Raw genomic sequence first — 57,177 nt, 5'->3', positions numbered from 1 at the left:
CCGGCTGGGGCGGCAGTACCACGCCTACCTGCGTGCCCGCTTCGATTTTCTCCGGGCCTGGGAGCTCAGTCCGTTGGTGGGAGCCATGAGCGACGGCGTTCAGCACCAGGTAACTACGGGCCTGATCGCGCAGTACGATGAAAACATTTTTGGCGGTTTAGCGTACCGCGGTTACAATAATAACTCCACGGATGCCATTCTAGTGATGGCCGGTCTGAACCTGAGCGACAAACTATCGGTGGCTTATGCCTACGATCTTACGCTCTCGGATCTGCGCACAGTTCAGGACGGGAGTCATGAATTGACCCTAAAGTACAATCTCCGGCAGCGAATTGGTGCCGGTGTGCCCCCGCCTATTATCTTTAACCCACGGACCAAACAATGATCAATGTCGGCTTGCCGCAGATTCAGCAACCCAAACTGTTAAATCTACTTGCGGTTCCGCACTTGTGATACTAACTATGTTTTACCCTACGTTCCCCTTCTATACACCCCGCCCTTTGAAAACGAGGAAAATTCCGGTTTTGCGCATGAAAAATCAATTACATACTCTTCTGGCCGTCCTGCTCCTGGGACTGACTTTATCCAGCTGCGGCGGCAGTCGAGAAACCGGCGAACTCGTCGGATCGCTCGATCGTCCTACCTGGAAGGGCGTTCAGCCCTACGGCATGGTCTACATCCCTTCCGGGTTCGTCCACGTCGGTAACAGTGACGAGGATATCACGGGAACTTTCATTCAACGTCCTAAAGCCGTGACCATCAACGGTTTCTATATGGACGACACGGAGATTTCCAACAACGAGTACCGGCAGTTCATGGACTGGGTCCGCGACTCCATCGCCCACGTCATCCTCGGTGACGTCGACGAGAACGGCAACATCGACTGGGAACTGCCCCTCGACTACAGCGACGAAGCCCTCTCCGAGCTCTACCTCGAAGACTACTTCGCCGGTAAAAAACAGATCAACACCAACCTGTACGAGTATACCTACAGCGAGGTAGACTGGACCGAGGCCGCCATGGCCCGCCCCCGCGGCATCGACGGTCAGGGCATCACCGACTACATAACGGAGAAGACCGTAAACGTATATCCCGATACCCTGGTCTGGGTACGTGACTTCGCTTACGCCTACAACGAGCCGATGGCCCGGGTGTACTTCAGCCACCCCGCTTACGATAATTACCCAGTTGTGGGTATCGACTGGCACATGGCCCGCGCCTTTAGCCACTGGCGGACCACCCTCTGGAACAGCTACAACGAAGAAGCGCTCATCGAGAGCTTCCGTCTGCCCACCGAATACGAATTCGAATACGCCGCCCGTGGTGGTAAAGAGCACGCTCCCTACCCCTGGGGTGGCCCTTACGTTCGCAACAGCAAGGGGTGTCTGCTGGCTAACTTCAAGCCCGGCCGCGGCAACTACGCTGACGACGGCGGTTCCTACACCGTACCGGTCGACGCCTACTACCCCAACGACTACGGCCTCTACAACATGGCCGGTAACGTATCCGAGTGGACCATCACTGCTTTCCAGGAGAACGGAACCAGCTTCATCCACGATTTCAACCCGGACATCCGCTACAATGCCAAGGACGACGACCCCGTCTCCTACAAGCGGAAAGTTATCCGCGGAGGCAGCTGGAAAGACATCAGCTTCTACCTCCAGAACGGTACCCGGACGTTTGAGTACCAGGATACGACCAAGTCTTACGTTGGCTTCCGGAACGTGATGTCCTTCACCGGCCGCTCGATCAACGACTTCTAGAAATATTTCAGCGCTTAACTTAACGGCCGCTCCGGATTACCGGGGCGGCCGTTCCGTTTTCTATGGATCCTACCGCACTGGCAAACCACATCAAGCAATCCGCCTACGACCTGGGGTTCCCTTACGTCGGAATCGCGCGGGCCGAGCGGATGGAGCCCGAGGAGCGACGACTGGAAGCCTGGCTTAACGCCGGTAACCACGGGACGATGCGCTGGATGGAAAATCACTTCGATAAGCGGGTAGATCCTACCAAACTGGTTCCCGGTGCACGCTCCGTCATCTCCCTGCTGTACAACTACTTCCCGGCAGATGATTTACCCAGCCAGGAAGCTCCGAAGCTGGCGCGCTACGCGTACGGAGAAGATTATCACCGCGTGGTCAGGGGCAAACTACGGGAGCTTACCACTCGGTTAGAGGATTACATCGGAGCTTCCATCGACGGGCGCGTTTTCGTCGACAGTGCGCCCGTACTGGAAAGAGACTGGGCGGCACGCGCTGGGGTAGGCTGGGTCGGTAAGAACACCCTGCTACTGAATCCCAAAGCGGGTTCGTACTTCTTTCTCGCGGAGATTATCAGTGACCTGGATCCGGCGGTGGATTCCGCTATCAAAGATTATTGCGGTACCTGCACCCGGTGCATCGATGCCTGCCCGACCGATGCGATTAGCCCCCAGGGATACATCGTAGACGGGAGTAAATGCATCAGCTACCTTACCATCGAACTGAAGGAGGCCATACCCGAAGCGTTCAGGGGGCGGATGGCCGGCTGGGCTTTTGGCTGTGATATCTGCCAGGAGGTGTGTCCGTGGAACCGCTTCAGTACGCCCCACTCGGAACCGGCCTTCCTACCACATCCGGATTTGGCGGGCATGGGTAAACGGGAATGGACGGAAATGACCGAGCAGGTATTTCGCAAGGTGTTTCAAAAATCGGCGGTGAAGCGGACCAAATTCAGTGGCCTACGCCGGAACGTCGATTTTCTGGAAGGGGGTGGACGGAGCGATTAACGGATGGTCGTCTCCTCGTCCTGGTGCTCCGGCTGATAAGTCGTCGTCATTTCGGGCTCCACCGGCTCCGTTTTTTCGGGGCGTAGGGCAAACGGAAGCATGATGAACATACCGGCCATGATGGCCATATCCGCGACGTTGAAAATTCCGGTCTGTAAACCGAAAGCTTTGAGGTGGAGCATATCCACAACGTGGCCGTAGAGCAAGCGATCGACGATGTTGCTCAGCCCGCCACCTACAATCAGTGAAAGGGCGACTACCTGCCATGCATTCAGGAGTTTCTCCCGGAAGATGTAATACAGCAGCGCGAGTAGTAGCAGGGCGGGGAAGAGGTTCAGCAAGAGCGGCCGCCAAAAGTCGTTCAGTCCGGAACCGATACTCAAGAAAGCGCCTGTATTGTGTACGTGGGTAAGTCGCAGGATTCCCCCCAGGAAAAACTGATCGGGTTCCCCCTGCAGATGAACAGTGGCTAAATATTTAGTCCACTGGTCGAGTCCGACCGTGACCAATACTACGACGAGTACGGTGAGAAGCCGGGATTTGAATGTTTTCATTGGGATAAAGTTAGGGTACAGGCCGCTGACCATTAATTAACGCCCAATACTTCCGCAAGCTTACGTTCTAAGTCGGCCCCACGTAAATTCCGGGCAATAATGTGGCCGTCGCGGTCCAGTAGCACGGTCTGGGGAATGCTGGTCACTCCGTACAGCCGACCGTATTCGCTTCGCCAACCCTGCAGGTCCGACACGTGCAGCCAATCTAGTTTGTCGGCGGCGATGGCCTGTTCCCACCGATCCTGCTTGTCGTCGAGGCTTACCCCGAGGATTTCGAATCCGCGGTCCTTAAATTTATTGTACATCCGCACCACGTTCGGGTTTTCGCGGCGGCAGGGGCCGCACCAGCTGGCCCAGAAGTCGAGCAAGACAACCTGTCCGCGCAGGCTTTCCAGATCGATGGAGTCCCCTTCCGGCGTTTCCGCGGTGAAGGAGGGGGCTTCGGCACCGATGATGAACGTCTTCATGGACTCGGTTTGCCGTTTCATTGTCTCCACCGCGGCCGGGTAGCGATCGGCAAATTCCGCGGCGATGCTGTCAGCCAGGGGGATGACCGCCTGGTGGCGTTGGGGGAGGATAGCGGCCAGGGCACCACTGCGGGCCAGTAAGCGGGCGCGGCTTCCGGCGGGCCATTTGCGGGTTTCATCGAGGAGCAGGTCGGCCAGTTTATCTACCGGGACGATGGGGAAGATCTGATTTACATAGGTGCGGTAGCCCTCATAGGTCCATGCCAGATCGTTGTAACCTGGGTCCGAGTAATCGACAAATTGGAAGTAGGTGTCTAGATAGTGCTCGAGTTGGGAAGGGTAGCTTCCCTGAGGAGCGCTGTAGTAACTTTCGTAGGTATTGAGGCTGGCGATCCTGCCCAGGATCGGATGACTGGCCTTGAGCTCTTTCACCAGGGCTGCCTTTTCGCGGTCCATTTCGACCATTGCTTTCCGCCCCTCTTCGTTGACGCGGGCGTCGCGGATGACTTCGATATCCTGTTGCAGTGTCTGGTATCGCTCCTGAAACGAGTCGAAGCGCTTCTTCAGGCGGTCGTAAGCATCGTTCACCGGACTGTTCTGTACGACGGCGTTCCGTAACGATCCGCATTTTCCGGTTACCTGAATGGGTTGCGTACCGCCGAGGATGATCGGACGGACATCCTGCGGGGTCACGCCGAGGTAGCGGAAGACGGGCTCCTCGAGTTCCAAAGACGTCGTGTAGGTTTCATCGTCCGATTGGCTGAGATCGCGAATGGGGACGAAACCGAAGCCCGTGAAGGCAAATAGCTTGGGGGGAGTGGCGCACCCCTTTAGATCGGCGGTGAGGGATACCGTGGTCTGCGCGGACAGTCCGGCCGTAGCGAGGATGAGGAAGAAAAGAAACCGATTCATAAAGCAAATTTACGGGATAATTGCCGTGCCGTAGGGGGAAGGTCCATTCGCGTTGGGACGGGACGCTGCCATAGTAGCCGCTTTTTAGGGCAATTCGTCGAAAGCAGGAGTCGCTCCGGCGAAAAAGACCCCCCCGGTGACGCAGTGACCCAACCGGGCGTGCTAATGCACCGTTTACCAGGCATGGCAACTTTCCGCTCTCCATTTGATCGCTCCCCGGTCGGAACCATTATCGGTATCGTCATCTTCGTGGCGGTCCTCTACGTCTTGTTTTCGATCGTCGGCTGGTTCATCTCGCTGCTCTATCGTTACAGTTGGTTGATCCTTATTGCCGCGCTCATCATTGACTACCGGGTGGTGCTCGGATACTTCAAGGGATTGAAGCGCCTGTTCGAACGGAACGCCGTGTACGGCTTGATCGGTACGGTGGCTACCGTAGCCTTTTATCCATTCGTGTTCCTGTATTTCCTTGGTATGGCACTTTTCAAGAAGAAGGTCAAGGAGGCTAGACAGGAAGCGGACGTACGCCGCAACGGACAGTGGGTAGATTATGAAGAACTTCCCGAGGAGCCGGTAGACATTGACACCGAATACCAGGAATTGCCCCCCCCGCCCCCGCCGCCGGTACGGAGGAAAGATAACGACGACTACGACCAGTACTTTAAGTAAGTTTGGAGTGGTTTCTCGGTGCTCCGCTATTCCTTGCCCTCGTCTACGCCGGCTGGCAACGCTATAACCTGTACCAGTGGTGTCGACCGGCGGATCATTCTCCTGCCGTCCAGGATGCTTACCCATCTATCGCTATTGTCGTTCCATTCCGGAACGAAGCGCATAATCTACCGGCCTTGCTCAGCAGCCTTTACGCTCAGGATTATCCAGGGGCATACGAAATTATCCTGATAGACGACCACTCGACCGACGGTGGCGGAGCAGCCATTGTTCCGAATGGGATCGAATTGCGTACGCTCCGGCTTTGCAATTACCCTGAATACCTGCGCACCGCCGCCCATAAAAAAAACGCGCTTACGTTAGCGATCGACCACACGGACTGCGAGGTTATCGTGACCACGGATGCCGATTGCATTCTACGGCCGGGCATGCTCCGGCAAATCGGTCATGTTTACCGCCGCGGAGCAGACGTCGTATTGGGCCCCGTTCTGATTTCTCCCGTTACGGACTTCTGTTCGGCATTCCAGGCACTGGATATGGCTGCCTACCAGCTGTTCACGGCGGCCAGCCTACGCAGTGGCCATCCTGCCCTGGCCAACGGTGCGAATTTCTCGTTTCGGAAAGGGGCGTTCGAACGGGTGGGTGGCTACCGGGGTGTCGATCACCTGCCCTCCGGTGACGACGTGTTATTGCTCCACAAATTTGCGGCCGTTTCCGGTTTGCGGATCCGCTACGCCGGCGATCGGGAGGCAGTAGTGCGTACCCTGCCAGTCGTAGGGTGGCGAGCTCTCTGGCGACAGCGGCTGCGCTGGGCCGGTAAGGCAGGAGCGTACGCCAGTCCGGCCCTGACCTTCGCGCAGGCCCTCGCCTTTTGCACCTCCGCCGGGATTCTGGCGAGCCTTCTACTGGGCATGTTTGACTATAGGTTTGCACTCGTAGGGGTGTGCAGTTGGCTCGTGAAAGCGGCCATTGATAGGCGGCTGTTGCGGTCCGTGTGTCATCGCTATGGCCGTGGCGAACTGATGCGCTGGTACCCGCTGGCACAGTTGATCTACCCGCTGTATCTGGTCAGCGTCGGGACGGCGGCGCTATTCGGCGTCAAAGTGGGTTGGAAGGGGCGCGGCTAACTTTCAGAGGCGAGCCGCGGGTGCCACATCCTGATCCACAAACAGCCCCGCCTCATACTTGAAGGTGGCCGTTACGCCGATCATCGCCGCGTTGTCGGTGCAATATTCGACTTTGGGAATAAAGGTTTCCCAGTTGCGCTGCTTCCCTTCCTCGATCAGCCGGGCTCGGAGTTCGCTGTTTGCCGAGACGCCTCCCGCCAACGCGACGCGGTTGAGTCCGGTGCGTTCGCTGGCCAATACCAGCTTGCGGATAAGGGTGGAAACGATGGCATGCTGAATGGATGCGCAGATATCGTTCAGGTTTTCCCGGACAAAGGTGGGGTCCGCTTTTGCTTTAGCCTGTAGCTTGTAAAGAATGCTGGTTTTCAGTCCGCTGAAACTGAAATCGAGTTCACCCGGGTCGGGCTGCGCGAAATCGATGGTCGGACTGCCGAGGCGGGCCAGTTTATCCATTTCGGGGCCGGCGGGGTAGGGAAGTCCGATAAGCTTCCCGGATTTGTCAAAGGCTTCTCCGGCCGCATCGTCGATCGTGCGCCCGATGATTTCCTGGTCGAGGGCCGAACGGACGACCACCAGCTGGGTGTGTCCACCGGAAACCGTCAGGCACAGGAAGGGAAAGGCCGGTTTGGGGTCCTCGGCGAAGTGGGCCAGAACGTGTGCCTGCATGTGGTCCACCTCGATCAGCGGTAAGTCGAGGGCGAGGGCGAAGGCCTTGGCGAAGCTGACGCCGACCATAAGGGAGCCGATCAGTCCCGGTCCGCGGGTGAACGCGACGGCATCGAGGTCCGTGGCAGACCGACCGGCCCGCCGCAGGGCGACCGAAACGGTGGGTAAGATATTGCGCTGGTGTGCGCGGCTGGCGTATTCCGGCACGACGCCCCCAAATTCCACGTGGATCGCCTGGCTGGCGGTCACGTTGCTGAGAATCACGCCGTCGGAAACAACGGCAGCGGAGGTATCGTCACAACTCGATTCTATGGCCAGGATCAGGGGCATGCCCACAAAGGTAAACGGAGAAAATTTAGGTCATGGCGCGAGCGGTTAGACGTCAAAAGGCGGGCCGACTGCATCCCTTCTTATGTAGATTTTCCGCCGACGGGTAAACCGCTTAGGGGAAATGTTTTATACTTGCATAAATTAACTGCTCACGATGCGTAAATTATTTAGTCTGGCCTTCTTGGTACTGGCCTTCTTTCTGGGATGGTTACTGTACCGCAGTATTGAGGAACCCATCACCTTCGCCGACGAGCGAGCGGTGCGGCAGGATGCCGTTGCCGAACAGTTGATGGTGATTCGTTCGACCCAGGAGATGTACCGTGACATCACCGGCATGTTCGCTCCCTCCTTCGACACCCTGAAGCAGGTCCTGCGGGAGGAAGACTTTATGGAAGTACGCATTGTAGGTGACCCCGACGATCCCGATTTCGATCCTACCACGGCTTACGATACCATCTACAAGCCGGCCATCGACAGCATCAACCGGCTCGGCATCGATCTCGACCGGCTGGAGTACGTTCCCTACACCGAGGACGTCACCTTCGATATTGCCGCGGACACCATCGATTACCAGTCGACCAAGGTTCCCGTCGTGCAGGTTGGTATCCCGTACAAGGAATTCATGGGACGTTTTGCCGACGCCCGTTTCCAGCGGTACGACCAGCGCTACAACCCGAACGCCCCCATCAAATTCGGCGATCTTAGCAAGCCCAGCTTGGCCGGTAATTGGGAGTAAGCAATTATAATATTACCTCCGCCGCCTTCCAACCGGAGCGCGCGTCGGATTACGAACTGTCCATCCTTACTGGGATGGACAGTTTTGCGTATATCCTGCGCGATCGGACGCAGAATACGCTGGTGGCCTTCCGGTCCTATTCCTTCGGGCGGGAAGAACGCGCGGATTGGGCCGAGTCTCTGGTTTCACTGATCGAGGCCGACCACCGCCTCCAGGGGCTGCGGCACGGCAAGACATTGCTGGCCTGGGATACGCCGGTTCTGACGCTGGTGCCCGAGCAGCTCTATACCCCCGGCAATCCTTCCGCCTATCTCGAGCAACTAGCGGTTGTGGGCCTGGACGACGAAGTCCGGCACGAACACTTCCACGAACTGGCGGCCGAGCTGATCTATTCAGCGCGTCGGGAACACATCCTTACCGCGGAACGGGCCCTGCATTCCCTGCGGACCCAACACTTCGCCGGCGGCCTGCTGACCGCCTGGTCTTTGCGTTCGCGGCGTCTCCAGCATCAGTCGGTCTCGTGTTCGGTACGCGAAAACCGGCTCTTCATCGCCGGCCACGACCAGGGGAACCTAAGCTTCTTCAATACCTTTCACTACCATACTACCCAGGACGCCGTCTACTATCTGCTACTCGCTTATGAGCAATGCGGCCTAGCTCCCGATCGAACGCCCTTGTATCTGAGTGGTGACGTCACGCTGAACAACGAGCTCTACTCGCAATTCTATCGCTACGTGGAAGATATTCGCTTTAGTGCCTATCCCGCGCCACCGTCCACCCCTCCCGAGCTGGCCGGAATACCGCCACACCTGTATTTCGATTTGCTTTGCCTGGGTTAACTACGCTATTACTTCTTCCGCCATGCGCATTATCTCCGGTAAGTTCAAGGGACGCCGTTTTCATCCACCCGCCGATAAGTGGCCGACCCGGCCCACCACGGATTACGCGAAGGAGGGACTGTTTAACCTGCTTAATAACCGGATCTATTTCGAAGACCAGCGGGTATTGGACCTCTTTGGGGGTACGGGCAGCCATGATTACGAATGGATCAGCCGCGGCTGCTGTGATATCACCTACGTAGACAAGCACGGGCCGGCGGTAAGCTTCGTCAAGCGAACCGTAGCTACCCTGGAAGTGGAAGATTGCATTCAGATCCTGCGGATGGACGTATTCAAATTTATGGAACGCCCGGTCAGCGAACCCTACACCTACATCTTCGCGGGGCCTCCCTATCCGCTGCCCAATATTCCCGAGTTGCCGGACCTGGTACTGGGGAAAGGGCTGCTGGCCGAGGGCGGGCTCTTCGTGCTGGAGCATAATCCACACCACGACTTCTCACAGGACGAGCGGTGTACCGAAGTCCGGAAATACGGGAAGACCATCTTCAGCTTTTTTCAAACCTAGCCCACCCACTCCGTCGGGCAACGGACGGTGCCGCCACGAATAGTGTAAGCAGCCCATAATTTGCGCGGACCGACGGCGGTTTAAGGGTAAATTGACACTATGCACCGATTCTTCCTTCTCCTCTGTCTTATCTCCTTTGGACTGTCAGCGCAAACGCTGGAGCGTAGTTTCGGGCTGGAGTTGACGCCCCACTACGCCAGCAGCCGAATCACCGGGGGCAGCAACGTCACCTTCAGTGAGCTGGAAAGGCTGGATAGCCTGGAGAGTGGTGCCTATGGCTACGGCGCCGGCCTGGTCTATGAGAGCCGCGTGGAGCGTATCGGATTCACGACCGGCCTGCGGTACACCCGCACCGGGCTGGACCGGCTCCGCCAACCGCTGGACGCGGGGTCGCAGTCCTTTACCGAGACCGTGAGCGCTCACTACCTTGCCGTTCCCTTCGACGTCAATTTCTACCAGGATATTTCGGAAGCCAACCGCGTGCTGTTCAGCCTGGGTGCCGGACTTCAGTATCACCTCAGTACCCAAACCCGGCGGACGATATACGATGGCGACAGGGAAGTGGAGACACGGGAGGTAGACAATAGCACCACCGAATTCCGGCCGCTGCTTGTTTCCTTCTCCACGGCGATCGGGTACGACCGCAAACTGTCACCGGATTACGCGATCCGCTTTCAACCCTATTTCCAGTTCTTCCTGCAGGGTAATCTCCGCGAAAATGCCGACATCCGGGCCAACCGGAACTACTACCAGGTCGGCCTCCGCCTGGTCGTGCGCAGATTGTTCATTTAGGGGCCGAACGCGGGGTGTGTAAGTGGTGTTTCGGAGGCACGACCATTACCTCACTCTAGCAAGCACTATCCTGCATGGCCTTTTTTGGACACGTTATCAAAGCCCTCATCGAAACGAAGCACAACCTGCTTCCCCACGAGCCTACCGATCCGGAGGCGGCGCAGGAAAAACAACTGCGTAACTTGCTGGAAACGGCCCAGAATACCGCCTTCGGCAAGTACTACAACTTCGCGCGCATTTTAGAGGCGGAGGATATTCGCAAAGCGTACCGGGAGGAGTTGCCCATTTTCGATTACCACGAGATGAACGAAGAGTGGTGGAAGAAGCAGCGCCACGACCCCGACATCACCTGGCCCGGCCGGCCACGCTTCTTCGCTCTGAGTAGTGGGACCACCGGTAAGAAGAGCAAGCGGATACCCGTTACGGATGAAATGCTGGAGTGTACACAGGCCGTCGGCCGTGCGCAGGCGGAATGCCTGGCCAACTTCGACTTTGACGCCGACCTGTATGAGAAAGATATCCTGATGCTGACCAGCTCCGCTCACCTTCAGGAGCGTGACGGCTGGCAGGAAGGGGAAATCAGCGGCATCAACGTCAGTAACATGCCGGAATTTATGGAAGGCTTTTATAAGCCCGGACTGGAGATCGCGCAGATCGATGACTGGGACGAAAGGGTACAGCGCATTGCCGAGGAAGCCCCCAAGTGGGACGTGGGAGCACTGGCCGGAATCCCTTCCTGGATGGTGATGATGCTGCGTAAGATTATCGAGCATAACGGTCTCAAGAATATCCATGAGATTTGGCCCGACCTGTCCATCTATACCACGGGCGGGGTGGCCTTCGAGCCCTACCGACAGACCTTTGAGGCACTGCTCGATCACCCAATCACCATCATGGATACCTACCTGGCCAGTGAGGGCTTTTTTGCCTTCAATGCCCGGCCGGATACGATGTCCATGGAGCTGGCCCTGGATCACGGGATGTACTTCGAATTCATTCCCCACGATGAGCGTGGATTTGACGAGACCGGAACGATTCTCAAGAAGCCGCTCGTACTGGATTATCGCGACGTAGAGGAAGGCGTGGACTACGCGCTGGTGGTCTCTACTCCCGCCGGTTCCTGGCGGTACATGATCGGCGATACCATCAAGTTTACCGACCTGGAGCGGATGGAAATGGTCATCAGTGGCCGGACGAAGTACTTCCTCAATGTCGTCGGCAGCCAGCTTTCCGAAGAGAAGCTGAATAAAGCCATCGCCGACCTCAACGAGAAGACCGGCGCCACGGTAAAGGAATTCACGGTCGGTGCCCTCAAGCGGGAAGAAGACGGGGAATACGTCCACCAGTGGGTGCTGGGGCTGGAGGAGGGTGAGCTGGATCCAGAACGGGCGAAGTCCGTCCTCGACGAGCACCTGCAGCAGGCGAATAAAAACTACAAGGTGGCCCGTCAAAAGGCACTGAAGGACCTGCGGGTGAAGGTTGAATCCGCCGATCGGCTGTACGCCTTCCTCGAGCAAACCAAGAAGAAGGGGGGGCAGATCAAGTTCCCCAAGGTCATGCCGGAGGAGAAGCTGCGGGACTTGCTTGAGTTTTTGGGGTAGTTGGACGTCGGGTGCGGGGTACGGGGTGCCTTCCGACCGGTTATTTACCCAGCGACCTTGTTAAAAGAAACATACAGCTTACACGAAGGCTAATAAAGCCTGCATCATCGGATCGTCGGTACCCTGGCTAGGACTCAGTAGAGCAGACCCAGTATCAGATACAGACCAGCCGCAATCGCCCCGGCCAGTCCGGCGTAGGGCAGTTGCGTTTTTACGTGGTCGATGTGGTCCGTAGCGCTGGCCAGGCTGGAAAGGATGGTCGTGTCGGAGATGGGCGAGCAGTGATCTCCGAAGACCCCGCCGCCGAGTACCGCGGCAATGGCCATCAATACGTTTGCATCCATCTCCTGGGCCATCGGTACGGCGATGGGGATCATGATCGCGAAGGTGCCCCAGCTCGTACCCGTACTGAAGGCGATGAAGCAGGTTACCAAAAAGACGAGGAAGGGAACCAATCCCGGCGAAAGCCACTGTCGGGCTACCTCCGAGACGTAGATACCGGTTTCCAGTTTGCGACACAGCGCACCGATGGCGAAGGCGAGCAGCATCAACAGAGCGAGGGGAATGAGACCGGCGATCCCCTTCAGGACCAGGTCCACGCTTTCCCGGATGCCGAAGATGCCCTGGGCTTTGTAAATGACTATGGAGATGAGGATGGAAATCGTAACGGCGGTCAGCACGGCCGTGGAGCCGCTTCCGCTGCCGATGGCCTGAAAAAGCGTTTCCCCCGTCCCGGCGCCCTCGCCCAGCACTTCCGTAGCCTCGGCCCAACCCGTGTACGCCAGCATGAAGGGCATGCACACTACCATGACCACGATCGGTACGATCATATTGATGGCCTTTGGTTCGATGCCTTCCTTGGCTTCCACGCTGGTCAGGGATTCGTCGACAACCGGGGTAGCGCCATCGTTAAGCAGCTTGCCCGAGCGGGCCCTTTGTTCCGCTTTCTTCATAGGCCCCCATTCGACACCGGTCAGGACGACGATCGGTACGAGAAGCAGGGCCGCGAACGCGTAAAAGTTGTACCCAAGCGCCCGCAGCATCGTGCCGAAGGGATTGGCAAAACCCTCCGTAGCCAACAAGGTCATGATGAAGGCCCCCCATCCGTTGAAGGGAATGAGGATGGAACTCGGGGCGGAGGAAGAGTCGGCGATGTAGGCCAGCTTCTCCCGGCTCAGGCCCATTTTATCAAAGATGGGGCGGTACAGCGTGCCCACCGTGAGCACACTGATGCTGGATTCGACGAAGACGAGGGTCCCGGTGATCCAGGCCAGTAACTGCACGACCGTTCGGCTCGACCCGTCCTTGCGTTGCTCGTACTTATGGAGGCGGCGGTCGATCGACTCGATAAAGCCGTTGACGCCCCCGCTCCGCTGCATGAAAACGATGAGTGCCCCAACCAGCGCACAGAACATGATCGTGCGGGTATTACCGGCGTCGGCAAAGACATCGACCATGCCCTGCAGTGTATCCAGAAAGCCGATCCAAACATTGCCACCCGACAGGATGACGTAGCCCAGGAAGATGCCGACAAAAAGGGAAATGAAGACCTGACGGGTCGCGATAGCCAGAATGATGGCGATAACGGGGGGAAGGAGCGTAAGGAAGCCGAGCTGTTCTGCCATGCTACAAACCTAAACATTCAGCGGGCAATCGACGCTTATGGTGGTACAACAAACTATCAAAAATGGCAACTACCATAAAGACCGTCGACCAGAATATCATCAAAGCCTTCGCCAATTCACGGAAGGGCTTACCGGCTATGATCGATCAGACCATGGATGGATATAACAGCCAACCGCTCCGCATTCACTTCGATGACGTTGATAATGAAGATAACTTCGATGTCAATCCCGTCAGCTGGGAAGTTTTCTTTACGGAAATGCAGAACCGCGAACTCGCGCTTGCCTACGAAGAGGATGGCGACGATCCCTATTTTTACGAATTCGTACCCGCCAACGCATAACTAATGGAGGTCGTTCTAATCGGCGGGGGGACGGGTTTCATCGGCATGCATCTCTCGCGTCGCCTGCAACGCGACGGCTATGAGGTGCGGCATCTGAGCCGGACGCCCGACCCCAAAGCCACCTTCCCGGCGTACCACTGGGATATCAAGGCTCAAACCATCGACGCCAGCGCGTTAGAGGGAGTGGACTACGTCATCAACCTCACCGGTGCCGGGATCGCCGACGAGCGCTGGAGCGAAGAACGCAAGCAGGTCATCATTAAGAGCCGGACGGAGAGCACGCGCCTGCTCGCGCGCTGCTTCGCCGAGGGAAAACACCGGCCGAAGCGCTACCTCTCGGCCAGTGCTATCGGTTACTACGGTGACCGGGGGGGAAACTGGCTGACCGAGGAAGCGGAGCCCGGGACCGGTTTCTTGAGCAAGTCCTGCATCCTCTGGGAAGAGGCGGCGGAGGAAATCAGCCGGTTGGGTATTCCCACCTTTATTAACCGGACGGGTATCGTACTCCACCCCGAAGAAGGTGCGCTGGAGAAGATGCTGATCCCACTCAAGGTGTGGACGTCCACCTACTTCGGTGACGGGCAGCAGTATTACAGCTGGATCCACATCGAGGATCTCGTAGGGATATACGCCTACGCCCTGGAGCACCAGCTTGAGGGGACATATAATGGATGCGCCCCGAACCCCGTCCGCAACAAGCAATTCGCCCAGGCCCTGGGCCCGGCACTGGGGCAAAAAGCCATTGTCATGCCGGCCCCCGTTCCGGCGCTTCAACTGGCGCTGGGGGAGATGAGCCATACCGTGCTGGACAGCGCCCGCTGCTCGGCAGAAAAGATTGAAGCCGCGGGCTACCGCTTCGCCTATCCCGAATTGAGCCAGGCCCTCGAACAGTTACTGGGGTGATCTTTACCTACGACGGAAGCTTTAGCGGCCTACTGTCGGCCATCTTCGAGGTTTATCGGCTCAAGGCGGACGTCGTAGATATTGTAGCCGAAGATCGCTATCAGGAGCAGCTGTTCTCGACGGCCACTTACGTCGCCACCGACCCCCAACATGCTAGCCGTGTAATAAAGGGGCTCAAGGAGCGCAGTGGGAACGAAAAGATCGGGGCATTCCTGCGGCATACCTACCTGACGGAGCAGCCTGAGGTGGAGCGGCTCATTCTGTATTTCGTCCGCCGTCAGATGGCGGTCAGGGGACTCGACGTAAGTCAGGACGCCAGCGATGACAACGTCCGCCGGCTGCTTCGTCTAAAGCAACAGATGGGTCGTGAAATTCACCGGATGCATGCCTTCGTCCGCTTTCAGCAGACGCCCGACGGCATGTACGTCGGCCTCATCAATCCCGACTTCAATTGCCTGCCCCTCATTGGCGATCACTTCGCGGCCCGCTATCCGGCCATGGAATGGATGATCTACGATACCCGTCGCCACTACGGCCTGCACTGGAACCAGGATACGAAACGGGCGGAGTTTATTACCCTCGATTCCGGACAGGACGGGCAACTGCGCAGCCTGTCGGAAGAAATGCTGGACGTGCGCGAAACGGACTACCAACAGCTGTGGCAGACGTATTTTAAAGCCGTGGACATACCGGAGCGGAAGAACTTGAAGCTCCATCTCCAACACGTGCCTAAGCGTTACTGGAAGTACCTGACCGAGAAAACCGGTGACTGATCCTACAGATCGTGGATCATATAGCGATCGCAGCTGGAATGGCCCGTATTACCCAGCGGTCCGTCCAGCGGGGTGAAACCATAGCGGCTATACATACGCCCGGCGGTGGCCATTCCGTGTACCGTTTCCAGGTACATCCGGCGGTAACCATGCTTCCGGGCTCCTTCCAGGCATCGCTCGAGTATCAAGCGGCCGCCACCTTTTCCCCTGGCGGCTGGCTGCAAATACATCTTGCGTAACTCGCACACGGACTCATCCGCGTGCGCCAATGGTGCAAACCCACCCACGCCGACGATGTCCCCGTCGCTCGTTAGAACGTAGAAGTCGGAACCAGGCCTCGAATATGCGGCGTACATGTCCCTTAATTCCGGATCATTGATGGAGTAACCCTCCCCCACGCAATTGAATTCCGTCATCACTTCCCGGATCAATTTCGCGACGGTTTCGTTGTCACTCGGTCGTATAGGGCGCAGACTTAGCATTAGTAAGATTCATCGAGTTGGTAAATAGCGGGCAATTGTCTGCCCAGGCCGTCGTAATCGAGCCCGTAGCCGACGACGAATTTTGTTGGTATCGTGAAGCCTACCAGGTCTATGGGGACATCAACGCGCTGCGCTTCCGGCTTGTGGAGTAGCGTGACCAGCGTAATACTACGGGGGCCTAAGTCTTCGAGAATGGGAAGGAATGCCTGCATGGTCAGCCCACTGTCGACGATATCCTCGACCAGAACGATATCGCGGTCGCGGATCAGGTCGGGTTCCGGGGCCAGGATGAGATTTACCCGCCCCGCCGATTCGGTGCCGCTGTAGCTGCTTGTCCTGACAAAACAGACCTCGCCCCCCAGACCGCTGGCGCGCATCAGGTCGGCCGCGAAGATGTATGCACCCTTAAGCATCACCACGAAGGTTACCTCTTCGTTGCCCAGCCGTTCGGACAACGTTTTGCCGAGCTCTTCTACGCGCTGTTTGATGCGTTCTTCGGTCAGAAAAGGCCGAAATCGGAGTTCGTGAAGCCGGATCGTGGCGGGAGGGGTGGACATATTTTAGCTTCGTTTTACGATGCGAAAGCGGCGGGGTTAATCTACGGTTTGCAAATTACCCAGGAATCCGTTTTGGGATGTGCGATCTGAAATCAGAAGATTACTGGGAATGAATAGCGGATAGCAAATATTATTTTATAATTGTCATTTAGACAGGTATTATCGGTGTTTTTTGTTAGCGACAATCTTTTGTTGTCCTGGCAAAAAAGAGCGACTAAATATGGCGAAAGAGCGCTTGTGCAAACTTAAATGCTACGACAGCGAAGAACGGCCAAATAACGGAATTGTATAAAAAATGGCTGATCACTATGAATTTGACCCGCTTTGACCCTTATATTTGAATGAACGCACGGTAATCCTTCGATTGCCGGCGTTCCGATTAATTTGGTTTTATTTGGTTAGGGCTGAGGTGGTGCTGTGGTGGCACTGCCTCTTTTTTTTACCAGCTTACCCGGATATCCGCGTCCAGATCGTCCCCGAATGTATTCTTTTGAATAGTGCGTAACGCATAACCCGAAGCGGGTTCATACACTAGCCGGTGCCAGCCGTCGGAGAGAACCGTGCCGGTCTTACGAATGATCTCAATGCCCACGGGTTGGCCGTCACGGGAGGTGACGGTCAGTTTTCGGGTTTGCATACTGCTATCCAGGGCGGTATAGGTGCGCGTAAGTAGCCCGTCCGATTCGGATTGGTCCGTTTCGTACTTATCAAGCCAGGCTGGTTTGTTGATGTCTGCCTCCCGGAATACCCGCAGGTCATTGCCGAACTGTAGGTCGGACAGTTCCTTCGTCTCGGTAGTACCATTCAGCGTAATGGTTTTCGTGACGGTCCCGTTCATCCCTTGCAGACTGTCAACCTGCCGGTCGATGTAGCCCGCCAGATCGAAAAAGGGCTCCCGATTCATGTCATTCTGCAGTTCGTCGGCGTAGCAGCTACTCAGCAGTAATAGAATGGGCAGATATCGCAACATAGGATTCGGTCCTTTTTGGGTACTAACACGCCAGAACCGGAATAGTCGACGATGCTAGTCGGGTAGCGCAAAGGCGACGTATTGGTCACCGGAGCGGGTCCCGAGTTTGCCGCCTCCGCAAGCAACTACGACGTACTGCTTTCCATCGGCGGCATATACCGCGGGGGTGGCGTATCCGGCGGCGGGTAATTCGGCCTCCCACAATAGCTGTCCGTCCGCACTCCGGAATGCCCTAATCTTCTCGTCCAGGGTAGCGGCGATGAAGATCAGTCCACCCGCCGTGGCCACCGGGCCGCCGTAGTTTTCGCTGCCGGTGTTCCGGATGCCGCGCGCCACTAGGTCGGGGTACTCGCCGAGATTAACCTGCCAGGCAATGGTGCCCCGGTCGAGGTTGAGGGCCGTCAGCGTCCCCCAGGGCGGGGAGGTGATCGGGTGGCCGTCGGCGGTTTTGAGGCGGGTGTAGCCATCCATGATGTAGGGGTACGGCCATCCACCCGACCCGCTGGCCTCCTTTTTGTCACCCTTTTGCTCGGTGGACACATTAGGCACTTCGGACGCGTCGAGGGTAAGCAGCCATTCCGAGACCGCGTCTACCTGATCGTCGTCAAGCCAACTCACGGCGGGCATGGATCCCTGTCCGTTTCGAACGATGTGGGAAATTTGCGGACCGTCCAGCCGGGCGGATACATTCCGTAGCGAAGGGCTCTGAAACACCCCGCCGCCCTGCAGTTCGGCCCCGTGACACGCCTGGCAGGCGATGGCGTAGATCCCCTGCCCGCCATCGGCTCCGGAGAGACCGGCTACCGGGTTCATCTTCAGCATCCACGGCATCTCGTTCGCATTGACGAAGAATAGCCGGTCCGTGGGGGAGTAGGCACCGCCGCCCCATTCCGCGCCCCCGTCGAAGCCGGGAAACAGAATCGTTCCCTCGACGCTGGGCGGGAGAAACGGTCCGCCAAAGCGGCTTTCCGCCAGCAACTCCCTGGCCGCCAAGTTCATCGAGTCGTCGAAGGGGTACAGGTCATCCTCGTGCAGTACCTGTCGCGTAAAGGGAGGGGGAGCCGTCGGCATCGGCTGCGTCGGGCTGGTGTACTCCCCGTCCAGATCAGAGGCGGGGTAGGGGCGTTCCTCGACCGGGAACAGGGGTTCACCGGTTTCTCGGTCAAGCAGGAAGAGGTAACCCCCCTTTGTTGCCTGGGCTACCGCGTCTACCTCCTTCCCTTCGTGGCTAACGGTGATCAGGGTAGGGGGAGCGGGCAGGTCACGGTCCCAGATGTCGTGGTGCACCGTCTGGTAGTGCCAGATCAGCTCGCCCGTACGGGCATCGAGGGCCAGGACGCAGTTGGCATAGAGGTTATTCCCGGGCCGGTTGCCGCCGTAGAAGTCGTAGGAGGCCGATCCCGTCGGGACGAAAACCATCCCCCGCTCGGCATCGAGGCTCAGTCCCGCCCAGGCGTTGGCTCCACCCGTAAGCGGAGAGGGCGGTTCGGGCCAGGTATCGGCCCCCGGATCCCCCGGGTCCGGCAACGTGCGGAAGGTCCAAATCAGGGCGCCGGAGCGCAGGTTAAATGCCCGTATATAACCGGGAGCGGCCCCGAGGTCCTCACTCACCCGACCCCCCATGATGATCAGGTCCTCGAAGATGATGCCCGGGCTGGTCGAGATGACGAATTGCTCCTTCGCTCCCTCGCCCAGTCCGGTATGTAGGTCGACCCGACCGCCTTCACCGAAGTCCTTTACCGGCTCCCCGCTATCGGCATCGACGGCGTAGAGAAAGGGGCCGGCGGGGTAGTAGATACGATGCTCGTCACCGTCCGTCCAGTAACTCAGTCCCCGGTTCGTACCCATACCGAAGAGCTCGTCGCTGAACACCGCCGGGTCGAAGGTCCACTTCTCCGCCCCGGTGGCCGCATCGATCGCAAACGCTTTGAGCTCGGGGTTGGTGCCGTAAAGGACCCCGTCGATGACCAGGGGATTACACTGGATCTGGCTCCGGCCCAGGAAATCGGCATTCCCCGAGGCGTACGTCCAGGCCACCTCGAGTCGGTCAACATTGCTTGTATCGATCCGGGCCAGCGCGCTGTACTGGCGGGTACCCGGATCGCCGAGGTAGTGTGCCCAGTCGGATTCGGCGTAGTCCCGCTCCGGGGTCGTTCCGCAGGAAAGCCAGGCAAGGACCAGGTAGAGCGGGAAATGATTCAGGACCTTCATCGCATCAAGGTCGGGAATTGGCTCCATACCTGCGCTCCGCCGCCCCAACCTTCCTCCGATCGATCTGTTTCTACCCCCAAATCAGGAATATGAAAGCCACCCCCGACGCCAACTTCGCCACCCAGTGTATTCATGGAGGATTGGAACCCGACCCCCAGACCGGTTCGGTGATGACCCCGATCTACCAGACATCTACCTACGCGCAGTCGGCCCCGGGAGAGCATAAAGGCTACGAATACGCCCGTACCGGCAACCCCACCCGCACCGCGCTGCAGAATAACCTGGCCGCGCTCGAACGCGGGAAGTACGGTATCTGCTTCAGCAGCGGGCTGGCCGCCATGGATACCATCCTGCGGACCCTCCGGCCCGGCGACGAGGTGCTGGCCAGCGACGACCTTTACGGCGGAAGCTACCGCCTGCTGACCGCCGTGATGGGCAACTTCGGCATCAAGAGCCGCTTCGTGGATATGCGCGACACCGATAAGCTGGGCGGCATGATCATAGAGGAAACGAAACTGCTCTGGATCGAAACCCCCACGAACCCGATGCTGAACATCGTGGACATCCAAGCACTCACCGACCTGGCCAAATCGCGCGGCATCATGACCTGCGTGGACAATACCTTCGCCAGCCCCTACCTGCAGCAACCGCTGGAGTTGGGTGCCGACCTGGTACTCCACAGCGCAACCAAGTATCTGGGCGGCCACAGTGACGTGGTCATGGGGGCCGTGATCACCCGCGACAAGGAGATGGCCGATAAGCTGTACTACCTGCAAAACGCCGTCGGCGCCGTCCCCGGCCCGCAGGATTGCTTCCTCGTGCTTCGCGGCATCAAGACCCTGCACCTGCGCGTCCAGCGCGCCTGCGAGAATGCCCGCCGCATCGTCGACGTCTTGAGCAAGAATGACCTGGTCGCCAATGTATACTACCCCGGCCTGGCAGACCACCCCCGCCACGACATCGCGGCCAGCCAGATGCGTGACTTCGGAGCCATGGTGAGCTTCGACCTGAAAGAGGATACGCTGGAAGCCGCTACCCAGGTCATGCAGAACACCCACTACTTCACCCTGGCCGAAAGCCTGGGCGGGGTGGAGAGCCTCATCGGCCACCCGGCTTCGATGACGCACGCCAGCATCCCGCGGGAGCAGCGCTTGAGCGTCGGCCTGACCGACAGCCTCATCCGCCTCAGCGTAGGGGTAGAGGATGGCGAAGACCTGGTGAAGGACCTGGAGACCGCCCTCGCCAAGGCGGTAGCCGTCGCTAGTTAGTCCGCCAGAAAGTTTTTCAACCGATCCATTGCTTCCCGCAGCGCCGCCGGGCTGACCCCGCTGTATACGATGCGTAACCATCCCGCGTCCGGCTGTCCCAGGCCACCGGGGGCGGTGAGCAGGACGCCGGTTTGCTCGAACAGCTCGCGCCAGAAGGTTTCGGCCGCTTCCGAATTAGCTTCGGACAGCCGCCCGGAGAAATCCGCCCAGACGAAAAGACTGCCCCGGGCCGGTGTGTAGGGGATGCCGATCTCATCGAGCGACTTGGTGACGGTCCGGTAGGCTTCCGTCAGCAGCCGTTTATTATCGCGCTGGTAGGTAGCTATCCAATCCTCGTCGCTCAGCAGTTCCGCGAGTAGCCACTGGGTGAGGTTGCTGACCTGATGGGGAGCATTATAGTTGGTATAGGCGGCCCGCAGGTCTTGGTTGCGGGAGTACATCAATCCCACCCGGAATCCGGATATCCCGAAGTCCTTGGAGAAGGAATACCACCAGTGGAGGTAGGGGCTGTCCATATCCTCCAGGATAGGTAGAAAGGAAGTGTAATCCGACTCATTGGGAATCCCTTCCACGCCCCGCTCAAACTGGCTAAGCGCGTAGATTTCATTCACGATGAGGTGGATCTTCTTTTCCGTGCACCATTCCGCCATCGACCGTAGCTGCTCGTCGGAGTAGATGGCCCCCGTGGGATTGTCGGGTTGCGTTAGGACGAGCATGCGGAATTTGTCACCCAGGTCTTCGTAAGCTTCGTCAAGCTCGTTAACGGACAGCGGATGGTAGGTGGGGCTGAAATTATCCGCATAGTGCCGGATGTCGTAGCGACGCAGTCCGGCCTTATTCTGAATGTCCGGTGCGTAGGCCTGGTAGGCCGGCGCGGGGAACACCACGTAATCGTCTGGATTGCCGAGCGACATAGCGGTGACCTCGACCACGGCCGTAGCGCCCGCGCTGGCGCAGAAGCAGTCGGGGGAGAGTTCCCGCTCCGCGATAAAGCGGCCGGCGAATTTGGCTACGGCTTCCCGGAACTCGGGTGCCCCGGACAGTTGGGTGTAGGCCGCGATCCACTCCGGCCAGTCCTTCTCAGCCGCGATGGACTGGAGCTTCTCCCGCAGCTTCGGCCACTGGAGTAGGTTTTCCGCGATGCAGAGGGTAATGGCGCCGTCGGTTGATTCGGGGGAATAGGGGTGTTCCTGTGCGCGCTCGAACAGTTCGAAATCGGGGCGTAGCGGTTCGTTCGCTTTCTGGCTTCCTCTTTTGGATAACATGGTCGGGGTGGGGTTGGTCTCGTGTAACCCTTTACCTGTACCGCGTCCAAAAGTTCGTCGGCTCAGAGCTCAAAGTCCAGCGCCCGCCGCAGAACGGCGGAGTCGCGCTCGTCGACCAGCTTCTGGTAGCGTTCCTCGTTAAAGCGGTAGAGGAGCGCCGGACGGTGGGCTACGTTTTCCTGTTTGCCCACCTCCTCGAGGATGCCGGTTTTAAGGATGCGGGTCCGGAAGTTGCGCTTGTTGAATTCCGGCACGCCGAGGATGGTCTCATACAGCTTTTGCAGCTCGCCGAGGGTAAACTCTTCCGGCAGCAATTCGAAGCCGATGGGTTGGTAGCGTACTTTGGCCCGCAGACGGGAGGTGGCGATATCGATCACTTTAGCATGGTCAAAGGCGAGTTCCGGCAGATCGTCCAATGCGAACCATTCCGCCTTCGCGGCATCCGAGGAAGGGGTGGCGGGGTGATCACCCAGATTGACCAGTGCGTAATGAGCCACGCTGATCACCCGGCCCCGAGGATCCCGCCCGGGCTGACCGAAGGTGTACAGTTGCTCGACGTACAGCCCCTTCACGCCGGTTTCTTCCTCGAGCTCACGCAGGGCACTCGTTTCCAGGTCCTCGTCCATGTCCACGAAGCCGCCGGGCAATGCCCATTGCCCCTTAAAGGGTTCGCCGCCGCGCTGAATGAGGAGCAACTTCAGGGTCTCGCCACCGTCGTAGCCGAAGACCACAACGTCCACGGTTACGGAAGGGCGGGGGTATTTGTAGGTTGGCATGGGAGCGGAGGGTGAGGATTTACGATTTACGATTTACGATTTACGATTTTTGATTTAGCAGGGTACGCTTTTCGGCTTGGAGGTTTGGGCTGATGCCGTAGTGGTACTGGCTCCAGTCCAGGGTCGACCAGTGCTGCCAGTTTTTTTGCGCGGTAGCGCGGGAGCTTGATAGATCGGGGACCTCGCAGACCTTTTTGCCATCCCGGAAGACGGGCCGAAGAATGTTCTCGGGGGTTCCGCTCAGGACGTGGCGTTGGCCGTGTTGCATGACTTCGTTACTCGGCTCTCCGTCGAGCTCGTTGAAGAGTTGGCTGCCGGTGGGCCGGCCGTTCTCCGTGAAACGGCGCACGCCGAGTATACCGGGGTTGCTGGATTTTTCCGCGGTTTCCGAGGCCTTGACCTTGGTTTCCCAGTGGCCTTCGGCGTCCTGAATGGCGGATAACTTATAGACGCCCCCGAGGGCAGCCTGGTCGTGGCCCGTGGCCAGGCGGGTGCCGATGCCCCAGACGTTGATGCGGGCGCCTTCCGCTTTCAGCTTTGTTATCGCGTACTCATCGAGGCTATCGCTGGCGACGATGTCGGCGTCAGGGAATCCAGCTTCGTCGAGAAGTTGCCGGGCTTCGATTGACAAGGCACCGAGGTCTCCGCTGTCCAGCCGGATGCCATTCATCTCGTGGCCCCGCTCCCGCAATTGCTGACCCACGCGGATGGCATTGCGGGTGCCCTCCACGGTATCGTAGGTGTCGACGAGGAAGATGCAGTTCGCCGGCAGGGCATCGGCGTAGGCTTCGAAGGCCGTTAGTTCGTCGGGGAAGACCATTACCCAGCTATGGGCGTGCGTCCCCTTGACCGGGATACCGTAGTAGCGGCCGGCCCAGACATTGCTGGTGGCATCGCAACCACCCAGGTAGGCGGAGCGGGAGGCGGTCAGTCCGCCATCGATGCCCTGCGCGCGGCGCAGACCGAACTCCAGAACCGGATCGTCGCCCGCCGCGGCCTTGATCCGGGCGGCCTTTGTGGCGATGAGCGTGGAGAAGTTCATCACGGTGAGCAGGGCCGTCTCCAACAGTTGCACCTGGATGAGCGGTCCTTCGATGCGCAGGATGGGTTCGTGGGGGAGTACGATCTCGCCTTCCGGAATGGCATCCAGATCGCCGGTCCAGCGCATGCGTTGCAGGTAGTTCAAAAAGGGCTCCCGGAAGAGGGCCGATCCGTCGCCGCTCTTCAGCCGGCCCAGGTACTGGACGTCATCGACGCTGAACCGGTAATTCTCGATCAGGTCGATCGCCAGGGGCAAGCCCGCTGCCAGCGCGAAGTGGCCGTCGAAGGGGGGCGTGCGGTAAAATAGGTGGAAGACGGCCCGCCGCTCGTGGATGCGCTCGTTGTAGTAGCCGGCGGCCATAGTGAGCTCGTACAGGTCGGTAAGCAGACCGAAGCCCGGGCGGTAGATGTCGGAAAGGTGGGAATACGCCATTGCTTAGTTTAGCTATTAAACTAAGGTGGTTAGCCTCGCATAAGTTCGCGTTCCCCGCCAATCGTGAATAGCGAGGATCACCGTACGTTCAACTTTCGGGAGAAACGCTATGGATTTGGAGAGTCAGCTTGTGCTGCAATTTCTCCTGACGTAGAGGCCATTCTCGTGTCCGCTCCGTTAAGACCCGCTGTATACCATATACTATCCGTTGATTGCCTGCTTATTGCGGGCTGTTTAGGGTGGCGGCTTCGACGGGAAAGGCGAGCCGCAGCAAGGGGTATGGCTCCACCTGATAGGTAAAGTCAATGTATTCCGGTACGCCCTGTGCATCGGGAAAACGGCCGATGATGTCCGGATTGGTTAATCCACTCTCGTAGTCGAGCAGTCGATGGTTTCCATAGACGGTAATAGCCGTCCGGATGGCCAGCAATCCTCCTGCTTGGGGGATGGGCAGGCGTACGGTGGGGAAGTCCGTGGACTGTTCCGTTCGTGCATAGGCCATCAACCGCTGCCGGTCGATGGTGAGCAAGTGCCCGAGGTCCTCCGCCAAAAACGAAAATTCGGCATCTTCCATCCGTCCCAGGCGGAGCTCGATCCGTTCCGGGATGAGTAGGGCGCCGGCGGGTAACTGGGGCAGCAAATTGAGGCAAATGGGCACCTGCATTTCGTCCACCAGGCTGTACTGCATGGTTTCCGAAAGCAGAATATCCACCGACCGATCGCTGAGTTGGTAGGTCGAGGCATCCGCCGCGATGGTCTCGCTGACGTACGCGCCGAAGCCGAGCCCGTCAATTACCCGTTTGAGGGCTGCCAGACTTACGGGATTGATCTCCAGCATGGTGAAGCGGACCTGCTCCGGTGTAAACCGGCTCATGACCGGCAGTGCCAGGGTGGCGAAGGGGCCCGTGCCCGCGTAGAGCACGTGGATGGGCTCCGAACGACCACGCGCCATTAGTTCGCTCACTGCAGCGTGCAGACCGGCTACAAAACGTTGGGTCCGTACTTCATCGTCCAGGCAGAGTGCGGCCCAGGTCGCTCCGATGGCGATGCCGTGGCCGGTATCGTGGGGTAGCAGACTTTCCTCATCGCCGAGGTCGAGGCCGGACACCGTCAGCAGGAGGTCGCGGTACGTTTCGAGAATGTCGTGGAGAAGGGTAGGCGGGGTGGCGTCGTCCAGCAGGACGTCGGTGACGGTAGCCAGGGTGGCTTGACGGGTCATTCGGGGAGATTGCGTGCCGGCAACGGTGGCGGCAGCGCTTGGGTAAAGGTACGCCGTGGTATGTGAATATTGGTGGGTGGATGTTAGCCGTCCGACCGCTTAACGCACCAGCGACCTCCCGGAAATTAACCTGCAGTTAACATGGGTGCCAGCACTTCCAGGTGAGTAATGTCGCTAAGCAGGTCTTCGAATAGGGCTACCCAAGTCCCCTATCCACTGGCTAATCACCTTCCGGGTAAAGCAGATAGCCTTCCCGCATTGCCCGGTAGTCCGCCAGCTCCTCCACCCAACTCGCCCGAATGTCCGCCTCCGAATCACCCGCCACGATCATTTCCCGCAGTTCATCGGTGCCGGCGAGGAGATCGAAGAAGTCGGCGCGGGTGAAAAAGTCGACGTTGCCGTCCGTCAGCTGGTGGTAGGTGGACAGTAACGGCTGCAGGTCAAGCTGCGCTTGTCGATAGGCATCGGCGGGCTCCGTGGTGAGATCGTACCCCTGGCACGTCTCCCCATTCAGCTTGGGGTTGGCCGCACCGGGACCGGGCCGCGGCGTAAAGGTGAAGGGACCTTCCAGAGCGGGGTGACCGTAGACCTGGAACTGCTTGTCGGTACCGCGTCCCACGCTCAGCGCCGTGCCTTCGAAAAAGCACAGGCTGGGGTAGAGGTAGATACTGCGCTGGTTGGGCAGATTCGGGGAGGGAGCCACTGGGAGTTCGTATATGCTGTTGTGATCGTAATCAGCACAGGGCACCACGGTCAGATCGCACAGTAGACCATCGCCCAGCCAGCCCTCCCCGTTCACCATTTGCCCGTATTCTCCCACGGTGAGTCCGTGCACGACCGGTATGGGGTCCAGGCCGACGAAGCTTTCAAAGCCGGGTTTGCGAATGGGGCCGTCCACGTAGTGACCGTTAGGGTTCGGGCGGTCGAGGATGACCACGGGCTTGCCGTAGCGGGCAGCCGATTCCATTACGTAATGCAGGGTAGAGATATAGGTGTAAAACCGCGCGCCGACGTCCTGAATATCGAAGACCAGCACATCCACGTTCGCCAGATCCTCGGCGGTGGGCTTCTTATTGCTGCCGTAAAGCGACTTGATGGGCAAGCCGGTACGGGCGTCGGTCCCGTCGGCGATCTTCGCCCCCGCGTCCGCCTCCCCGCGGAATCCGTGTTCGGGCGCGAAGATGATCTGTACCTCCTGACCCAGGGCCAGTAGAGTATCTACCAGGTGCGTTTCCCCGATGGTGGATGTCTGATTAACGACTAACCCCAGCCTTTTTCCCTGCAGCAGCGGCAGGTAGGCGGCGGGGTTTTGGGCGGCGGGCGCAGGTAGAACGTCCATCGGAAAACCGGAATCTGCCTTAGTTTCCGTACCCACATCGGCGGGCGGCGTACTCTCCTGACGGGTACCCGCCTCCCCGCTGGATTTAAAACAATTTGCGGTAAGCAGGAAGGCAAAACAAATAATTAGATATACCTTGGCCATTCCAGTGCATTAATGACCGCCGAAGGCGACGGAAGCTATGAGTAAGAGAGAATACGCGATCGTTGACATCGAAACCACCGGAGGGCGTGCCTCCCGGTCGCGGATCACCGAGATCGGTATCGTCGTTTACGACGGCGAAAAGGTAACGGAAACCTATGAGACCCTGCTGGATCCCGAGCAGTACATCCCCGCCGGTATCGTAGAGTTAACGGGCATTACCCAGGAGATGGTGACCGGGAAGCCCAAATTTTACGAAGTCGCTAAGAAGATCGTCGAACTGACGGAGGGCCGCATCTTCGTCGCCCACAACGCCAAGTTCGATTACGGCTTCCTGCGGGAAGAGTTTGGCCGCCTCGGCTACACCTTCTCCCGGCGCAAACTATGTACCGTACGCCTGGCGCGCAAGTGCTTCCCCGGCCTGAAAAGTTACAGTCTCGGCAATCTCATCAAGCATTTTGGCTTTCAGGTAGACGCCCGACACCGCGCCCTGGCCGACGCGATGGCCACTACGGAACTGCTCGAGCGGTGCCTGGCCGGTGAGGACTGCGCACAGGAAGCCACCCGCCTCATCAACCACGGCATCAAGGAAACCCGCCTGCCCAAGCAGATCAAGCTGGAGCAAATCATGCAGATCCCGGAAGATACCGGCGTCTACTACTTTCATGATGCCAAGGGCGACGTCGTTTACGTGGGTAAGAGTACCAATATTCGCAAGCGGATCGCGCAGCACTTCAACGACCACACGACCAAGGGCAGCCGCATCGCGGAAAAGGTGGCGGACATTACCTACGAGCTAACCGGCAGCGAATTGGTTGCCCTCCTGCTGGAAAGCGAGGAGATCAAGCGTCTTCAGCCCCGTATCAACCGCGCCCAACGGGGTAAGCGGTTCAGTCATGCCATCCACAGCTACGTCAATGAGCGCGGGTTCCGTTGCTTCGATGTCGTACGGAATACCGCCCAGGCCCGTAAGGAACTGGACATCATCAGTGAATACCCATCCATCAGCCGGGCCAAGGGCCGCCTGAACTTCGTTCGGAAGCACCTCGAGCTCTGCAGTGCCTTCACCCACATCTATCCCAGTAAATCCGCCTGTTTCCACTACCACCTCAAACAGTGCCGCGGCGGCTGTGCCGGTGAAGAAGCACCGGAGGATTATAACGAACGCGCCGAGGAAGCCCGGCTCCACCTGCGGAACGTCTTCGACGAAGATTTTCTCCTGTTCGATCAGGGGCGTAGTCACGACGAAGCCTCCGTCATCCTCGTCGAAGAAGGCAAATACCAGGGATTCGGCTTCATCGACAAGGAGCGGGCCACCGATCTTGAGATGGCTATGGACAGCGTCAAGCGAAGTGTCACCTATCCCGATACAGCCCGAATCATTCAGCGGTACGTGAGTGAGAAAGGGGGGAAGATAGTCTACTTACGTACGGGTAAGGTGGCCCGGTAAGCCGGGCGAGTACAAAGGCGTCTGAAGACTCGCTTTGCATCACCGTTGGTACACGCTTAGCGGTTCTCGATTTCTTCGCTTTCTGCCTGACCGTAGCCACGGGGGGGCGGAATATAGAAGGCTTTAGCCGTGGCCCAATCTTCCGTGGGGGTGACGGTAAAGGCTCCGTCTGTTACTTCCCCTTCCTGATAATTTCGTTGACCGTCCGCCCGCTCGAAGCGTACGATTACCCGACCGCCGTTGACGGGTCTCTTCGAATCGGTGGTTTCAATGCGTCCGTAGATCCCGTTGGGAGAAGAATCTATGCCGGCGAATTCTACCTTTCGTCCCGTGACTACCTGTACTTGTACCCCGCCTAACTGATCGGCCGTATGCAGTTCGCCGGTGGTGGGGTCTTCGATAAAGGCCGTTACCAGACCGTCGTTGGGTTCCTCCAGAAACGCTTTGTACTCCCGCCCGTCATCGTCGTTCCGTCTGGTATATCCTTCCGGGCCGAATTCCAGCATCAGGCGGATGTTACGACGCTCCTTAGCTTCAAGGCGGATCCAGTGGTGTTCGAGGTAGGTTCGGTATAGGGCGTTATCCTGCGTGGCGCGGAGAAATACTCGGGTCGGCTTATCAAAGGGATTCTGAACCGCAACGGACGTCATCTCCCGGGAGGGTGGGGAGGCCGTTTCGCTGATGAAACGATCGTAATTGGACTGAGCCAAGTTGTTCAGTTCCGTCATTTCCGCAACGGACGTTCCGCCGGGTGTCGAATACAGGGGGATGCGAACCACCACGCAGTAGTGCCCGGAGGAGGGCGGTCTCCAGTTGGTATTGAATTCCACGGTCGATCCGGCCGGAATGTCCCGGGTGTCGCTACCGATCAGGGTCATGGGTACGTCACCACCCACATTGAAATCCTTGATATAAAAGTTGACGCGTACCCCTGGTGCATCCAGTTCGCCGTTATTTTTGACGCTGGCAATCACGGAATTGTCTTCCCCGGCCCAGGGTACGTTCTCCCATTCTTCGTCGGAAATATTCCGTGCGTTTTCGATCCGGATATCCGGGCTCTGATACCGTCGTTCTGGCCCGGCGGGCCAGGGGCGAATACTGGGGTCAGGTTTACCGTTTACGCCATATTTGACGTTAATCGTTGCGGCACCTCCGCTCCTATCGGTCACCGTTGCCACCAACTCGGCCGGAAAGGTTGGGTCCGTGAAATCGGTTTCCCGGTAGTCGTTGCCGGTGTTCAATACGCTGCCGTCGCCGTCACCATCGTTGGGTAGCAGCAAGATAGCGGGGCGTTGAAAGGGTGGCGTGTAAGGCATGGAAACGACGTCGGTCCCCAGAACGCGATCATCCGTTGGTAAACCTCGGTCGCCAATGTGCGTCGGGTTGCCTTTTCGGTATTCCAGGTAATAGTTCCACCCATCGGTAAGGCGCACCTCGATACCCGCACGCCGGCCGCTGCCGGGTAGGCCATCCTCGATCGGGCTGAGCACGATGTTCTCGTCGACGGCTCCGCCGCCCGAGGAAGCGAAGTTGTAGGTCTTCACCCACGCTGGATCTACCCATCCAAGCATCATGCGGTGAGCCAGGCTGAAGTGCGGTAAGTTTCCGTCAGCGTGCATCATTTCCCAGGCACCAGGATTACGACCACTGACCGTCGGCGTATACATATCGCCCATACGCAGGTTATGCCCTAGTTCGTGCGTAAAAGTTGCATAAACCTGGCGGCCGTCGCGGGCGGTCCAATCTACCGGCATCGAACAGACGCCCCGGTTGACGTTGCCTTCTGCGGTGGTGTAAGGGCCCCAGTCGCCGATTGATGCATAGGGCCAGGCGAAGGAGCTAGTCCCTGCAACCGATTCCATTACAAAGAGAATGGTACCGTAATCATTATAATCCACGAGGTCATCGGCGGCGGTAAGGGTGGACTGGTAATACCCACCGGCCGGGGCCCAAATATTCCTGTCGGTGTTCAGGTCGAAGTAGGTTTCCCACTCCTCGGGTAGACTGACCGGTCCGAAAACATCGGCTTCGATGTCGAATTGGCCGTAGGACACTTCCTGATAGTACTTCCTCGTGCTGATACCATTAGGACCGAATCCGTCGATCACATTATCCATCCAGGCCTCTTTAATAGAATCCAGTACCGCAACGTCGGTCGTGTACCGGTCCGAATCCGTATCAATGAGGACGATGGCAATTTTACGACTGGTTCCCGGGGGAATGACGTCGGTATTCTGCGGTTCGTCCGGGGGACCGCCGCCCCACGCCGCTCCGGACTGCTGAGCAGGTACGACGCCGTCGAACCAGTAAGACGGACCCACATCCGGGTCACCCCAGGTGCCCGTTATGGTAACGGAGTCTTCAAGAACCAGCGAGTTGTCGGCTCGGTGCCGTCCTTCTATCCGGTAGCGGCCGGGCCGGTGGCCGGCCAGGAACATGACCGTGGGTTGGGCGGGGTTGTAGCTGGCGTCCCGTGACTGGGAGAATTGGCCACCGGCCGGGTTGTCCAGTAGGAAAGCAACACTGTCGAGCGGTATGCGGCCGGTCCGAACGGGAAATGAATGATAGCTCCCCACGTATAATGGCTGAGCGGGTACGGTGAGGTCCGCCGTGAGCGAGCATCCGCACAGGCCGATGAGGATGACGGACGCGCAGGCAACCAGGTTATAAGAGTTTTTCATCGGAATGGAAATGAATGGATGATTGGATAAGCTGTCCATTCTTCATTTCAACCCGTACGAACCTTGTTACAAACCAGCGTATATCTCCCCCGGATGTTACGACTTCCGGGTGCCGGAATGAGGTTTGATGCACAGCGCACGCAGTCACCCGATGCCGGAAACGTAACGAAGCGATGAAAGAAAGCAGATGCGATAATTCGCTAAAAACCGGTAAATCGTAGCAGCCCGATCATGGCGCTGGGGCCACAATCCTGAATCAGAGACCGGAAGGTTCAGGAAGTGCCCGTCCGACGAAAAGGTAAACCCAGCATGCTCGTAATATCCTGGTGATGGGGTTCCTCCATATGCGTGTCGACGCCATAGCGGAGCTCGCGGTTATCCATGACCATGTAGGTGCCGAATAGGCGATCCCATACGCTGAAGATGTTTCCGTAGTTGCTGTCGGTGTAAGGGAGAACGTAGTGGTGGTGGACCCGGTGCATATCGGGCGTGACGAATACGGTCCGTAGCGCTTTGTCCAGCCACTCCGGAACGGTAATGTTGGCATGGTTAAATTGGCTGAGGACAACGCTCATACTTTGATACAGGAAAACCAGCCAGATGGGTGCACCCAGTACGACGACCGCCGCCGTGGTGAAGGCGAATCGAATAACGCTTTCACCCGGGTGGTGGCGGTTGGCGGTGGTGGTATCCACGTTTTGATCGGTGTGGTGAATGAGGTGGAAGCGCCAGAAGAGGGGAACCCTATGTTCTGTCCAGTGGGCCAGATAGGCGCCCAGCAGATCAAGTAGTAGCAGTCCGGCTATGGCCATCGCCCATACGGGCATGTCAATCCACTGGAGCAGTCCGAATTGGGCATCCACCGCCCACTGGCTTCCCTTGACTAGGATGAACGCCAGGACGAAATTTACCACGATGGTCGTCAGCGTAAAGAAGAAATTGATACCGGCGTGGCGCCACTTTTTGTATTCGGCCGTGAAAAGCGGGACGGCGGTCTCCAGCAACCAGAACAGCGTCAGGCCGCCCACGAGTATCAGCGTTCGATGGCTGCTGGGTATCGTTTCAAAGTATTGCGTGATCGACTCCATCCATCCAAGATACGGCGGGCAACGGGTGGAAGAGGGTAATTTAGCGGACAAGAACCCTCCCCGTGAAACGACTATTCTTCAACGAACGGCTTATCCTGTTCGCCGTTCTGCTCAACGCTATCGTGATTTTCGCGCTGTACTTCCCCAGCCAGCACGACAACCCCTGGCTGTTGGGGCTGGACTACTTTTTCATCCTGTTCTTTTTGCTCGAGGTTATCGTCAAAATCTCGGTGCTCAAGCCTAAGGCTTACTTCGCCAATCCCTGGAACCAGTTCGATTTCTTCGTCATTATGGGCTCTTTGCCCGTTTTGTTTACCGCCTTCTTCGATATCCCGGATACGACGATTCTTATCTTGTTGCGACTCTTCCGCCTGGTTCGCCTGGTTCGCTTCTTGCGTTTCATTCCTAACGTGGAGCAGGTGATGCAGGGCCTCGGGCGAGCGCTGAAGTCATCGGTGTTGGTACTGGGAGCCCTTTTCTTTCTGAACCTGCTGTTTGCCATGGTCACTTGCCACTTCTATGCGGAGACTGCCCCGCAGTACTTCGGCGATCCACTGGTGAGTTTCTACAGCATCTTTCAAATGTTCACCCTGGAGGGCTGGAACGATATTCCGAACGCCATCACGCTAAACAGCGCCAGTCCATTACGGGTGGGGATGACGCGCCTGTACTTCGGTACGGTCGTACTCCTGGGCGGCATCTTTGGAATCGGCTTGGCTAACGCCATATTCGTCGACGAAATGACCATGGATAATAACCGGGAGCTGGAAAGAAAAGTGGATGCCCTGACGCACGAAATCCGCGAATTGCGGCGTGACCTAACCGCCGACCATTAATCGCCGTGTAGTGAGAATGCGGCCCCGCTCATTGGTCAGGCTATAGAGATAAGTTCCCCGGGGCAGCCGGCTCAGATCGAGAGGTACCTTGGCCTCACCGGCGGTGGGCGAGAAGCGGGTATCCGCTACTTTGCGGCCGAGAACGTTGAGAACACTGATGGTGTAATCCCCCGCGTCCAACCCGGAGGCCTGGAAGAAGGTTTCTCCCCGGGTGGGGTTTGGGTATACGGTGATATCGGCCTGTCGCGAGTAGGGCCCCCCGACCGAGTTAACGGCATCGCTGCGCTTGTACGTAAGGCGCGAATAATTTCCGTCATTCTCTTCGGTGATCGTGGCGATAGCTTCTTTCTCACCTGGCGACCAGAAGTAATAGGTGATCACGGGTGGCTGCTGACCGAGGAAGTCTTCATATTCCGGCAACAAGGTCCGGAGGTTTGATGTGATATCTACATAGCCAATAATGCCTGACCTTATTTCGACGGAAGTGGACAGGACCTCCGTCCGCTTTTCGCGGATGACATCGTAAGTCTGATTGTTGATCGTCAGTGTACCGGAGGCATCAATAACATCTTGCCGTACGCTGGTTGTAGTCAGCCGGATACTGTCAACCCCGGCAATTAGGGGGCCGAGTTCGGCGATGGCTTCGTCCGGCAGGCTATCCGGAGAAACCGCAATGCTATTGGATGTGGTGATTTCGAATGCGTCGCCGTAGGTGAGTGGGGCCCGCCGGTCCGGCCGCGCTGGATTCAGACTGGCTTCCAGGGTATACTCATCGAGCAGGGGCGTCTTGCCACGCAGACCGACGAGCTCCACCGCGTTGGCATCCACCCGGTAGTAGCCGACGGTGTTGTCGTCGATGTCCATCGCGATCTGGGCATCGGAAAATAAATCATCGTCCACCGCGGAAGTGACGGGACGGTCAATTTCTCGTTCCGCCGTCAGTTCGCCAAAGTTCCAGGTAAGATTTTCTCCTGGCCCGAGCAGATCGATGACGAAGCCATCGGCGGCCAGGTTGTATTTCAGTGTGTCTCCGGCTTCGGGGAAGTATTCGTTGTTTAGAATAAGCTGCTGTGCGGGGAGCACGGAGCCCAGCAGCAAAAGCAGTGTAAAAGCGAAGTATTTTGACATTAGGTCGATCTTCAGAGCCTCCCTAAGGTAAAACCTTTTTCGCGCTTATTGTGCGAGGCTTCAAGGTTTAACGGTGAGTTAACCCCGAATGGGGCTAAGCCACTTTTCAGCGGTGATGGGATCCCATCCCTTACGTCGGGCGTAATCCGCTTCCTGATCCGGCTGTATGCCCCTAACGGTAAAGTACTTGGCCTCGGGATGGCTATAATACCAACCGCTTACGCTGGACGTGGGGTACATGGCAAAGCTCTCGGTAAGCCGGATACCGCTTACTTTCTCAACATCCAGTAGCTCCCAGAGCTTCTCTTTCTCCGTGTGTTCGGGGCAGGCCGGATAACCCGGAGCCGGACGGATCCCCCGATACTGTTCGGCAATCAGTGCGTCGTTGTCCAGCCCCTCATCCGCAGCATACCCCCAGTACTCGCGCCGGACGCGCCGGTGCAGGGCTTCGGCGAAGGCTTCCGCCAGGCGATCGGCCAGTGCTTTCAACATGATTGCGCTGTAGTCGTCGTGTGCGTCTTCGAATCGCTTGACATGCTCCTCGATACCGATCCCCGTAGTAACGGCGAAACCACCGATGTAATCCTGTTTGCCACTGTCGGCGGGGGCGATGTAGTCCGTCAGTGCCTGATTGGACAGGCGGGCCGACTTCTTACTCTGCTGGCGGAGCTGGTACAGTTCGTAGGTTTTAGCTTCGGTACTAACCTTGATCGTGTCGGTGGAAACGTCCCCGACGGCCGGCCAGAAGCCGATTACCCCATTTGCCGTGAGCCACTTTTCGTCAACGATCTTGGTCAGCATTGCGCGGGCTTCCTCGTATAGCTGGGAAGCCTGTTCTCCGACTACCTCGTCATCCAAAATGTCCGGGAACTTACCGGCCAATCCCCAGCTGGTGAAGAAGGGCGTCCAGTCGATGAAGTCCACCAACTCAGCAAGCGGATAATCATTCAGTTCCTTCGTGCCGGTGAACGTAGGTTCCGGGGGAGTATAGTTGTCCCAGTCCAGCTGCAGGTGATTTTTACGCGCCTCCACGATCGACAGCGTTTTTTTGTTGGACTGCTTGTTTGCCCGCTGCACGCGTACCCGTTCGTATTCCTCCGTGATGCTGTTTCGGTAGCGTTCGCGTTCCGCTTCTTCGGAGTTCAGCAACTCGCTGACCACGGTTACCGCCCGGCTGGCGTCGAGTACGTGGACGGTCGGTCCGCTGTAGGCCGGTGCGACCTTCAGGGCGGTGTGGGTCTTACTTGTAGTGGCGCCACCGATCAACAGGGGTGTTTTAATACCGCGCCGCTCCATTTCGGCTGCCACGTTGACCATCTCATCCAACGAAGGGGTGATCAGCCCGGACAAGCCGATAACATCCACTTTGAGGCGTTCCGCTTCGTCCAGGATTTTGTTAGCCGGCACCATGACGCCCAGATCGTGGATAGCGTAGTTGTTGCAGGCCAGTACGACCCCGACGATATTCTTGCCGATGTCGTGGACGTCGCCCTTTACCGTGGCCAGCAGGATGGAGCCTTTGTGGTGGTCCCTCTCCCCCGGCCCCTCTCCATCGGAGATGGATGACAGGTCCTCTTTACTTTCCGGGCCCACGAAAACTTCCGTCGGATATTTAACTGGTCGTATTGTTGCCTCACCTATGGCAGTAGAGATTTCCGCCATTACGGCCTCTATATCATCAAGAACGGCTTCGTTGTTGAATCGCAAAATTTGATAGCCAACATTGGTGAAAATTTCCTCGCGTCGTTTATCCGCTGTAATGATCTCCGGAGCTTCGTGGTATTTTCCATCTACCTCAATGACAATGCGTTTTTCAATGCATACAAAATCCGGTATGCTATAGCCCATAGGTTTTTGTCGGTAGAATTTTGCTCCACCAACCTGCTTCTTGCGGAGACGCTGCCACAGACGATCTTCCGCGGGCGTGGCATTCGATCGCATTCTTTTGGCGTAGGCCAAAATGGTTGCGGCGTGCTTGGGTTCGATAGCCCAGTAGTCCTCAGCTATTTGGTGATCACCCCGGGTTTCTCCCCTCTCCTCGGGAGAGGGGTCGGGGGAGAGGGCTAATCGCTCCTCTTCAATATAGGGCTGCAAATAAGCCACCGCCTGCTTCATCACGCGCGCGCTCTTGACCACCTGCGGGAGAAACATCTTACCCGATCCGAAGAGGTCGCCGACTACGTTCATGCCGTCCATCAGCGGGCCCTCGATGACGTGGAGGGGGCGGGGGTACTTTTCCCGGGCTTCCTCGGTATCGGGGATGATGTACTCCGTGATGCCCTTCACCAGACTGTGGCGCAGGCGTTCCTCGACGGTACTTTCCCGCCAGCCGAGATCGCGCTGTACCGTTCGGCCGCCGACGTTCTTCAGGCCTTCCGCGAACTCCATCAGTCGATCGGTAGCGTCGTCCCGCCGGTTGAGGATTACGTCCTCGACCCGCTCGAGCAGATCCTTCGGGATGTCTTCGTATACCTCGATGAGGCCGGCGTTGACGATGCCCATGTCCATCCCGGCACGAATGGCGTGGTAAAGGAAGGCCGAGTGCATGGCTTCCCGCACCAGGTTGTTGCCGCGGAAGGAGAAACTGACGTTCGAGACACCTCCGCTGATCTTCACACCGGGACAAAGCGCCTTTATCCGTCGGGTGGCTTCGATGAAGTCAACCCCGTAATTGTTGTGCTCTTCAATGCCCGTGGCTACCGCGAAAATGTTGGGATCGAAAATGATGTCCTGCGGCGCGAAGCCGGCTTGCCCGGTGAGTAGCTTATAAGCCCGGACGCAGATATCCACTTTCCGATCGATGCTGTCGGCCTGTCCTTTCTCGTCGAAGGCCATGACTACCGCCGCGGCACCGTAGCGCTTCACCAGGCGGGCCTGCCGCAGGAATTCGTCTTCCCCCTCCTTCATGCTGATGGAGTTGACGACGCACTTCCCCTGTACGCAGCGTAGGCCGGCCTCGATCACGTCCCATTTAGAGGAGTCGATCATAACGGGCAGCTTGGCGATGTCGGGTTCCGCCATGACCAGGTTCAGGAAGGTCTTCATGGCTTCCTCACTGTCTAGGAGTCCTTCGTCCATATTCACGTCGATGACCTGGGCGCCGCCTTCAACCTGGTCGCGGGCGACATCTAGAGCGGTGGGGTAGTCCCCGTCCTTGATCAGGCGGGCGAATTTTTTCGAGCCGGTGACGTTCGTGCGTTCACCCACGTTGACGAAGTTGGTTTCCTCGCGAATGATCAGGGGCTCCAATCCGCTCAGGCGGGTCTGGGAGGCGGGTTCAGGTACCGGACGAGGTGCGACGCCTTCCACCGCTTTGGCCATAGCGGCGATGTGATTAGGGGTCGTGCCGCAGCAGCCCCCGATCATGTTGACCAGACCGCTGGCGGCGAAGTCGCGGATGTACTCCTGCATCTCCTCCGCGTCCTGGTCGTACTCGCCCATCTCGTTGGGCAGGCCGGCGTTGGGGTAAGCGTGTACGTAGCATTCGGCAATCTTGGCGAGGGAAGCCAGGTGCGTGCGCATCTCCTTGGCGCCCAGGGCGCAGTTCAGGCCGATACAGAGCGGCTTGGCGTGGGCCACGGATATGTAGAAGGCTTCCGTGGTTTGACCGGAGAGCGTCCGTCCGCTGGCGTCGGTGATGGTACCGGAAATGATGACCGGCAGCTCGATCCCGCGCTCATCGCGAACTTCCTGCAGGGCGAAGAGGGCAGCCTTCGCATTGAGCGTGTCGAAGATGGTTTCGATCAGGATACAGTCGACGCCCCCGTCGGCGAGTCCTTCGATCTGCTGCTTGTAGGCCTTCGCCAGCTGCTCGAAAGTAATGGCCCGGTAGCCGGGGTCGTTCACGTCCGGGCTGATGCTCAGGGTCCGGTTCGTAGGGCCAACCGCTCCGGCGACGTAGCGCGGTTTCTCAGGGGTGGAGTAAGCATCGGCCGCCCGGCGGGCTACCTCCGCTGCCGCCTTATTCAGCTCGTAGACGATGTGCTGGGTACCGTAATCCTCCTGGGCAATGGTCGTGCCGCTGAAGGTATTCGTCTCGATAAGGTCGGCCCCGGCCTCGAGGTAATGCTTATGGATCTCCTCGATCACGTCCGGCCGGGTAAGCACCAGCAGGTCGTGGTTGCCCTTTAGGTCGCTGGGGTGATCCTCCAGGTGGCCGTGCCGGTAGTCGGCTTCCGTGAGTCCGTAGCCCTGGATCAGGCTGCCCATGGCGCCATCCAGGACTAGGATGCGTTGCGCGAAAATTTCGGAAAGCGGCGGTCGTTGCATGGGCAATGGTTACTATCAAAAACGCTTCGGCAAATCTAGAAGAACCGAAGGGGTAAAGATACACACCCCAGCAGCCGGATTGGTTGCGGATAGTGGGGTAAAGGGAGTCGGTATGTTACGATGCCGAAGGTTTGTAATAAGGATTTTACCTGCGCTCCGCCGCGATGATTAGTGTCTAGTAGAAAGGAGATAGCGTATAGGAGATAGGAGATAGCGGGTAGCGGGCAGGTTGTCTGGCCATTGCCGCACCGCCTACGACGCTACCCGCTATTTATTCCTCCTCCAGCGTATCCCGGGTCTCCGGCTCCGTCAGATCGCGGTGGACGGCGATGGCCGCGTTCATCTCGAAGCCGATGATCAGGATGAGCGCATTGAGCTGCAACCACAGCATGACGATAATGATGGTGGCGATGGAGCCGTAAAACTTGGTGTAGGTATCGTAGCGGTTGAAGCCGTCGATGTAAAAACTGAAGGCCACCGAGGTCAGCAGACTCAGGATGGTGGCGAGGGTCACGCCGGGGCTGAAGTAGCTGAAGCGCTTGATGGTGGCCGCCCCGTAGCGATAGAGCGACCCGATGATGATGTAGTACAGCGCGAGCATGGTGATCCACCGGACGCTGTTGACCAGGAAGCTGGCAAAGCCGCCCAGGCCGAGCCAGTAGTTGATCCAGCCGATGATGCTGTCGCCCATGATAACGAGTACGACACTGGCGATGATGAACAGGCCGATGAGGAAGGTGAGTCCCACCGCGACCATGCGCTTGCGCAGGAAGCCCCGCTGACGAAATACCTTGACGTAGCTCTTCTCGAAGGCCTGCATCAGCGACATCATGCCGTTGCTGGAGAAGAAAACCGCCAGCAGGAAACCGAAACTGAGCAGACCGATTTTAGGGGAGTTAGTGATTTCCTGCACGAAGCCGAAGACGATGTCCCCCGCCTGGCCGGGCATGACCCGCTTGATCTCCTCGTAGAGCGTCATATTGAAGCTGTCCAGCGCCGGAAACCAGATGCTCATGAATTCCAGTACGAAGGGAACCAGGGTGAAAATGGTCAGGATGGACGGAAATAGCGACAGAAAGAAGCTGAAGGCAACGCTGTTGGCCCGGGTGAAAAGATCGTCACGGGTGGCCTCGTTGATGACGAAGACGACCACGTCGTAGATGGGGACGCCGTGAAATCCGATGAGGCTGTTCTCCTTGCTGTACTTCAGTAGCCCGATCACCACGGGGTGCTCGGTGAAGTACCGCTTGAAGGCCGTCATGCTGAATTTCATGGCATTTAGAAGTTCGGACGTATGACCTGCAACAGGTACTCGGGTACGGATACCGTCCGCTCCGTTTTGACGTCGACAAAACAAAGCTTGACCGAGCCGCCGTTGACCAATTTACCCTTTTCGTTGTGGATCTCGATATGGAAGGTGATCGTGCGGTCCGGCACGTGGCGCAGCTGGGTGGTGATGGTGAGCACCTCGTCGTAGTGCGCCGGCCGGACGAAGCGCTGGTTGAGGCTCATCACCGGCATCATCACCCCGACCTTCTCCTCCATCTCCGCGTAGCTAAGACCCAGGTCGCGCAGCATCTCGGCGCGGCCCACCTCGTAGAGCAGGGCATAGTGGCCGTGGTAGAGGTAGCCCATCTGGTCGGTTTCTCCGTATCGGACGCGGTGGGTGGTCTGGGCGGTCAGCATAGGTTGTTTCGGGTTTATCGTTCCCGGAAAGAAATCAGGTCGATCCGGGCGGGTGCAAGGTAACGGTTCGTAGATCGGTTCGGGTGTTCCGAGCGTTTCCGTCCGCCACGGGTCGAATAGTACTTTCCATCCTTTGGTGTATCTTCCTTCATTCCCGACCTTTGCCATCTATGAAAAATAAAACGACCGCCGGCATTTTCGCCCTGGTCTTTGGCGGATTGGGCGTACACCGCTTCTACCTGGGGCAAAAGGGGCTGGGTATTGTGTACCTGCTGTTCGTGTGGACCTTCATTCCCACCATCATCGCCATGATCGATGGTATCGTGTTGCTGACCCAGGACGAGGATAAGTTTAACCGAAAGTACAATCCCGAATTCTGGGCCGCCCAGCAAAATCAACAGTACCAGAATCAACAATACCAGGGCCAGTACAACTATGCCGGCCCCCCGCCACCGCAACCGCCACGGCAGGAGTACGCCGAACCCGCACCGGCCGGTCCCCGCAAGGACCCCTTCCAGCTCACCGCCGATCAGCACTACGCGAACTACGATTTCGATGCGGCCATCCGGGATTACCGGCGCTCGCTGAACGTTGATCCCAGGCAGCCGGAAGTCCACTTCAAGCTGGCCTGCCTCTATTCCATCCACGAAGACACGGATACGGCCCTGTACCACCTCAGTCAGGCGCTCGAGCACGGCTACTACGACTTCGACGAGATCGAGAAGCACGATCACCTGGCCTTCCTCCGATCCACTTCCGAATACGCGGCCTTTAAGTCCAATGGCTACCGGATACCCGCGGCCCGCCCGGCCAAGAGCCCGGACTCAGCGGAGGAGGCAGGTCCTGGCGCCCCACCGGATACCCTGGAGCTATCCGACGACCTGATTACCCAGATCGAGCGGCTGGCTAAACTGAAGGAAGACGGTATCCTGTCCGAAGCCGCCTTCCAGCGGGAAAAGCAGAAGTTGTTGCGCTCGTAGTACAAAACGTCGTCTGCCGAACGCAGCATAGCGAAGTTCGTCCGCCGACGTCTTGTCGATTAATCGATTCCCATGCTATCATCCCCCCTCCTGCTCCTGGCCATCCTCTGCGGAAGCGTGGTCCTGTCGGAGTGGTTGGTGCGGAGGACTATTTTGCGTCACCTCGGTACGGCCCTGGTGGTGATTATCGTGGTGGCGGTATGGGCAAATCTCGGGTTGATCCCCTCCGCCAGCCAGGGATCGGACGTGTACGATGGCATCTTTCGCTACCTGGCACCGCTGTCCATCTTTTACCTGTTGCTGGACGTGAACCTGGCCAGCATCCGCCGGGCGGGCGCGCCGATGCTCGGGCTTTTTCTGCTCGGCAGCGCGGCCACGGCGGTTGGGGTGCTGGCGGGCATGTACGTCATTGACGGACCTACGCACTTCGGCGAATTTTACCCGGCCATCAGCGGCATGTTCACGGGGACGTACACCGGTGGCAGCGTGAACTACAATGCCATCGCCATCCACTACGATATGATGCGGGAGGGCGTCCTCTACGCGGGCATGACGGCCGTGGATAACATCATCACCGCCGTTTGGATGGTCGTGACGCTGGCCGTCCCCATGCTGCTACGGCGGCGGGGAAAACTCGACCACGTTCCGGTCGAGGCCACGCATGATGTCGAGCGCGAAACGGAATCGATCAGTGTCCTGTCGCTCGGCATCCTGCTGGGTATCGGCTTCCTCAGCCTAGCGGCCTCCGATGCCCTGACGGTGTTCCTGGCGGAGAGGGGATTGAATGTCCCGTCGAACCTGGTACTCACCACTATTGCCCTTCTCCTGGCGCAGTTACCCGCTTTACACCGACTGGCCGGCGGTCAGGTACTGGGCCTTTTCTTCGTGTACCTCTTTCTGGCAGTTATCGGGGCCTTCTGCGAGTTGGCCGCTCTGGGGCAGATTGGTGATTTGGCGTGGAGACTGCTGATCCTGGTGGTCGTGATCGTAGTGGTGCACGGGGCCATCGTATTCGGCGCGGCCCGCCTCCTCAAACTGGACGTCGACGTGGCGGCCGTAGCCTCCCAGGCCAATATTGGCGGTTCCTCTTCCGCCCTTGCCCTGGCTAAGAGCCTGGATCGGATGGATCTTTACCTGCCAGGTATCCTGGTGGGGGCATTGGGCAATGGTCTGGGTACCTACCTGGGCTTTCTCATCGCGGGAATGGCCGGGTCATGAGCGATTGCCTATAGCAACGTCCAGATTTTAGCGAGGATCAACAGCCCAATCCCGATGGGAATTACGTAACGTAACTGCCAGGTCAGCCGCCTGCGGTCGCTATTCGTCACGCGGTGCCCCCCGATGGACAATTCCTCGAAGAAGGCCGGTAGCCCCCACACTTGCAGCAGGAACCAACACAGCAGTAATTCCCCGACCAGCAGCGAAATACTCCCGAACCACTCTAGCAGGAAATTGAAGTAACCTAAGCCGGGGTCGCCCATTCCGGCGAAGTTGGTTAGCCAGGCCGGACCGTCGCCCGAGCAGGAAATCACTACCGGCACCGCCAGGGCAAAAACGATCAGTCCAACTACAGGTCCGCCCCAGCTGCGCTCCCAACCGTAGCGTTCGGTCATCGTACGCAGGGCGGGCTCGAATAAGGATACGGCCGAGGTCAGGATAGCCACCGCCAGCAGGAAAAAGAACAGCAGCCCGACCCACTGCGCGGCCGCTCCGTAGGTCTTGAAGATCTCGACGAGGTTGATAAAAACGAGTGGCGGTCCGCTGTAGATGTCCCCTTCCGTTCCCCCGATCAGCGGGAGGACCAACACCGCTCCGAGGATGGCGACCGCGGTGTCGAGGTGCACGATCTGCGGGGCGGCCCGCAGGACGTTCGTTTCCCGGTCGGCGTGGGCCGCGAAGGTCAGCATGGACACCGCCCCCAGGCCGAGGCTGAAAAAAGCCTGTCCGAGCGCGTGCAACAGTCCGAGCTCCCGATTGTCCGTCGGAATTACGAGGCTTCGCCAATCGAACTTGAGCAGGTTGCCGTAATCCATTGCGGCGGGGCGCAGGATAGGAAGCGATACGATAAGAAAGATCAGCAACACCCCAAGCATCGGCATGGCCACTTTGCCGAGCCGTTCGATGCCGGAATACAACTGCCGCGAACAAACGAAGGCCACCAATGCGGTAAAGATGCCCGTAAAGAACAGTGCACGCGGAATACGACCGATCGCCTCCCCGAAGGCCGGACCCGCGGGGGTAGCCGCCACGGTGGCGTAATCCGTAAGGTAATTCCATACGTACTCCAGCGTCCAACCGGCCAGTACCAGGTAGAAGGAAGCGACCATGATCGAGGTCAAAATTCCCAGCCAGGCCACCAGCTGCCAGTTACGGCTCGCACCCGGCCACTGAAAGGCTTCGGTGGCGTCCGTTCCCCTGCGCTTGCCCATCGCGTTTTCCAGCACCATGAGGGGTATACCCATGAGTAAGGTGAAGATCACGAAGGCCAAAATGTAGGCACTCCCGCCAAAGTAGTGTACGCGATAGGGGAAGATGACCAGGTTGGCCACTCCGATGGCGGCACCGGCGGAGGCGAGCACGTGACCCACCCGGGAAAATCTTACGGACATGGAGCGAAGATAGGGTGGGGGACAGGCAAAATTCACCGGTGGGTGGCCTTCGTAAGCACAAAGGACTTTGGTCAACAGTCCTCCCTATGCCGAAGTAGCCGGCGCCATGCGACGCGTACCCACGCTCAGCAACGTAAGGGCCACGGCTCCACACAGGGCCATCACGGCGACCATGGGTAGGGCGGTCTCATTTTGCAGCACGCCGACGAGTGCGGAGGCCAACGCACCTATAGCCATTTGCAAGGAGCCCATCAGGGCCGAAGCACTGCCGGCCGTATGCTGTATCGTATCCAGTGACAGCGCGCTGCTATTTGGGAAGATAAAGCCAAGGCAAAACAGGTAGCAGAAGATCAAGGCGGTCGTCGGGATTAAGCCTGCATATCCGAAATAGACGTCCCCGACCAGAAGGGCCGCGGTCACGCATTGACCTATGACGGCCAACTGTACGATGCGTTCGCTGGACCGATTACGGAGGCTACGGTTATTCAACTGGGTAGCCGTCACGAGGCCCGCCGCGATGATGGCGAAGACAATGCCGTACTGCTGTTCGTCCAGACCGAATAGTTCCAGATAGAGGTGCGGTGAGCCACTCAGGTAGGCGTATAAGCCGGCCGATGAGAAGGCACCCGTTAGCGCATACACAATGAAATGGCGGTCGGTCAGAATCGACCAGTAGTTAGCGGCGATCGCCTTCGGCCGCAGGGAGTAGTAGGGGTTGATCCGGTCGTAACTGCGTAACAGCAGAAATCCGCCCGTCAGGATAAGCAACGACAGGCCCGCCAGTATTCCGAAAACGTAGCGCCAGCCAAAGGCCGTGGTGATGAATCCGCCAAGGGTAGGCGCGATGATCGGCGACACGGCAATGACCATCATCAGAAGGGAGAACACCTTGGCCATTTCCTTGGTCTCGAAGAGGTCGCGGACAATCGCCCGCGAAGCCACCAATCCACCACAAGCGCCCAATGCCTGAAAGAAGCGGAACAGGATGAGCATCTCCACCGATGTAGCAAATGCACAGGCTACGGAGCTCAGCGCGTAAATGGTAAGCCCGATGTACATGGGGCGCTTCCGGCCGAAGCGTTCCAGCAGCGGACCGTAGATCAGTTGGCCGATCGCCAGACCCACGAAGAAACTCGACAGCGACAGGGATACCCGGCTGATATCGGTGCCCAGGTTCTCAGCTATCCCACCAAAGGCCGGCAGGTACATGTCAATCGAGAGGGGACCGATCGTAGTAAGGGATCCGAGGACCAGAATGAGTAAGAACCGGTTTTCTTTGGGGTCTGGCATAAAACAATACGTTGGGTGGGGCCGGTCAGGCCTCCTTAAGAATGGGGGATACGCGCTGCCCGATAATCTCAATGGCCCGTAACCGCTGCTCGTGGGTCAGCTCGGCGCTATCCATCTGAAAGGTAATACGATCAATCCCGCCCAAGGCTTGGGAATGGCGCAGAATTTTTTCCGCGACTTCCTCCGGACCGCCGACGAGCAGAGCACCGGTGGGCCCACGTTGTGCGTCGAAATGGGCGCGGCTCTGTGGACGCCAACCCCGCTCCTTACCAATCTTGTTCATGGTGCGGGTGTGCCCGGGATAAAATTCTTCTACGGCCGCTTCGGTGGTTTCCCCCACGTAACCGAGGGAATGCAGTCCTACCCGCATGCCCGCCGGATCGTGGCCGGCTTCCCGCCAGGCATTGCGGTAGATATCGATGAGCGGCCGGAAGCGGTGCGTTTCTCCCCCGATGACGGCCACCATAAGCGGCATACCGAGCGTGCCGGCCCGCGCGAAGGAAGCAGGCGTACCGCCAACCCCCAGCCAAATCGGAATATTTTCCTGCGCGGGTCGTGGGTAAACGGGTTGATCCTTTAACGTCGGCCGAAATTTCCCCGACCAGGTAACGCGTTTGTTGTCACGGATCTGTAGAAGGAGTCCCAATTTCTCGGTGAACAGCTCGTCGTAATGCGAAAGGTCGTAGCCGAACAGGGGGAAGGCATCGATGAAGGATCCTCGCCCGACGACCATCTCCGTCCGTCCCTTCGAGATCAGGTCGAGCGTCGCGAAGCTTTGGAATACTCGCACGGGGTCCGCGGCGCTCAGTACCGTCACCGCGCTGGTCAGCTTGATATTTTCCGTACGGGCCGCAGCGGCTGCCAGAATGGTGACGGGCGAAGAGTCGAAATAATCCGGACGGTGGTGCTCACCCATCCCAAATACATCGATACCCATTTTATCCGCATGAACGATCCGGTCTAAGAGATCAGTCATTGATTTTTCCGCGTGGAGGACGTCGCCGGTGCTTTCGTCGATCACCGCCGAGCCGAAGCTGTCAAATCCTACTTCCATGATTTTAGAATTTCGTGTACCAACAATGAAAACTTCACAGAGTTTCCCGGCAACAAAAAAGCCCGGACTGCAGGGGGCAATCCGGGCTTGGTTCTCAGGAAGGGAGGGCTATTCTTCCTCGCTTCCTTCTTTCGTTTCGCTGGTAGCGGCCGTGGCGGCAGCAGCGGTTGCTGCGGCGGCTTCGGTGTTCTTCTCCTGGTTGGCGGCGGGTGCGTTGCTGCTGTCTCCACCACTGCGGCGGCGACGGCTACGGCGGGTACGTCCTTTGCTCTTCGCTTCGTCTTTGTTGTAGACTTCGTTGAAGTCGACGAATTCGATCATCGCGGTTTCAGCACCGTCACCCAGGCGGGAGCCCGTCTTGATCACGCGCAGGTAACCACCCGGGCGGTCGGCAATCTTGTCGGCAACCGTGGAAAAGAGTTCCGTAACGGCTTCCTTGTTCTGCAGGTAGCTGAATACGGTACGCCGGTTGTGGGTATCGTTGGTCTTGGCGCGGGTGATGATAGGCTCGGCGTAGGAACGGAGCGCCTTAGCCTTAGCCAGGGTCGTATTGATCCGCTTGTGCGTGATCAGGGCGATCGTCAGGTTGCGGAGCAGAGCCTTCCGGTGGGCGGTCTTGCGACCTAAGTGGTTGAATTTCTTACCGTGACGCATGTCAGGAAAATTTGCCGGTAACACACACCTCGCGCTCATATGCGGATCGGGCAACCGCGAGGGGGAGGGGTTATTACCGAGGTTGTTTTGTGGAAAAAACTACATCCTTACGGATGACCCGGGAGCGGCGGAGCCGCGGGTTAGCATATAGCGGGTAGGCCTTTAAGCTATCCGCTACCCACTAGTGCTTACTCTTCGTCAAGCTTATACTTGCTCAGGTCCATGCCGAAAGTCAGGCCTTTTTCGACCAGCAGTTCTTCGATCTCTACGAGCGACTTCTTACCGAAGTTGCGGAACTTGAGGAGTTCGTGGGTGTCGTAGCGGACGAGTTCGCCGAGGCTGTTGATCTTGGCGGCCTTGAGGCAGTTATAGGCACGTACCGAGAGATCGAGGTCTTCGAGGCTGGTCTTGAGCAGCTTGCGCATGTGCAGGATGTGCTCGTCGACGATGGTCTCTTCGCGGGCACCGGTGCTCTGGAATTCGATGGGCTCGTCGGTGATCAGCATAAGGTGCTGGATCAGGATACGGGCGGCTTCGCGAACGGCGTCTTCCGGATGGATGGTGCCGTCGGTCTTGACTTCGAGGATTAGGTTCTCGTAGTCGGTACGCTGTCCGACACGGGTGGACTCTACGCGGTAGGCTACGTTCTTGATCGGGGTATAGATCGCGTCTACGGGAATAACACCGATGGGAGCGTTCTTGGGCAGGTTATCGTCGGCCGGGATATAGCCGTGGCCTTTGGTGACGGTCAGCTCGACTTCGAGGTTCACGAACGGCTCCATGGTACACAGGACCAGGTCGGGGTTCATTACCTTGAATACATTGGTATGCTCGTCAATATCGGCGGCGGTGAACTGCTCCTTGCCACTGATGGTCAGATAGATCTTCTCCTCTTCCATCTCATCGTTCTCGATGGTCTGCTTGAGGCGAACCTGCTTAAGGTTGAGGATGATCTCGACTACGTCTTCAACAACGCCGCGGATGGTTCCGAATTCGTGATCGACGCCGGCAATACGTACGGCGGAGATAGCGAAACCTTCGAGGCTGCTCAGGAGTACGCGACGAAGGGAGTTACCGATGGTTTGGCCGAACCCGGGTTCCAGGGGTTTAAATTCAAAGTTGCCGTGGAAGTCATCCGACTTCTGCATCGTGATCTTATCCGGCTTCTGGAAATTTAGGATACTGCTCATACTTTATTTACTGACTTAGAGTGCTTTATGTCCGCGAATGACCGGGGCAACAACACCTGGGATATAAAATTAGTTGGCCCTAACCGGCGGCGGGCCGAATCAGGGCTAAGAGAAGGGGTGACCGAAGGTCTATACGGTGGCTTTCGGCCACCCCTCATCAATATTACTTCGAGTATAGCTCGACGATCAACTGGGTGTTGATCTTCTCGGGGATATTCTCGCGCTCCGGGTAGTCGAGGAAGGTACCTTCCATCTTCTCCTGGTTGAACGACAACCATCCGTAGTTGCGGACATCGTTGCGGCTGCCCATGCTTTCGCGGATCACTTCAAGACCCTGCGACTTACCCCGTACGGATACGACGTCACCGGGACGGATCTGCGTGGAGGGAATGTTGTTGAGGCGGCCGTTGAGCATAATGTGCCGGTGGGAAACCAGCTGCCGGGCGGCGCGGCGGGTAGGCGCCAGGCCGAGACGGAAAACGACGTTGTCCAGGCGGGCTTCCAGATATTGCAGTAACAATTCACCGGTGACACCCCGCGATGCAGCGGCGCTCTTGAAGAGGTTGAGGAACTGCCGTTCCAGTACACCGTAGGTATACTTAGCCTTTTGCTTTTCGGTCAGCTGGAGCTTATAGTCCGAGGGCTGGCGGCGGCGGCCGCGGCTGTTGCCGTGTTGGCCGGGCTTGTATTTTTTGCGTTCGAAGGCGCGGCTGTAGCCGAATATCGGCTCGCCCAGTGCGCGGGCTTTTTTAGCCTTGGGGCCAGTGTATCTAGCCATAGTGACGGGATGTCTTTGGTGGTTACGGAATAGTCTCTTCCGGGGCGAGAGACATAATAGTATCTTGGCAAGCACGGAATGTGCCGGCGCCAAGCCCGGAGAAAGCGGGTTGCGGGATTAGACGCGACGACGCTTGGGCGGACGACAGCCGTTGTGGGGCATGGGGGTTACGTCCTTAATTTTGGCAACGCGAATGCCGGCACCGTCGATAGCACGAATCGCTGCTTCGCGACCGCTACCGGGGCCTTTCACGTATACTTCGACCACCCGCAGGCCAGCTTCGTAAGCTACCCGAGCGGCGTTACCACTAGCCACCTGAGCGGCGTAGGGGGTGCTCTTCTTGCTACCGCGGAATTTCTCCTTACCGGCACTGCCCCAGCTGATAACGTCACCCTGCTTGTTGGTGATCGAAATGATGATATTGTTGAACGAAGCCTGGATGTATGCCAGTCCTTCGTTGTCGACTTTTACCTTGCGCTTCTTCGCTACGCGGCTGCCGCCTGCCTGTCTCTTAGCCATTACTTAGTCGCTTTTTTCTTGTTCGCTACGGTCTTACGCTTGCCCTTACGGGTACGAGCGTTGGTTTGGGTACGCTGTCCACGCAGGGGAAGACCCTTACGGTGACGGAGGCCGCGGTAACAGCCAATATCCATCAGACGCTTGATGTTAGTTTGTACTTCGGTACGCAGATCACCTTCCACCTTGTATTCGTTGGTGATCAGGTTTGAAATGGTCCGGATGTTCTCGTCGGTCCAGTCCTGTACCTTGGTGTCGTGCTCGACACCAGCGCGATCCAGGATTTCTCCGGCGCGGGTGCTGCCTACGCCGAAGACGTAAGTCAGACTAATGATGCCGCGCTTGTTCCGCGGCAGGTCTACTCCTGCAATTCTTGCCATAGTAAATCTAGCTTAGCTTATCCCTGACGTTGCTTGAACTTCGGGTTCTTCTTATTAATAATGTAGACTTTGCCTTTGCGGCGGACAATCTTGCAATCGGCCGAGCGCTTCTTGACGGAGGGTCTGACTTTCATAGTAAGTTTATTTTAGGACCAGCGGCAGTGCGGCGCCTTATTTGTAACGGTAGGTGATGCGTCCGCGACTGAGATCGTACGGGCTCATTTCCACTGCTACCTTATCACCGGGAAGAATTTTGATGTAGTGCATCCGCATCTTGCCGGAGATCGTCGCCTTAATTTCGTGGTCGTTTTCCAGCCGTACTCGGAACATCGCGTTCGAGAGGGCCTCTTCAATCACGCCATCCTGCTTGATCAGGTCTTTTTTGGACATGTTTTAAATTTCGGAGGGCAAAGGTAAGATTATTTTCTTACGTACCCAAATGGTTTACGGAGCTATTTTCCTTAAGTAAAGGAATTTTCCCCCTAAGCGGTTGAATGGTAGGGAGATAGTTGCCAACTTGGTCGACGGTGACCGTCCGGAATGCCCGGCGCGACGGCGTAATCCCCTTCCCGAAGCCGCGCTCCTTCAAATTTGCCGGAGCGACGGCAGGCTCTGTCCCCGATCCAGATACTCTCTCTTCCGAGGCTAGCGGACCAGCGACCCCTTTCCCACCGGCTGGTAGACAGCCACCAGGTCCTCGTCCAGGTTATCGACGTATTTCAGATTGCTGTTCTGACGGATGGCCTCCTCAATGGGGCGGTGATCGCTCATGAGGTCGGCCGGCTCACCGTCGGGGCGAATGGCGATGCTGTGCTCGTAGTGGGCGGCGGGGCTGCCGTCGATGGTAATGATCGTCCAACCGTCCTCTCGGCTGACCACGTTGCGCTTACCCAGGGTGATCATGGGCTCGATGGCAATGATGAGACCGGACTTCAGTACGGGGCCGCGACCGCGTTTCCCGAAATTGGGGACATCGGGGGCTTCATGGAGGCTGCGTCCCAGTCCGTGACCGACCAGTTCCCTTACGGCGCCGTAGCCGGATTCCCGTTCGGTGTAGTGCTGGATGGCGTGGCTGATATCACCGATGCGCTTGCCCTGCCTGGCCGCATCAATGCCGAGGTACAGGCTGTGCTTGGTGCGCCGGCAGAGTTCCATGATCGATTCTTCCACGTCGCCGACGCAGAAGGTATAGGCGGCGTCCCCGTAGAACTCATCTACGATGGTACCGCAGTCTATAGACAGAATATCGCCGTCTTCGAAGATCTGTTTCTCGTTGGGCAGGCCGTGAACAACCTCTTCGTTGCGGGATACCAGCAAAGTAGAGGGACAACCGTATAGTCCTTTAAAGCCCGGGACGGCCCCGTTATCGCGAATGTAGGTTTCCGCAAAGGTGTCGATCTCCTTGCCACTGAGTCCGGGGCGGAGCATCTTGGCTACCTCGGTCAGGGTATCGCATACCAACTGGCAGGCCGTACGGCTACGCTCGATCTCTTCGGGCGTCTTATAAATCATTTTGCGGCCTTTCCTTGCCATAGTTCTGCGGGCTTGCGTTTGGTGGTAGGTAACACGAGGCGGCAAAGGTAGTTGAGTTTTCTTTCACCTGCGCTCCGCCGCCATGCACTTAAAGAAGTAGCGCGCCTAATTCACTACCTTCGCGGCCATGGGCAAAGTTGTTGCAATTGCGAACCAAAAAGGGGGGGTGGGAAAGACCACGACCACCATCAATCTCGGGGCCTCCCTAGCTATTTTGGAACGTAAGGTGCTGATCGTTGATGCCGACCCCCAGGCCAATGCCACGAGCGGTGTCGGTATTCCGGCCGAAGATCTGGAAGCGAGCATCTACGAGGTACTGATCAATGATCTGGACGTTAACGAGGTCGTCTACGAAACCGAGACGCCTAACCTGCACATCGTCCCTTCCAGCATCAACCTGGTCGGAGCCGAAGTGGAGCTGATCAATCGCTTCCGCCGGGAAGACGTCATGCGCAACAACATTATCGAGCCGCTGCGGAAGCACTACGATTACATCCTGATCGATTGCCTGCCAAGCCTGGGATTGTTGACCATTAATGCCCTGACCGCCGCGGACTCCGTCCTCATACCGGTACAGTGCGAGTATTTCGCGCTGGAAGGGCTCACCAAGCTGCAGAACACCATCGAACTTGTCCAACGGCAGCTGAATCCCAAACTTCAGGTAGAGGGTATTCTGCTAAGCATGTACGATCAGCGCCTGCGACTGGCCAATATGGTCGTGGACTCCGTTCGGGAGTCATTTGGTGACGAAGCCTTCAAGACCATTATCCACCGCAACGCCCGCATCAGTGAAGCTCCGAATATGCATCTACCGGTCGTAATGATCAACGCCGGAAGCAGAGGCGCCAAGAATTTCCTCAACTTAGCCGAGGAGTTTTTACTTAAGAATGGTGAACGCATCACCCGGTGAGTAAAAAGAAACGTCGCAAACCAAAGGTTAGTCAACCATCCGCCCCCGCACCAGCGCAGCCCTCCAGCCGCTGGCGCTTCTTCGTGTGGATGTGCTCCTTCTTTTTCGTTGCCGCCCTCCTGGTACAACTCGATGTCATCACGGCCTGGCCGGGTGGGGAAGGCTTTGCCCTGGCCCGCTCGCTGGATTCCGAATGGGGCGATTACCTTCCCGCCGCCATCAATCACGCCCTGATGCCCCTCGGGGATAGCCTGACGGATGACCCCGACTCCCGCTTCCTCTTTCCGCGACTCCTTTCCGCCTTTTGGCTTATCCTCGCCGCTTTCTTCACCTACCGGTGGACGGCCCGGCTCTTTGGTACCCAGGTCAGTCAACTCGCCCTGCTGTGCTCCGGCGCGTCGCTGTTCTTACCCTTCTTCGGTAAGGTAGCCACCGCTGACAGCCTGGCGCTGCTCGGACACTCCGGCATGCTATGGTCGCTGCTGCTTTACGCCCTGGATAAGGACCAGAAAAAGATCTATGCCTTCGGGGTTTTCGTGCTCCTTGGGGCTATCGCCTCTCCGGTCTCCACCCTGTTGCTGTCCATGATGGTCATTGTCCTGGCGGTTTTTCAGCGTACGGACTACTCCTGGACGACGCCCGCCGCCATTGCCGTTGGTATCAGTTCCCTGGTGTTATTGATTCAGGGACCGCAGGGCGCCAACACCTACTGGTACTACGGCCAGGAAGACAGCCGCGTGCTCGACCTGCTCTATTACGGACTACTCGGCATGCTGCCCTTAGCCGGTTGGGTAGTTGCTGGCTTCCGTGACCTGCTTTTCAAGGCGCAGAAATTCGAGCAATTCAGCATGATCGTGGGAATGGCCATGGTCGTGACCTTGCTTGCGCAGTCCTTACTATTCATGTACCTGGTGGCGCTGCTGGCCGGCAAACAGATGCAATTGTACTTCAGCGAGTCGAATTACCCCTGGAAGGATTACGTCCGGGCCGCGGCGGTCGTGCAGCTCGTGGGCGCCTTCATCGCCGCGTTCTTGCTACTGACGGGCGGGGCTATCTCCTTCCCCGGCGAAGGTTTCCGGGCGGCGCTGGGGATGGCGGCCGCATACTGGATCTTTAGCCTGCTGGCCGTACTGGGCATTTTTGGCGATCGCCGCGACTTCGCCATCGGAGGGTCGGTGCTATCGGGGATGCTCACCATCATGTTCTTCTGGGTACAGGTTTATCCCTACCTGGAGGTCGATCGCTCGTGGCCGGAGGATCTGCTGGCTAGCGGGATCGAACCCACGACGCTGCAACTTCCCGATGAGGCGGTGGAAAGCGAGCTCAGTACCGCCCTGCCGTATTTCCGGCTGGCCGGTTGGCAAGTAGCCGCGGAAGGGGACTACCGACTCGACGTGACCGCTAAAACGGACAGTACGGAGGTGGGCGGCGGAGCGCAGGTAATTGGCCGTAGCATCCTTCGACCCTACCGATTTACCCTCAGCCCAAGCCAATAGTCGGTCTTTACCCTGGTGCGGTCTACCCTAATCCAGGCTAGGCTTATATTGCCGTCCGCTCCGATACGGTGAGCGGAGTTAAAATATCGATCATGAATACGGCAAAGGTCTGGACGTGGGCCATCACGGTCGCCCTGGGCGGCTTTCTCTTTGGTTTCGACACGGCCGTCATTAGCGGTGCCGAAAAAGCGATACAGGCGGAATTCGGTCTCAGCGACCTGGCCATCGGGCAGATCGTGGCCATGGCGCTTTACGGCACGATCATCGGGGCGATCTTCGGAGGGGTGCCGGCCGACCGCTACGGGCGAAAGGCAACGCTGATTGCCATAGCCATACTGTACCTTGTTTCCGCGGCCGGTTCCGCGCTAGCCGCCGATGCCTTGCAGCTGAACATCTTTCGTTTTCTCGGTGGTTTGGGGGTAGGGGCCAGTTCGGTCGTCGCTCCGATGTACATCACGGAGGTATCACCCGCCGCCCAGCGCGGACAGCTGGTAGCGGCTTTCCAATTAAATCTGGTCCTCGGTATTCTCTTCGCCTATTTCAGCAATTACCTCATCGTCGGCGGTGCCGATGCGATAGACTGGCGCCTCATGCTGGGCGTGGAAGTCATACCCGCCGTCCTCTTTTTACTCTTCTTATTCTTCGTGCCGCGTAGCCCCCGCTGGCTCCTGACCAAGGGAGGGAACCGCGAGGAAGCCCTGAGCGTGCTGATGCGCGTCAACCCGGCCACTGCGGAGGCTGAGCTCCGGAAGATCGAGCAGTCGAATACCACCCGCGAAAAGGTCACGCTCGGCAAATTCTTCAGTGGTAAATACAACCGGCCAATCCTCTACGCTTTCCTCTTTGCCTTCTTCAACCAGGTATCCGGCATCAATGCGGTGATCTACTATGCGCCACGCATCTTTGAAGCCGCGAACCTGGGTACGGAAAGTGCCTTCCTGTCGTCGGTAGGCATAGGCGTCGTCAACGTGCTCTTCACCTTCATCGGCATGTATTTGATCGACCGCAGCGGGCGAAAAACACTCATGTACATCGGCAGCCTTGGCTACATCATCTCCCTCTCGTCGGTATCCTGGGCCTTCTACACCAACAACCTGGAGGGACTGATCGTACCGATCTGGCTATTCGTCTTCATCGCCAGTCACGCCATCGGGCAGGGCGCGGTCATCTGGGTATTCATCAGCGAAATCTTCGGCAACGAGGTCCGGGGATTGGGTGCCTCCCTCGGCAGCACCACCCACTGGATCTTCGCCGCGGTGATCGGAGGCAACTTTCCCTTCCTCGCCGCCACCTTCGGTCAGGCCGCCATCTTCGCCGTCTTCGCGGTTTGCATGGTCGGCCAGCTCCTTTTCGTGTACTTCCTGATGCCCGAAACGAAAGGGGTGGAACTGGAGGAGTTGCAGGAGGAGTTGGTACGGTAGATACTCCCTTCGGTCGTTTAGTACGGTAGTCGGCTGGCTTGCCCATCCGGGTAGTAGCTCCCTTCGGTCGCGGTTAGTTTGTTAGCCGCTTAGTCGCTTCCGGCGGTTGGGATTAGTACGGGGGAAACCGATACTTACTAACAACAGCGCGCAGCGCTACTTTCCGGATGGCGCAGCCAACCGACTATCGTACTAACAGCGACCGCAGGGAGCTACTATTCCGGATGGCACTGCCAGCCGACTACCACACTAACAGCGCGCAGCGCTACTAACCGCGACCGAAGGGAGCGACTAACAGACTAAACCCGGCTCCACTTCTCCGAGCGGCGCGAGTTCTCCACGACCACTTCGACGAAACGCATACCGCGCAGACCGTCCCGGACGGTCGGGAAGTCGGATTCGATCGCGGTGGGCTCTCGTCCGTCCATTTTGGCGCGTACGGTGGCGGCGAAGTTCTTGTAGATGTTGGCGAAGGCTTCGAGGTAGCCTTCCGGATGGCCGGCGGGCGGTATGCGGGTGGCGGCTACGGCGGCGGGATCGAGTTCGCCGACACCGGTGCGGTAAATAATGGCCGGTTGCTCGTGCCGTTTGTAGATGAGCGTATTGGGCTCTTCCTGGTGCCACTCCAGTCCGCCGGTCTCGCCCCAGACACGGATGTTTAGGCCGTTCTCTTCGCCTACCGCGATCTGGGAGCAGTGCAGTACGCCCTTGGCTCCTTCCTCGAAGTGCAGTAAGATGTTGGCGTCGTCGTCCAGCCGGCGGCCTTCGACGTAGCTGGTTAGATCGGCACAGACCTCCGTGATCTTGAGGCCGGTAACGTATTCCGCCAGGTTCTCGGCGTGGGTGCCGATATCGCCCATGGCACCGCCCATTCCCGATTTCGCCGGGTCGGAACGCCAGGACGCTTGCTTGTTGTCGGTATCTTCCTTTTTATCGGCGAGCCAGCCCTGGGGGTATTCGACGACGATCTTGCGGATTTTGCCCAGCTTTCCGTCGCGGACCATGGCTTTGGCCTGCTTGACCATGGGGTAGCCGGTATAGTTATGCGTGAGGGCAAAGACCAAGCCAGTTTCTTCCACCAGGCGCACCAGTTGCTCGGCTTCGTCCACATTGAAAGCAAGCGGCTTATCACAGACCACGTGAAAACCATGCTGCAGCGCCAGCTTGGCCGGGCCGAAGTGGACGTGATTCGGGGTGACGATGGAGATAAAGTCCATACGCTCTCCTTCGGGCAGTTCCTTTTCTTTTAAGATCATATCCTCATAGGACCCGTAAACGCGGTTGGGCGGCAGGTAAAAATCCTCTCCGCTCAATCGGGACTTTTCCGGGTCGGAGCTGAACGCCCCGCATACTAATTCGATCTCCTGATCGATGGCCGCGGCGATGCGGTGTACGCCTCCGATGAAAGCTCCCCGGCCTCCGCCGACCATTCCCATTCTAAGTTTTCTTGCCATTGCTTGCATGATTTTTGTTAGGGTGACAAGTATAGGGAAAAGATGTTCGAAGTGCCCCGGACACGGGCAGGCCTGAACCCTGCTATTCCGGACACTCCCAGGTGCAAGCACACTCCAAGGTCCTCGTGCTTCCTACTGGCGGGAAGGCAGCACCTCGGAGTGTGGCCGTACGCAGTAGGCTACCTGCGCGGGTGCGGCGAAAACACGACTGCTGCCCCGGACACGGGCAGGCCTGAACCCTGCTATTCCGGACACTCGCAGGTGCAAGCACACTACGAGGTCCTCGTACTTCCTACTGGTGGGAAGGTAGCACCTCGGATTGTGGCCGTACGCAGCAGGCGACCTGCGCGTGTGCGGCGAAAACACGACTGCTGCCCCGGACACGGGCAGGCCTGAACCCTG

At 58.1% G+C, this 57,177-nt stretch carries 52 protein-coding genes (1 of these 52 only partly in view); 21 read left to right on the top strand and 31 right to left on the bottom strand.

Features of this window, described 5'->3' with window-relative positions; genetic code table 11:
* The 3 genes from DRW39_RS04855 to queG form a co-directional block, all read left to right on the top strand.
* Positions 1–385, top strand: partial view of a PorP/SprF family type IX secretion system membrane protein gene (locus DRW39_RS04855; RefSeq protein ID WP_116105888.1) — the 3' portion only. Its footprint begins 587 nt before the window's first position; the window shows 385 of its 972 coding nt (coding positions 588–972); its start codon lies beyond the left edge, outside the window; its stop codon occupies positions 383–385.
* 145 nt (positions 386–530) lie between these two features.
* Positions 531–1,763: an SUMF1/EgtB/PvdO family nonheme iron enzyme gene (locus DRW39_RS04850; RefSeq protein ID WP_116105887.1), complete on the top strand. Its 1,233-nt coding sequence runs from the start codon at positions 531–533 to the stop codon at positions 1,761–1,763.
* 62 nt (positions 1,764–1,825) lie between these two features.
* On the top strand, positions 1,826–2,770 hold the full coding sequence (gene queG / locus DRW39_RS04845) for a tRNA epoxyqueuosine(34) reductase QueG (protein ID WP_116105886.1): 945 nt from the start codon (positions 1,826–1,828) through the stop codon (positions 2,768–2,770).
* Here queG and lspA read toward each other — a convergent pair.
* Both lspA and DRW39_RS04835 read right to left on the bottom strand, forming a co-directional pair.
* Positions 2,767–3,324 (bottom strand): signal peptidase II, encoded by a 558-nt coding sequence (gene lspA / locus DRW39_RS04840; RefSeq protein WP_157975931.1) that lies wholly within the window; start codon positions 3,322–3,324, stop codon positions 2,767–2,769. The two genes, queG and lspA, sit on opposite strands and share 4 nt — an antisense overlap.
* A 32-nt stretch (positions 3,325–3,356) precedes the next feature.
* Positions 3,357–4,703, bottom strand: a complete 1,347-nt coding sequence (locus DRW39_RS04835; protein ID WP_232830067.1) for a TlpA family protein disulfide reductase — start codon at positions 4,701–4,703, stop codon at positions 3,357–3,359.
* A gap of 183 nt (positions 4,704–4,886) precedes the next feature.
* On the opposite strand from DRW39_RS04835, the gene DRW39_RS04830 reads away from it, so the two are divergent.
* Together DRW39_RS04830 and DRW39_RS04825 are read left to right on the top strand one after the other, a co-directional pair.
* Entirely contained in the window at positions 4,887–5,372 is a 486-nt protein-coding gene (locus DRW39_RS04830) for a hypothetical protein (RefSeq protein ID WP_116105884.1), read from the top strand.
* A gap of 2 nt (positions 5,373–5,374) precedes the next feature.
* On the top strand, positions 5,375–6,499 hold the full coding sequence (locus DRW39_RS04825; protein WP_116105883.1) for a glycosyltransferase: 1,125 nt from the start codon (positions 5,375–5,377) through the stop codon (positions 6,497–6,499).
* A gap of 3 nt (positions 6,500–6,502) precedes the next feature.
* Here DRW39_RS04825 and tsaD read toward each other — a convergent pair whose 3' ends face one another.
* Complete coding sequence (gene tsaD / locus DRW39_RS04820; protein ID WP_116105882.1) at positions 6,503–7,495, bottom strand: tRNA (adenosine(37)-N6)-threonylcarbamoyltransferase complex transferase subunit TsaD; 993 nt, start codon at positions 7,493–7,495, stop codon at positions 6,503–6,505.
* A gap of 154 nt (positions 7,496–7,649) precedes the next feature.
* On the opposite strand from tsaD, the gene DRW39_RS04815 reads away from it, so the two are divergent.
* The 5 genes from DRW39_RS04815 (at position 7,650) to DRW39_RS04795 (ending at position 12,028) form a co-directional block, all read left to right on the top strand.
* Complete coding sequence (locus DRW39_RS04815) at positions 7,650–8,231, top strand: hypothetical protein (protein ID WP_116105881.1); 582 nt, start codon at positions 7,650–7,652, stop codon at positions 8,229–8,231.
* On the top strand, positions 8,222–9,070 hold the full coding sequence (locus DRW39_RS04810; protein ID WP_116105880.1) for a DUF3822 family protein: 849 nt from the start codon (positions 8,222–8,224) through the stop codon (positions 9,068–9,070). Before DRW39_RS04815 ends, DRW39_RS04810 begins: the two co-directional genes overlap by 10 nt.
* Before the next feature lie 22 nt (positions 9,071–9,092).
* Positions 9,093–9,635 (top strand): RsmD family RNA methyltransferase, encoded by a 543-nt coding sequence (locus tag DRW39_RS04805; RefSeq protein WP_116105879.1) that lies wholly within the window; start codon positions 9,093–9,095, stop codon positions 9,633–9,635.
* A gap of 99 nt (positions 9,636–9,734) precedes the next feature.
* Positions 9,735–10,427, top strand: a complete 693-nt coding sequence (locus DRW39_RS04800; protein ID WP_116105878.1) for an outer membrane beta-barrel protein — start codon at positions 9,735–9,737, stop codon at positions 10,425–10,427.
* A gap of 74 nt (positions 10,428–10,501) precedes the next feature.
* A complete protein-coding gene (locus DRW39_RS04795; RefSeq protein ID WP_116105877.1) occupies positions 10,502–12,028 on the top strand; it encodes a GH3 auxin-responsive promoter family protein in 1,527 nt (508 codons plus the stop codon).
* Positions 12,029–12,162: 134 nt separating this feature from the next.
* Here the strand turns inward: DRW39_RS04795 and DRW39_RS04790 are convergent, their stop codons facing one another.
* The gene (locus tag DRW39_RS04790; RefSeq protein ID WP_116105876.1) at positions 12,163–13,653 is read right to left on the bottom strand and encodes a Na+/H+ antiporter NhaC family protein; all 1,491 of its coding nucleotides are present in this window, start codon (positions 13,651–13,653) and stop codon (positions 12,163–12,165) included.
* Between the two features lie 62 nt (positions 13,654–13,715).
* Between DRW39_RS04790 and DRW39_RS04785 the strand changes: the two genes are divergently transcribed.
* The 3 genes from DRW39_RS04785 to DRW39_RS04775 are packed head-to-tail and all read left to right on the top strand — an operon-like array spanning position 13,716 to position 15,670.
* Complete coding sequence (locus DRW39_RS04785) at positions 13,716–13,994, top strand: hypothetical protein (RefSeq protein ID WP_116105875.1); 279 nt, start codon at positions 13,716–13,718, stop codon at positions 13,992–13,994.
* Positions 13,995–13,997: 3 nt separating this feature from the next.
* A complete protein-coding gene (locus DRW39_RS04780) occupies positions 13,998–14,897 on the top strand; it encodes a TIGR01777 family oxidoreductase (protein WP_116105874.1) in 900 nt (299 codons plus the stop codon).
* Positions 14,894–15,670, top strand: coding sequence for a TIGR03915 family putative DNA repair protein (locus tag DRW39_RS04775; RefSeq protein WP_116105873.1), 777 nt, complete (start codon positions 14,894–14,896; stop codon positions 15,668–15,670). The genes DRW39_RS04780 and DRW39_RS04775 overlap by 4 nt, the downstream gene beginning before the upstream one ends.
* Positions 15,671–15,672: 2 nt before the next feature.
* Here the strand turns inward: DRW39_RS04775 and DRW39_RS04770 are convergent, their stop codons facing one another.
* From DRW39_RS04770 to DRW39_RS04755, 4 genes are all read right to left on the bottom strand, one after another.
* Positions 15,673–16,152 carry a GNAT family N-acetyltransferase gene (locus DRW39_RS04770; protein WP_116105872.1) on the bottom strand — a complete coding sequence of 160 codons (480 nt, stop codon included), beginning with the start codon at positions 16,150–16,152 and terminating at the stop codon, positions 15,673–15,675.
* A complete protein-coding gene (gene hpt / locus DRW39_RS04765) occupies positions 16,152–16,709 on the bottom strand; it encodes a hypoxanthine phosphoribosyltransferase (protein WP_116105871.1) in 558 nt (185 codons plus the stop codon). Before hpt ends, DRW39_RS04770 begins: the two co-directional genes overlap by 1 nt.
* A 439-nt stretch (positions 16,710–17,148) precedes the next feature.
* Complete coding sequence (locus tag DRW39_RS04760) at positions 17,149–17,679, bottom strand: hypothetical protein (RefSeq protein ID WP_116105870.1); 531 nt, start codon at positions 17,677–17,679, stop codon at positions 17,149–17,151.
* A 54-nt stretch (positions 17,680–17,733) separates the two neighbouring features.
* Complete coding sequence (locus tag DRW39_RS04755; protein ID WP_116105869.1) at positions 17,734–19,890, bottom strand: PQQ-binding-like beta-propeller repeat protein; 2,157 nt, start codon at positions 19,888–19,890, stop codon at positions 17,734–17,736.
* Between the two features lie 89 nt (positions 19,891–19,979).
* On the opposite strand from DRW39_RS04755, the gene DRW39_RS04750 reads away from it, so the two are divergent.
* Positions 19,980–21,158, top strand: a complete 1,179-nt coding sequence (locus DRW39_RS04750; RefSeq protein ID WP_116105868.1) for a cystathionine gamma-synthase — start codon at positions 19,980–19,982, stop codon at positions 21,156–21,158.
* Here the strand turns inward: DRW39_RS04750 and DRW39_RS04745 are convergent.
* From DRW39_RS04745 to DRW39_RS04725, 5 genes are all read right to left on the bottom strand, one after another.
* Positions 21,155–22,423: an aminotransferase class I/II-fold pyridoxal phosphate-dependent enzyme gene (locus tag DRW39_RS04745; protein ID WP_116105867.1), complete on the bottom strand. Its 1,269-nt coding sequence runs from the start codon at positions 22,421–22,423 to the stop codon at positions 21,155–21,157. The two genes, DRW39_RS04750 and DRW39_RS04745, sit on opposite strands and share 4 nt — an antisense overlap.
* A gap of 62 nt (positions 22,424–22,485) precedes the next feature.
* On the bottom strand, positions 22,486–23,199 hold the full coding sequence (locus DRW39_RS04740) for an NUDIX hydrolase (RefSeq protein ID WP_116105866.1): 714 nt from the start codon (positions 23,197–23,199) through the stop codon (positions 22,486–22,488).
* Positions 23,200–23,239: 40 nt separating this feature from the next.
* Positions 23,240–24,673, bottom strand: coding sequence for a nicotinate phosphoribosyltransferase (locus DRW39_RS04735; protein WP_232830066.1), 1,434 nt, complete (start codon positions 24,671–24,673; stop codon positions 23,240–23,242).
* Between the two features lie 220 nt (positions 24,674–24,893).
* Positions 24,894–25,892, bottom strand: coding sequence for a hypothetical protein (locus DRW39_RS04730; protein ID WP_116105865.1), 999 nt, complete (start codon positions 25,890–25,892; stop codon positions 24,894–24,896).
* A 220-nt stretch (positions 25,893–26,112) separates the two neighbouring features.
* Entirely contained in the window at positions 26,113–27,375 is a 1,263-nt protein-coding gene (locus DRW39_RS04725) for an exo-beta-N-acetylmuramidase NamZ domain-containing protein (protein WP_116105864.1), read from the bottom strand.
* A 37-nt stretch (positions 27,376–27,412) separates the two neighbouring features.
* Between DRW39_RS04725 and DRW39_RS04720 the strand changes: the two genes are divergently transcribed.
* Positions 27,413–28,822, top strand: a complete 1,410-nt coding sequence (locus DRW39_RS04720; protein WP_116105863.1) for an exonuclease domain-containing protein — start codon at positions 27,413–27,415, stop codon at positions 28,820–28,822.
* A 56-nt stretch (positions 28,823–28,878) separates the two neighbouring features.
* Here the strand turns inward: DRW39_RS04720 and DRW39_RS04715 are convergent, their stop codons facing one another.
* Both DRW39_RS04715 and DRW39_RS04710 read right to left on the bottom strand, forming a co-directional pair.
* Positions 28,879–31,503, bottom strand: a complete 2,625-nt coding sequence (locus DRW39_RS04715) for a CARDB domain-containing protein (protein WP_157975930.1) — start codon at positions 31,501–31,503, stop codon at positions 28,879–28,881.
* 272 nt (positions 31,504–31,775) lie between these two features.
* Entirely contained in the window at positions 31,776–32,591 is an 816-nt protein-coding gene (locus DRW39_RS04710; RefSeq protein ID WP_116105861.1) for a sterol desaturase family protein, read from the bottom strand.
* Between the two features lie 62 nt (positions 32,592–32,653).
* On the opposite strand from DRW39_RS04710, the gene DRW39_RS04705 reads away from it, so the two are divergent.
* On the top strand, positions 32,654–33,427 hold the full coding sequence (locus DRW39_RS04705; protein ID WP_232830065.1) for an ion transporter: 774 nt from the start codon (positions 32,654–32,656) through the stop codon (positions 33,425–33,427).
* Here the strand turns inward: DRW39_RS04705 and DRW39_RS04700 are convergent.
* From DRW39_RS04700 to DRW39_RS04685, 4 genes are all read right to left on the bottom strand, one after another.
* Positions 33,410–34,555, bottom strand: coding sequence for a T9SS type A sorting domain-containing protein (locus DRW39_RS04700; protein ID WP_116105860.1), 1,146 nt, complete (start codon positions 34,553–34,555; stop codon positions 33,410–33,412). The genes DRW39_RS04705 and DRW39_RS04700 overlap by 18 nt on opposite strands.
* A 78-nt stretch (positions 34,556–34,633) precedes the next feature.
* Complete coding sequence (gene metH, locus DRW39_RS04695) at positions 34,634–38,824, bottom strand: methionine synthase (protein WP_116105859.1); 4,191 nt, start codon at positions 38,822–38,824, stop codon at positions 34,634–34,636.
* A gap of 271 nt (positions 38,825–39,095) precedes the next feature.
* Positions 39,096–40,097 carry a YihY/virulence factor BrkB family protein gene (locus DRW39_RS04690; RefSeq protein ID WP_116105858.1) on the bottom strand — a complete coding sequence of 334 codons (1,002 nt, stop codon included), beginning with the start codon at positions 40,095–40,097 and terminating at the stop codon, positions 39,096–39,098.
* A 5-nt stretch (positions 40,098–40,102) separates the two neighbouring features.
* Positions 40,103–40,510: an acyl-CoA thioesterase gene (locus DRW39_RS04685; protein WP_116105857.1), complete on the bottom strand. Its 408-nt coding sequence runs from the start codon at positions 40,508–40,510 to the stop codon at positions 40,103–40,105.
* Between the two features lie 170 nt (positions 40,511–40,680).
* Here DRW39_RS04685 and DRW39_RS04680 point away from each other — a divergent pair, with 170 nt between their 5' ends.
* On the top strand, positions 40,681–41,490 hold the full coding sequence (locus DRW39_RS04680) for an NINE protein (protein ID WP_116105856.1): 810 nt from the start codon (positions 40,681–40,683) through the stop codon (positions 41,488–41,490).
* Between the two features lie 72 nt (positions 41,491–41,562).
* Positions 41,563–42,708 carry a DUF819 domain-containing protein gene (locus tag DRW39_RS04675; RefSeq protein ID WP_116105855.1) on the top strand — a complete coding sequence of 382 codons (1,146 nt, stop codon included), beginning with the start codon at positions 41,563–41,565 and terminating at the stop codon, positions 42,706–42,708.
* An 8-nt stretch (positions 42,709–42,716) separates the two neighbouring features.
* On the opposite strand, the gene DRW39_RS04670 is transcribed toward DRW39_RS04675, so the two are convergent.
* From DRW39_RS04670 to map, 11 genes are all read right to left on the bottom strand, one after another.
* Positions 42,717–44,099 (bottom strand): sodium-dependent transporter, encoded by a 1,383-nt coding sequence (locus DRW39_RS04670; protein ID WP_116105854.1) that lies wholly within the window; start codon positions 44,097–44,099, stop codon positions 42,717–42,719.
* Positions 44,100–44,183: 84 nt separating this feature from the next.
* Entirely contained in the window at positions 44,184–45,389 is a 1,206-nt protein-coding gene (locus tag DRW39_RS04665) for a multidrug effflux MFS transporter (RefSeq protein WP_116105853.1), read from the bottom strand.
* Positions 45,390–45,414: 25 nt separating this feature from the next.
* Entirely contained in the window at positions 45,415–46,443 is a 1,029-nt protein-coding gene (locus DRW39_RS04660; protein WP_116105852.1) for an LLM class flavin-dependent oxidoreductase, read from the bottom strand.
* Positions 46,444–46,551: 108 nt separating this feature from the next.
* On the bottom strand, positions 46,552–47,097 hold the full coding sequence (gene rplQ, locus DRW39_RS22865) for a 50S ribosomal protein L17 (RefSeq protein WP_116105851.1): 546 nt from the start codon (positions 47,095–47,097) through the stop codon (positions 46,552–46,554).
* Between the two features lie 188 nt (positions 47,098–47,285).
* Positions 47,286–48,287 carry a DNA-directed RNA polymerase subunit alpha gene (locus DRW39_RS04650; protein WP_116105850.1) on the bottom strand — a complete coding sequence of 334 codons (1,002 nt, stop codon included), beginning with the start codon at positions 48,285–48,287 and terminating at the stop codon, positions 47,286–47,288.
* A gap of 163 nt (positions 48,288–48,450) precedes the next feature.
* Complete coding sequence (rpsD, locus tag DRW39_RS04645; RefSeq protein ID WP_116105849.1) at positions 48,451–49,065, bottom strand: 30S ribosomal protein S4; 615 nt, start codon at positions 49,063–49,065, stop codon at positions 48,451–48,453.
* A gap of 117 nt (positions 49,066–49,182) precedes the next feature.
* On the bottom strand, positions 49,183–49,584 hold the full coding sequence (rpsK, locus tag DRW39_RS04640; protein ID WP_116105848.1) for a 30S ribosomal protein S11: 402 nt from the start codon (positions 49,582–49,584) through the stop codon (positions 49,183–49,185).
* Complete coding sequence (gene rpsM, locus DRW39_RS04635; RefSeq protein WP_116105847.1) at positions 49,584–49,961, bottom strand: 30S ribosomal protein S13; 378 nt, start codon at positions 49,959–49,961, stop codon at positions 49,584–49,586. The genes rpsK and rpsM overlap by 1 nt, the downstream gene beginning before the upstream one ends.
* Positions 49,962–49,978: 17 nt before the next feature.
* Positions 49,979–50,095, bottom strand: a complete 117-nt coding sequence (gene ykgO, locus DRW39_RS04630) for a type B 50S ribosomal protein L36 (RefSeq protein WP_072010990.1) — start codon at positions 50,093–50,095, stop codon at positions 49,979–49,981.
* A 37-nt stretch (positions 50,096–50,132) separates the two neighbouring features.
* On the bottom strand, positions 50,133–50,351 hold the full coding sequence (gene infA / locus DRW39_RS04625; protein ID WP_099105792.1) for a translation initiation factor IF-1: 219 nt from the start codon (positions 50,349–50,351) through the stop codon (positions 50,133–50,135).
* A 255-nt stretch (positions 50,352–50,606) separates the two neighbouring features.
* On the bottom strand, positions 50,607–51,473 hold the full coding sequence (gene map, locus DRW39_RS04620) for a type I methionyl aminopeptidase (protein ID WP_116105846.1): 867 nt from the start codon (positions 51,471–51,473) through the stop codon (positions 50,607–50,609).
* Positions 51,474–51,621: 148 nt separating this feature from the next.
* On the opposite strand from map, the gene DRW39_RS04615 reads away from it, so the two are divergent.
* From DRW39_RS04615 to DRW39_RS04605, 3 genes are read left to right on the top strand one after another with little or no spacing between them, the layout of a single operon-like run.
* A complete protein-coding gene (locus DRW39_RS04615) occupies positions 51,622–52,404 on the top strand; it encodes a ParA family protein (protein ID WP_116105845.1) in 783 nt (260 codons plus the stop codon).
* Entirely contained in the window at positions 52,401–53,900 is a 1,500-nt protein-coding gene (locus DRW39_RS04610; RefSeq protein ID WP_157975929.1) for an ArnT family glycosyltransferase, read from the top strand. Before DRW39_RS04615 ends, DRW39_RS04610 begins: the two co-directional genes overlap by 4 nt.
* Before the next feature lie 47 nt (positions 53,901–53,947).
* Positions 53,948–55,321: a sugar porter family MFS transporter gene (locus DRW39_RS04605; RefSeq protein WP_317124953.1), complete on the top strand. Its 1,374-nt coding sequence runs from the start codon at positions 53,948–53,950 to the stop codon at positions 55,319–55,321.
* Between the two features lie 299 nt (positions 55,322–55,620).
* Here the strand turns inward: DRW39_RS04605 and DRW39_RS04600 are convergent, their stop codons facing one another.
* Positions 55,621–56,775 (bottom strand): Gfo/Idh/MocA family protein, encoded by a 1,155-nt coding sequence (locus tag DRW39_RS04600; protein ID WP_232830064.1) that lies wholly within the window; start codon positions 56,773–56,775, stop codon positions 55,621–55,623.
* Positions 56,776–57,177 lie beyond the last annotated feature (402 nt).

This window comes from Lewinella sp. IMCC34191 (assembly GCF_003390935.1).
Taxonomy (GTDB): domain Bacteria; phylum Bacteroidota; class Bacteroidia; order Chitinophagales; family Saprospiraceae; genus Neolewinella.
This window is presented reverse-complemented; position numbering and strand designations above follow the sequence as displayed.

What these genes read in the sequence shown, in the direction of transcription:
- DRW39_RS04850 (WP_116105887.1), top strand. Translation starts at nt 531, where the DNA reads ATGAAAAATCAATTACATACTCTTCTGGCCGTCCTGCTCCTGGGACTG.
- queG (WP_116105886.1), top strand. Translation starts at nt 1,826, where the DNA reads ATGGATCCTACCGCACTGGCAAACCACATCAAGCAATCCGCCTACGAC.
- lspA (WP_157975931.1), bottom strand. Translation starts at nt 3,324, where the DNA reads ATGAAAACATTCAAATCCCGGCTTCTCACCGTACTCGTCGTAGTATTG.
- DRW39_RS04835 (WP_232830067.1), bottom strand. Translation starts at nt 4,703, where the DNA reads ATGAATCGGTTTCTTTTCTTCCTCATCCTCGCTACGGCCGGACTGTCC.
- DRW39_RS04830 (WP_116105884.1), top strand. Translation starts at nt 4,887, where the DNA reads ATGGCAACTTTCCGCTCTCCATTTGATCGCTCCCCGGTCGGAACCATT.
- tsaD (WP_116105882.1), bottom strand. Translation starts at nt 7,495, where the DNA reads ATGCCCCTGATCCTGGCCATAGAATCGAGTTGTGACGATACCTCCGCT.
- DRW39_RS04815 (WP_116105881.1), top strand. Translation starts at nt 7,650, where the DNA reads ATGCGTAAATTATTTAGTCTGGCCTTCTTGGTACTGGCCTTCTTTCTG.
- DRW39_RS04805 (WP_116105879.1), top strand. Translation starts at nt 9,093, where the DNA reads ATGCGCATTATCTCCGGTAAGTTCAAGGGACGCCGTTTTCATCCACCC.
- DRW39_RS04800 (WP_116105878.1), top strand. Translation starts at nt 9,735, where the DNA reads ATGCACCGATTCTTCCTTCTCCTCTGTCTTATCTCCTTTGGACTGTCA.
- DRW39_RS04795 (WP_116105877.1), top strand. Translation starts at nt 10,502, where the DNA reads ATGGCCTTTTTTGGACACGTTATCAAAGCCCTCATCGAAACGAAGCAC.
- DRW39_RS04790 (WP_116105876.1), bottom strand. Translation starts at nt 13,653, where the DNA reads ATGGCAGAACAGCTCGGCTTCCTTACGCTCCTTCCCCCCGTTATCGCC.
- DRW39_RS04785 (WP_116105875.1), top strand. Translation starts at nt 13,716, where the DNA reads ATGGCAACTACCATAAAGACCGTCGACCAGAATATCATCAAAGCCTTC.
- DRW39_RS04780 (WP_116105874.1), top strand. Translation starts at nt 13,998, where the DNA reads ATGGAGGTCGTTCTAATCGGCGGGGGGACGGGTTTCATCGGCATGCAT.
- DRW39_RS04770 (WP_116105872.1), bottom strand. Translation starts at nt 16,152, where the DNA reads ATGCTAAGTCTGCGCCCTATACGACCGAGTGACAACGAAACCGTCGCG.
- hpt (WP_116105871.1), bottom strand. Translation starts at nt 16,709, where the DNA reads ATGTCCACCCCTCCCGCCACGATCCGGCTTCACGAACTCCGATTTCGG.
- DRW39_RS04760 (WP_116105870.1), bottom strand. Translation starts at nt 17,679, where the DNA reads ATGTTGCGATATCTGCCCATTCTATTACTGCTGAGTAGCTGCTACGCC.
- DRW39_RS04755 (WP_116105869.1), bottom strand. Translation starts at nt 19,890, where the DNA reads ATGAAGGTCCTGAATCATTTCCCGCTCTACCTGGTCCTTGCCTGGCTT.
- DRW39_RS04750 (WP_116105868.1), top strand. Translation starts at nt 19,980, where the DNA reads ATGAAAGCCACCCCCGACGCCAACTTCGCCACCCAGTGTATTCATGGA.
- DRW39_RS04745 (WP_116105867.1), bottom strand. Translation starts at nt 22,423, where the DNA reads ATGTTATCCAAAAGAGGAAGCCAGAAAGCGAACGAACCGCTACGCCCC.
- DRW39_RS04740 (WP_116105866.1), bottom strand. Translation starts at nt 23,199, where the DNA reads ATGCCAACCTACAAATACCCCCGCCCTTCCGTAACCGTGGACGTTGTG.
- DRW39_RS04735 (WP_232830066.1), bottom strand. Translation starts at nt 24,673, where the DNA reads ATGGCGTATTCCCACCTTTCCGACATCTACCGCCCGGGCTTCGGTCTG.
- DRW39_RS04730 (WP_116105865.1), bottom strand. Translation starts at nt 25,892, where the DNA reads ATGACCCGTCAAGCCACCCTGGCTACCGTCACCGACGTCCTGCTGGAC.
- DRW39_RS04725 (WP_116105864.1), bottom strand. Translation starts at nt 27,375, where the DNA reads ATGGCCAAGGTATATCTAATTATTTGTTTTGCCTTCCTGCTTACCGCA.
- DRW39_RS04720 (WP_116105863.1), top strand. Translation starts at nt 27,413, where the DNA reads ATGAGTAAGAGAGAATACGCGATCGTTGACATCGAAACCACCGGAGGG.
- DRW39_RS04715 (WP_157975930.1), bottom strand. Translation starts at nt 31,503, where the DNA reads ATGAAAAACTCTTATAACCTGGTTGCCTGCGCGTCCGTCATCCTCATC.
- DRW39_RS04710 (WP_116105861.1), bottom strand. Translation starts at nt 32,591, where the DNA reads ATGGAGTCGATCACGCAATACTTTGAAACGATACCCAGCAGCCATCGA.
- DRW39_RS04700 (WP_116105860.1), bottom strand. Translation starts at nt 34,555, where the DNA reads ATGTCAAAATACTTCGCTTTTACACTGCTTTTGCTGCTGGGCTCCGTG.
- metH (WP_116105859.1), bottom strand. Translation starts at nt 38,824, where the DNA reads ATGCAACGACCGCCGCTTTCCGAAATTTTCGCGCAACGCATCCTAGTC.
- DRW39_RS04690 (WP_116105858.1), bottom strand. Translation starts at nt 40,097, where the DNA reads ATGAAATTCAGCATGACGGCCTTCAAGCGGTACTTCACCGAGCACCCC.
- DRW39_RS04685 (WP_116105857.1), bottom strand. Translation starts at nt 40,510, where the DNA reads ATGCTGACCGCCCAGACCACCCACCGCGTCCGATACGGAGAAACCGAC.
- DRW39_RS04680 (WP_116105856.1), top strand. Translation starts at nt 40,681, where the DNA reads ATGAAAAATAAAACGACCGCCGGCATTTTCGCCCTGGTCTTTGGCGGA.
- DRW39_RS04675 (WP_116105855.1), top strand. Translation starts at nt 41,563, where the DNA reads ATGCTATCATCCCCCCTCCTGCTCCTGGCCATCCTCTGCGGAAGCGTG.
- DRW39_RS04670 (WP_116105854.1), bottom strand. Translation starts at nt 44,099, where the DNA reads ATGTCCGTAAGATTTTCCCGGGTGGGTCACGTGCTCGCCTCCGCCGGT.
- DRW39_RS04665 (WP_116105853.1), bottom strand. Translation starts at nt 45,389, where the DNA reads ATGCCAGACCCCAAAGAAAACCGGTTCTTACTCATTCTGGTCCTCGGA.
- DRW39_RS04660 (WP_116105852.1), bottom strand. Translation starts at nt 46,443, where the DNA reads ATGGAAGTAGGATTTGACAGCTTCGGCTCGGCGGTGATCGACGAAAGC.
- rplQ (WP_116105851.1), bottom strand. Translation starts at nt 47,097, where the DNA reads ATGCGTCACGGTAAGAAATTCAACCACTTAGGTCGCAAGACCGCCCAC.
- DRW39_RS04650 (WP_116105850.1), bottom strand. Translation starts at nt 48,287, where the DNA reads ATGAGCAGTATCCTAAATTTCCAGAAGCCGGATAAGATCACGATGCAG.
- rpsD (WP_116105849.1), bottom strand. Translation starts at nt 49,065, where the DNA reads ATGGCTAGATACACTGGCCCCAAGGCTAAAAAAGCCCGCGCACTGGGC.
- rpsK (WP_116105848.1), bottom strand. Translation starts at nt 49,584, where the DNA reads ATGGCTAAGAGACAGGCAGGCGGCAGCCGCGTAGCGAAGAAGCGCAAG.
- rpsM (WP_116105847.1), bottom strand. Translation starts at nt 49,961, where the DNA reads ATGGCAAGAATTGCAGGAGTAGACCTGCCGCGGAACAAGCGCGGCATC.
- ykgO (WP_072010990.1), bottom strand. Translation starts at nt 50,095, where the DNA reads ATGAAAGTCAGACCCTCCGTCAAGAAGCGCTCGGCCGATTGCAAGATT.
- infA (WP_099105792.1), bottom strand. Translation starts at nt 50,351, where the DNA reads ATGTCCAAAAAAGACCTGATCAAGCAGGATGGCGTGATTGAAGAGGCC.
- map (WP_116105846.1), bottom strand. Translation starts at nt 51,473, where the DNA reads ATGATTTATAAGACGCCCGAAGAGATCGAGCGTAGCCGTACGGCCTGC.
- DRW39_RS04615 (WP_116105845.1), top strand. Translation starts at nt 51,622, where the DNA reads ATGGGCAAAGTTGTTGCAATTGCGAACCAAAAAGGGGGGGTGGGAAAG.
- DRW39_RS04600 (WP_232830064.1), bottom strand. Translation starts at nt 56,775, where the DNA reads ATGGCAAGAAAACTTAGAATGGGAATGGTCGGCGGAGGCCGGGGAGCT.